Annotated in this window: 47 protein-coding genes and 1 pseudogene (1 of these 48 running past the window's edge); 11 read left to right on the top strand and 37 right to left on the bottom strand. The window is 46.7% G+C overall.

The annotated features are described in order from the left end of the window. Nucleotides 1-234: 234 nt before the first annotated feature. On the bottom strand, nucleotides 235-591 hold the full coding sequence (locus tag AC58P7_RS29080) for an SET domain-containing protein (RefSeq protein ID WP_497349283.1): 357 nt from the start codon (nucleotides 589-591) through the stop codon (nucleotides 235-237). Between the two features lie 28 nt (nucleotides 592-619). Then, nucleotides 620-1,705 (bottom strand): CotH kinase family protein, encoded by a 1,086-nt coding sequence (locus AC58P7_RS29085; RefSeq protein WP_497349285.1) that lies wholly within the window; start codon nucleotides 1,703-1,705, stop codon nucleotides 620-622. Nucleotides 1,706-1,870: 165 nt separating this feature from the next. Here AC58P7_RS29085 and AC58P7_RS29090 point away from each other — a divergent pair, with 165 nt between their 5' ends. Further along, nucleotides 1,871-2,350 carry a hypothetical protein gene (locus AC58P7_RS29090; protein ID WP_497349287.1) on the top strand — a complete coding sequence of 160 codons (480 nt, stop codon included), beginning with the start codon at nucleotides 1,871-1,873 and terminating at the stop codon, nucleotides 2,348-2,350. A 462-nt stretch (nucleotides 2,351-2,812) separates the two neighbouring features. Here AC58P7_RS29090 and ppsA read toward each other — a convergent pair whose 3' ends face one another. Then, on the bottom strand, nucleotides 2,813-5,434 hold the full coding sequence (ppsA, locus tag AC58P7_RS29095) for a phosphoenolpyruvate synthase (RefSeq protein ID WP_497349289.1): 2,622 nt from the start codon (nucleotides 5,432-5,434) through the stop codon (nucleotides 2,813-2,815). 570 nt (nucleotides 5,435-6,004) lie between these two features. Here ppsA and spoVB point away from each other — a divergent pair. After that, the gene (spoVB, locus tag AC58P7_RS29100) at nucleotides 6,005-7,555 is read left to right on the top strand and encodes a stage V sporulation protein B (RefSeq protein ID WP_497349291.1); all 1,551 of its coding nucleotides are present in this window, start codon (nucleotides 6,005-6,007) and stop codon (nucleotides 7,553-7,555) included. A 225-nt stretch (nucleotides 7,556-7,780) separates the two neighbouring features. On the opposite strand, the gene AC58P7_RS29105 is transcribed toward spoVB, so the two are convergent. The 5 genes from AC58P7_RS29105 to AC58P7_RS29125 all read right to left on the bottom strand — a co-directional run bounded on the left by AC58P7_RS29105 (nucleotide 7,781) and on the right by AC58P7_RS29125 (nucleotide 10,804). Beyond that, a complete protein-coding gene (locus AC58P7_RS29105) occupies nucleotides 7,781-8,419 on the bottom strand; it encodes a hypothetical protein (RefSeq protein ID WP_497349293.1) in 639 nt (212 codons plus the stop codon). 199 nt (nucleotides 8,420-8,618) lie between these two features. Further along, a complete protein-coding gene (locus AC58P7_RS29110) occupies nucleotides 8,619-8,885 on the bottom strand; it encodes a glycosyltransferase family 2 protein (RefSeq protein WP_497349295.1) in 267 nt (88 codons plus the stop codon). Next, nucleotides 8,882-9,628 carry a glycosyltransferase family 2 protein gene (locus AC58P7_RS29115; RefSeq protein WP_497349297.1) on the bottom strand — a complete coding sequence of 249 codons (747 nt, stop codon included), beginning with the start codon at nucleotides 9,626-9,628 and terminating at the stop codon, nucleotides 8,882-8,884. Before AC58P7_RS29115 ends, AC58P7_RS29110 begins: the two co-directional genes overlap by 4 nt. Before the next feature lie 310 nt (nucleotides 9,629-9,938). Further along, on the bottom strand, nucleotides 9,939-10,565 hold the full coding sequence (locus tag AC58P7_RS29120) for a hypothetical protein (RefSeq protein WP_497349299.1): 627 nt from the start codon (nucleotides 10,563-10,565) through the stop codon (nucleotides 9,939-9,941). 53 nt (nucleotides 10,566-10,618) lie between these two features. Next, a complete protein-coding gene (locus tag AC58P7_RS29125; protein ID WP_497349301.1) occupies nucleotides 10,619-10,804 on the bottom strand; it encodes a hypothetical protein in 186 nt (61 codons plus the stop codon). A gap of 1,539 nt (nucleotides 10,805-12,343) precedes the next feature. Here AC58P7_RS29125 and AC58P7_RS29130 point away from each other — a divergent pair. Further along, on the top strand, nucleotides 12,344-13,801 hold the full coding sequence (locus AC58P7_RS29130; RefSeq protein ID WP_497349303.1) for an MFS transporter: 1,458 nt from the start codon (nucleotides 12,344-12,346) through the stop codon (nucleotides 13,799-13,801). A 20-nt stretch (nucleotides 13,802-13,821) separates the two neighbouring features. After that, on the top strand, nucleotides 13,822-14,577 hold the full coding sequence (locus AC58P7_RS29135; protein WP_497349305.1) for an IclR family transcriptional regulator: 756 nt from the start codon (nucleotides 13,822-13,824) through the stop codon (nucleotides 14,575-14,577). Nucleotides 14,578-15,143: 566 nt separating this feature from the next. Here AC58P7_RS29135 and AC58P7_RS29140 read toward each other — a convergent pair. The 7 genes and pseudogenes from AC58P7_RS29140 to AC58P7_RS29170 form a co-directional block, all read right to left on the bottom strand. After that, the gene (locus tag AC58P7_RS29140; RefSeq protein ID WP_497349307.1) at nucleotides 15,144-15,872 is read right to left on the bottom strand and encodes a 5-oxoprolinase subunit PxpA; all 729 of its coding nucleotides are present in this window, start codon (nucleotides 15,870-15,872) and stop codon (nucleotides 15,144-15,146) included. Then, complete coding sequence (locus AC58P7_RS29145) at nucleotides 15,869-17,350, bottom strand: amidase (protein WP_497349309.1); 1,482 nt, start codon at nucleotides 17,348-17,350, stop codon at nucleotides 15,869-15,871. The genes AC58P7_RS29140 and AC58P7_RS29145 overlap by 4 nt, the downstream gene beginning before the upstream one ends. A gap of 114 nt (nucleotides 17,351-17,464) precedes the next feature. Beyond that, complete coding sequence (locus AC58P7_RS29150) at nucleotides 17,465-18,745, bottom strand: cytosine permease (RefSeq protein ID WP_497349311.1); 1,281 nt, start codon at nucleotides 18,743-18,745, stop codon at nucleotides 17,465-17,467. A 96-nt stretch (nucleotides 18,746-18,841) separates the two neighbouring features. Continuing rightward, entirely contained in the window at nucleotides 18,842-19,489 is a 648-nt protein-coding gene (locus tag AC58P7_RS29155) for a GntR family transcriptional regulator (RefSeq protein WP_497349313.1), read from the bottom strand. Between the two features lie 344 nt (nucleotides 19,490-19,833). After that, entirely contained in the window at nucleotides 19,834-20,382 is a 549-nt protein-coding gene (locus AC58P7_RS29160; protein ID WP_497349315.1) for an NADPH-dependent FMN reductase, read from the bottom strand. 162 nt (nucleotides 20,383-20,544) lie between these two features. After that, nucleotides 20,545-21,312 (bottom strand): DODA-type extradiol aromatic ring-opening family dioxygenase, encoded by a 768-nt coding sequence (locus tag AC58P7_RS29165; protein WP_497349317.1) that lies wholly within the window; start codon nucleotides 21,310-21,312, stop codon nucleotides 20,545-20,547. 33 nt (nucleotides 21,313-21,345) lie between these two features. Continuing rightward, nucleotides 21,346-21,870, bottom strand: a pseudogene (locus AC58P7_RS29170) (DoxX family protein). Between AC58P7_RS29170 and AC58P7_RS29175 the strand changes: the two are divergent. Then, nucleotides 21,840-22,217, top strand: coding sequence for a winged helix-turn-helix transcriptional regulator (locus tag AC58P7_RS29175; protein WP_497349319.1), 378 nt, complete (start codon nucleotides 21,840-21,842; stop codon nucleotides 22,215-22,217). The pseudogene AC58P7_RS29170 and the gene AC58P7_RS29175 sit on opposite strands and share 31 nt — an antisense overlap. Nucleotides 22,218-22,281: 64 nt before the next feature. On the opposite strand, the gene AC58P7_RS29180 is transcribed toward AC58P7_RS29175, so the two are convergent. From AC58P7_RS29180 to AC58P7_RS29195, 4 genes are all read right to left on the bottom strand, one after another. Beyond that, nucleotides 22,282-23,394 carry a Ger(x)C family spore germination protein gene (locus AC58P7_RS29180; RefSeq protein ID WP_497349321.1) on the bottom strand — a complete coding sequence of 371 codons (1,113 nt, stop codon included), beginning with the start codon at nucleotides 23,392-23,394 and terminating at the stop codon, nucleotides 22,282-22,284. Beyond that, a complete protein-coding gene (locus tag AC58P7_RS29185; protein ID WP_497349323.1) occupies nucleotides 23,391-24,461 on the bottom strand; it encodes a GerAB/ArcD/ProY family transporter in 1,071 nt (356 codons plus the stop codon). The genes AC58P7_RS29180 and AC58P7_RS29185 overlap by 4 nt, the downstream gene beginning before the upstream one ends. Beyond that, a complete protein-coding gene (locus AC58P7_RS29190) occupies nucleotides 24,458-25,885 on the bottom strand; it encodes a spore germination protein (protein WP_497349325.1) in 1,428 nt (475 codons plus the stop codon). Before AC58P7_RS29190 ends, AC58P7_RS29185 begins: the two co-directional genes overlap by 4 nt. Nucleotides 25,886-26,051: 166 nt before the next feature. Further along, complete coding sequence (locus tag AC58P7_RS29195) at nucleotides 26,052-27,812, bottom strand: glycoside hydrolase family 35 protein (protein WP_497349327.1); 1,761 nt, start codon at nucleotides 27,810-27,812, stop codon at nucleotides 26,052-26,054. A 117-nt stretch (nucleotides 27,813-27,929) separates the two neighbouring features. On the opposite strand from AC58P7_RS29195, the gene AC58P7_RS29200 reads away from it, so the two are divergent. Further along, entirely contained in the window at nucleotides 27,930-28,931 is a 1,002-nt protein-coding gene (locus AC58P7_RS29200) for an AraC family transcriptional regulator (protein WP_497349329.1), read from the top strand. Between the two features lie 94 nt (nucleotides 28,932-29,025). On the opposite strand, the gene AC58P7_RS29205 is transcribed toward AC58P7_RS29200, so the two are convergent. After that, the gene (locus tag AC58P7_RS29205) at nucleotides 29,026-29,796 is read right to left on the bottom strand and encodes a DeoR/GlpR family DNA-binding transcription regulator (RefSeq protein ID WP_497349331.1); all 771 of its coding nucleotides are present in this window, start codon (nucleotides 29,794-29,796) and stop codon (nucleotides 29,026-29,028) included. 218 nt (nucleotides 29,797-30,014) lie between these two features. Here AC58P7_RS29205 and AC58P7_RS29210 point away from each other — a divergent pair, with 218 nt between their 5' ends. Both AC58P7_RS29210 and AC58P7_RS29215 read left to right on the top strand, forming a co-directional pair. Further along, nucleotides 30,015-30,983 (top strand): metallophosphoesterase family protein, encoded by a 969-nt coding sequence (locus tag AC58P7_RS29210; RefSeq protein WP_497349333.1) that lies wholly within the window; start codon nucleotides 30,015-30,017, stop codon nucleotides 30,981-30,983. Nucleotides 30,984-31,018: 35 nt separating this feature from the next. Then, nucleotides 31,019-31,873 (top strand): EamA family transporter, encoded by an 855-nt coding sequence (locus AC58P7_RS29215; protein ID WP_497349375.1) that lies wholly within the window; start codon nucleotides 31,019-31,021, stop codon nucleotides 31,871-31,873. A 151-nt stretch (nucleotides 31,874-32,024) separates the two neighbouring features. Here AC58P7_RS29215 and AC58P7_RS29220 read toward each other — a convergent pair whose 3' ends face one another. After that, a complete protein-coding gene (locus AC58P7_RS29220; RefSeq protein WP_497349335.1) occupies nucleotides 32,025-33,053 on the bottom strand; it encodes a glycosyl hydrolase family 95 catalytic domain-containing protein in 1,029 nt (342 codons plus the stop codon). 123 nt (nucleotides 33,054-33,176) lie between these two features. Here AC58P7_RS29220 and AC58P7_RS29225 point away from each other — a divergent pair, with 123 nt between their 5' ends. Beyond that, on the top strand, nucleotides 33,177-33,767 hold the full coding sequence (locus AC58P7_RS29225) for a TetR/AcrR family transcriptional regulator (RefSeq protein ID WP_497349337.1): 591 nt from the start codon (nucleotides 33,177-33,179) through the stop codon (nucleotides 33,765-33,767). Between the two features lie 64 nt (nucleotides 33,768-33,831). After that, nucleotides 33,832-35,235 (top strand): MFS transporter, encoded by a 1,404-nt coding sequence (locus AC58P7_RS29230; RefSeq protein WP_497349339.1) that lies wholly within the window; start codon nucleotides 33,832-33,834, stop codon nucleotides 35,233-35,235. Between the two features lie 152 nt (nucleotides 35,236-35,387). On the opposite strand, the gene AC58P7_RS29235 is transcribed toward AC58P7_RS29230, so the two are convergent. Together AC58P7_RS29235 and AC58P7_RS29240 are read right to left on the bottom strand one after the other, a co-directional pair. Further along, a complete protein-coding gene (locus AC58P7_RS29235; protein ID WP_497349341.1) occupies nucleotides 35,388-37,073 on the bottom strand; it encodes a hypothetical protein in 1,686 nt (561 codons plus the stop codon). Nucleotides 37,074-37,106: 33 nt separating this feature from the next. Next, nucleotides 37,107-39,209 (bottom strand): phage tail protein, encoded by a 2,103-nt coding sequence (locus tag AC58P7_RS29240; protein ID WP_497349343.1) that lies wholly within the window; start codon nucleotides 39,207-39,209, stop codon nucleotides 37,107-37,109. A 4-nt stretch (nucleotides 39,210-39,213) separates the two neighbouring features. Here AC58P7_RS29240 and AC58P7_RS29245 point away from each other — a divergent pair, with 4 nt between their 5' ends. After that, the gene (locus tag AC58P7_RS29245) at nucleotides 39,214-39,579 is read left to right on the top strand and encodes a hypothetical protein (RefSeq protein WP_497349345.1); all 366 of its coding nucleotides are present in this window, start codon (nucleotides 39,214-39,216) and stop codon (nucleotides 39,577-39,579) included. Here the strand turns inward: AC58P7_RS29245 and AC58P7_RS29250 are convergent. The 14 genes from AC58P7_RS29250 to AC58P7_RS29315 all read right to left on the bottom strand — a co-directional run. Further along, nucleotides 39,564-41,795, bottom strand: a complete 2,232-nt coding sequence (locus AC58P7_RS29250) for a putative baseplate assembly protein (protein ID WP_497349347.1) — start codon at nucleotides 41,793-41,795, stop codon at nucleotides 39,564-39,566. The genes AC58P7_RS29245 and AC58P7_RS29250 overlap by 16 nt on opposite strands. A gap of 60 nt (nucleotides 41,796-41,855) precedes the next feature. Beyond that, complete coding sequence (locus tag AC58P7_RS29255; RefSeq protein WP_497349349.1) at nucleotides 41,856-44,930, bottom strand: baseplate J/gp47 family protein; 3,075 nt, start codon at nucleotides 44,928-44,930, stop codon at nucleotides 41,856-41,858. A 49-nt stretch (nucleotides 44,931-44,979) separates the two neighbouring features. After that, nucleotides 44,980-45,381: a GPW/gp25 family protein gene (locus tag AC58P7_RS29260; RefSeq protein ID WP_497349351.1), complete on the bottom strand. Its 402-nt coding sequence runs from the start codon at nucleotides 45,379-45,381 to the stop codon at nucleotides 44,980-44,982. A gap of 17 nt (nucleotides 45,382-45,398) precedes the next feature. Further along, nucleotides 45,399-46,124 (bottom strand): phage baseplate assembly protein V, encoded by a 726-nt coding sequence (locus tag AC58P7_RS29265; RefSeq protein WP_497349353.1) that lies wholly within the window; start codon nucleotides 46,122-46,124, stop codon nucleotides 45,399-45,401. Beyond that, the gene (locus AC58P7_RS29270; protein WP_497349355.1) at nucleotides 46,124-47,212 is read right to left on the bottom strand and encodes a phage late control D family protein; all 1,089 of its coding nucleotides are present in this window, start codon (nucleotides 47,210-47,212) and stop codon (nucleotides 46,124-46,126) included. The genes AC58P7_RS29265 and AC58P7_RS29270 overlap by 1 nt, the downstream gene beginning before the upstream one ends. Nucleotides 47,213-47,216: 4 nt before the next feature. Then, nucleotides 47,217-47,843: a CIS tube protein gene (locus AC58P7_RS29275; protein WP_497349357.1), complete on the bottom strand. Its 627-nt coding sequence runs from the start codon at nucleotides 47,841-47,843 to the stop codon at nucleotides 47,217-47,219. Between the two features lie 30 nt (nucleotides 47,844-47,873). After that, complete coding sequence (locus AC58P7_RS29280) at nucleotides 47,874-53,258, bottom strand: hypothetical protein (RefSeq protein WP_497349359.1); 5,385 nt, start codon at nucleotides 53,256-53,258, stop codon at nucleotides 47,874-47,876. Nucleotides 53,259-53,288: 30 nt separating this feature from the next. After that, nucleotides 53,289-53,738 carry a phage tail protein gene (locus tag AC58P7_RS29285; RefSeq protein ID WP_497349361.1) on the bottom strand — a complete coding sequence of 150 codons (450 nt, stop codon included), beginning with the start codon at nucleotides 53,736-53,738 and terminating at the stop codon, nucleotides 53,289-53,291. Between the two features lie 17 nt (nucleotides 53,739-53,755). Then, a complete protein-coding gene (locus AC58P7_RS29290) occupies nucleotides 53,756-53,938 on the bottom strand; it encodes a DUF6760 family protein (protein ID WP_497349377.1) in 183 nt (60 codons plus the stop codon). Nucleotides 53,939-53,949: 11 nt separating this feature from the next. Beyond that, nucleotides 53,950-54,321: a hypothetical protein gene (locus tag AC58P7_RS29295; RefSeq protein WP_065858362.1), complete on the bottom strand. Its 372-nt coding sequence runs from the start codon at nucleotides 54,319-54,321 to the stop codon at nucleotides 53,950-53,952. Between the two features lie 101 nt (nucleotides 54,322-54,422). Next, nucleotides 54,423-54,857: a phage tail protein gene (locus tag AC58P7_RS29300; protein WP_056612231.1), complete on the bottom strand. Its 435-nt coding sequence runs from the start codon at nucleotides 54,855-54,857 to the stop codon at nucleotides 54,423-54,425. 41 nt (nucleotides 54,858-54,898) lie between these two features. Further along, nucleotides 54,899-56,632 carry a phage tail sheath family protein gene (locus AC58P7_RS29305; protein ID WP_497349363.1) on the bottom strand — a complete coding sequence of 578 codons (1,734 nt, stop codon included), beginning with the start codon at nucleotides 56,630-56,632 and terminating at the stop codon, nucleotides 54,899-54,901. Between the two features lie 126 nt (nucleotides 56,633-56,758). Beyond that, nucleotides 56,759-57,565, bottom strand: a complete 807-nt coding sequence (locus AC58P7_RS29310) for a beta-sandwich domain-containing protein (RefSeq protein WP_497349365.1) — start codon at nucleotides 57,563-57,565, stop codon at nucleotides 56,759-56,761. A 12-nt stretch (nucleotides 57,566-57,577) separates the two neighbouring features. Further along, nucleotides 57,578-57,671, bottom strand: the final stretch of a protein-coding gene (locus AC58P7_RS29315) for a Pvc16 family protein (protein ID WP_497349367.1). The gene runs 485 nt beyond the window's last position; only the last 94 of its 579 coding nucleotides appear in the window; its start codon lies beyond the right edge, outside the window — the gene reads right to left on this strand; its stop codon occupies nucleotides 57,578-57,580.

Consider the following 57,671-nt stretch of genomic DNA (forward strand, 5'->3'; position numbering starts at 1 on the left):
GGTTCAACATAACATGCCCTGACTCTCTTTATTCTTTTACCGAATCCAATAGGGATGAAATCCTGCGAATACACGAGCTTGCGTGAGGAAATTAAATCAAATCGAGGGAGCTTAATGACCTGTCCTGTCATCTATGATACGGTTCACCGCGATGTCTTTTAAAGGCAAATTTTAGGGCCATCCTTTGCGGGATGGCCCTTTCTTGTAAGATTAAACTAACTGTTTCACTTTTTATTAATCGATAGCCTTAAACCACAATGAAGATTGATCCTTCGGGTCTCCATTGTAATTAATCAAAATCTCTTCACCCGCTTTAATATCTTTATAGGCAGAGAAGTCAATGGTTAAATTATTATTATTCGATATATATCTCGCATTGGGAGAGAAAGAGTGATTGTATAAAGCACCGTATCCTAGAGCTATAGCTTTATCCTCTCCCCAACGGAAAACATAGTTTTTGAGGATGCTTTCCCTCATTTCTTCCCAATCGTTTTTGGAGACAACGATAATCGGGGCTGACTCAATGAAGTCACCTTTTTTAATATTTTCGGTTGCAAAAATTCCTCGACCATATTTCCCTGTATATTTCACTTCAATTTTTTTCAGCGTACTTCCTCCTTTATGAAAGATCCTTTAGATGCTTTCGAAGATAGCCGTTGCGTTTTTCAATGAAGCGAAGGATTAATTCTGGCTCACTATTAAATAGCGCAATGGATTCCTTTTTAAATGGATCTAAAGAAATGTAAGGGTTTAATTGCTTATGGAGATTTGCCACCATAGGTTCTATAGCTTTAACCGTAAATTTCGTTTCTAAAACTTCTTCCATAATACGACGGTATTGCTGCCGTATTTCCATTACATCCAAAAGGCGTGCTGTGAGTGTATTATATCCTTCAATCGGAACAGCATAATATTCCATTTTTTCGCCATTCCAATTTCGTCCCCAAGTTGCGTCATAATCCCAGGGTATCATCTGATATAATCTCGTCTCTTCATTTCGAAATAAAGAGTAGTTGTGAATAAACCCATCGTAGTTTTGGGTACAAACTGCCCCGCATAACCACAATAAATAATTGTTGATATCCATATCCTTTTTTATCGCTTCACCAAATTGGTCTCGGTTAGTTGTATTTATTTTTACAATAAACCTTTCTAAATCTTGTTTATCCTTATCACTACCCATTTTTTGAAAATATCCAGACAAGAGGGAAGGTTTTGGTTTTTCCTTCGGAGTTAATAAAGAAAAATTCGCATGGTAGATCGTGGCATAAAAAATAGGACCTGACGGCAATTCTCTTTTTTGCAAAAAAAATTCATCCACCGATTCAAGTTCTAAATAAATTCCCCTTGTCTCCCCATTCAATTCTAAAAAAACATGCTTACTATTTGGAGCAATACTCCCAATGCTTTGGAAAAAATCAAAAGAAAGCTTGTTGCGTATTAAAGATGGATCTCGGTATTCAGCATTTAAGTGTATCTCACGCCCAGCAAATTTTTCTTTATATGACCTAAAGTCGATGCTATAGGATTTTTTTCGAAAGTTACGGGTATGATCTCCTCGATATGATATCCCAATCTCATAAGGAATGTTGTCTACAATTAATTTGGAAGGAACAGGGTCATCTTTCCATACATCATTATTTAGTTCCTGAAGATCTTTAGGCTCAATCGTCATACTATAAGTAGGAATAGCAGTCTGTTCCATGAAATCATTCCCTTACTTTTTTTATATCTTATGAGGAAGTAAGTGAAGTTGATAATAAATCTTGACTTAACACTGGAACAAATAAAAATTGATTTACATAAAATACAACACCTTGATTTTCAAGGAATTTTTTCGAAGGGTGGTCATTACATGGGAGATACTCAAATGTTAGATTTAATAAAACAAGCTCAAGATATCGGACTAGATGAGTTCTTAGTTCGAAATCCAGTGTCAAACAAAGGTACTGGCGGTACTGGTGGTACTGGTAAAGGCACCGGTGGTACGGGTAAAGGCACTGGTGGTACTGGTAAAGGCACGGGTGGTACGGGTAAAGGCACTGGTGGCACTGGTAAAGGCACTGGTAAAGGCACAGGTAAAGGTACGGGTAAAGGCACAGGTAAAGGCACAGGTAAAGGCACAGGTAAAGGCACAGGTAAAGGCACAGGTAAAGGTACGGGTAAAGGTACGGGTGGTACTGGTAAAGGCACTGGTGGTACTGCTAAAGGCACTGGTGGTACGGGTAAAGGCACTGGTGGTACGGGTAAAGGCACTGGTGGTACTGGTAAAGGCACTGGCGGTACGGGTAAAGGCACTGGTGGTACGGGTAAAGGCACTGGTGGTACGGGTAAAGGTACGGGTAATTGAACGGGTGAAACTGGCGGAACTGGTGGAACCGGTAAAGGTTCCGGCAAAAATTAGATTTAGAATAAGATATAAGCAGGCAATAAAATTGCCTGCCTCATTACCATCTCAAGCTTCATCACAGTTGGTTGTGATCAAACTTTGCAACTTAGGTAACTTCTCGAATAACTTGCCGTTACTTATGGTACGGTTCTCTGTGCTATCTGTAACGGCAAGTTAAACAGGCACCCAAAAATGGGTGCCTGTTCATTTTGCGACTTTATTCTGTCCGCCTCCAAGGCCCAAATATCGAAGAACCCACCGGGCAAGCCCATACCAACCGGCTACTTTCCAAGTAAGCACTAACCACGTAGACTGGCCCCAACTATAATAACAGCGGCAGCCTTGGACGAGAAAATAAAGTCCTAGACTGCCGCTGTATTATTGAGCTATCGTTCTCCATTACTGCAATAGATTTACTGCCAATTACCTAACTATTTCGATATACCCTTCTGTTCCATTCACGCGAATTCGTTGCCCATCTTTTATCAATTTGGTGGCATTTTCCACCCCAACAACTGCTGGCAAGCCATATTCACGTGCGATAACGGCTCCATGGGTCATTAGTCCACCAACTTCGGTGACTAATCCTTTAATGGATACGAACAATGGTGTCCAACCAGGGTCAGTAAAGGAGGTGACTAATATATCCCCATCTTCTAGATCAGCATCTTCCATACTTAAAATGACACGTGCTCTTCCCTCAATTACTCCGGTAGAAACAGGCAGACCTACAAGAGCTTCGGCTGGGAGGTTTTCTCGTTTGTACTTACCCGCAATGATTTCACCATCAGACGTAATAACACGTGGCGGTGTTAGTTTATCAAATAATTTGTACTCGTCTTTTCGTATGCTGATGACCTGGTAATCCAGTTCATTTGTGCGAACGACCTCGCGAAGTTCTTCAAAAGTGAGATAGAATACATCTTCTTTTTCATGAATTACGCCCGCTTTTACGAGTTGCTCAGCTTCTTTCAGTAATGCTTGCTTATAGACGAAGTAGCGATTAATCATGCCGTATTTTGGATATTCACGATAACCGATGAAATTCCGGATTAGGCCGATCATACGTTTTGTTTCTGTGGCTTTTCGTTCACCATCCGGTAATTGTTTCAATCGATCCAATAACTCTTGTTCTTTTTCTATTGCTTCCTGTCTTCCTTGCTCAAATTTCCTTTTGCCAGCATGAGGCTCAAAGTTTTTGATGTTACCCAGAATCATTGGGACAAGTGAAATTGGTTTTTCACTCCAACGAGTTTTAGTCATATCGATTTCTCCGGCACATCGCATGCCGTATTTATTTAAATAAGCATTGATCGCGTCTAGAGTTTCCTGTCCACCATCAATCTTAACGAGTCCATTTAAAAAATTATCATCTTTTACATGCTGTAAATAATCAATTACTTCTGGATAAGGACGAACCACATCCGCGACATCCAATAGCGCCAGACCCATTTCCGAAGTTATATTGCCCAGTACAGATTGAGAAAGCGTATCGGCTACGTTTTTTTCACCTAACCACTCATTCATTTTGTCATTGATCCATGAAGAAGCATCCATAGCAGTCATAAACACAGCCGAACTTTGTGGGTCAAATAAAATTTTCTTTAATTGCTGGAGATCTTCTAGAATAAAATCAAATAAATCGGATCCTGATTTCGTTTGGATGCTTTGTTTTAACTCTTCTATCGATGTTTGGCTACGCTTAATCAATTCAGAAACGATTGTCGGATCATTTTCGATTCGTGCTTGAAAATCCCAAGACGATATATCTTCATTGCTTTTAATGGAACTAGGTATTTTTGTATCATCATCTGGTGACGATTTTATAAAATCCTCTCTCGCTACGATGGTCATGAGTGCGTCTCTTATGAGCGGATCTGATTTTCCAGAGGCAGCAATGACCATCTTTCTATTAGCAGGCGAGGCCAACATTTGTGTAACATCAACAAACAATCTTCCACCAGCTTTACGCATGGGTGCAGGGGTCGTTAACAGGTAAAAAGACAATCCCAATGGTTTTATGGGATCTGTCATCATTTGTTGGTGACCGACAGATAAATAAACGTGATTTTCTTGATCATTCGCTTCAGGGATGGGGAATAAAGTCGTGATTGGCCGGCTCTGGACAATATAAAATGTATCATCAACCAAACACCACTCGATATCTTGTGGGTAATCAAAATAAGCCTCGATTTGTCTTCCGATGCGTGCCAGTTCTAAAATTTGTTGTTCAGTAAGTGTTTGAGACTTTTGTTGTTCAGGATTGATCTGCTTTGTCTCTGTTCCGCCTTCTTTTCGTCCATAGATAGCTAATTTTTTGGTTGCTATCCTCTTATTGACGATATCCCCTTCCTGTACTTGATAACTATCGGCAGATACCAAACCAGAGACTAGCGCTTCTCCAAGTCCAAAACTGGCATCGATGGATAGCACCTTCCGGTTAGAGGTAATTGGATCAGCGGTAAATAAAATTCCCGAAGCCTGTGGGAAAACCATCCGTTGAACGATAACAGATAAATAAACTTGACTGTGGTCAAATCCATTTTGCATACGGTAGATTACCGCGCGATCCGTAAATAGAGATGCCCAACATTTACTGATATGCTGCAAGATGGCATCGACGCCGATGATATTTAAATAGGTGTCTTGTTGACCAGCAAAAGAGGCATGGGGTAAATCTTCAGCAGTCGCACTTGAACGCACTGCATAAGCATGTTCATCACCAAACTGGGAGAGATAGTGAGTAACTGCTTTCACAACATCGGAAGGAATTTCTACTTCCATAATGATTTGTCGAATCTTCCTGCTGATTTCACCAATTTGATCTCGATCTTTTACTTTTAGCATTGTTAGTCGATCCAACAGAGCCTGATACGTTTGGTTCTGTTCGATGGCTTTTTGATATCCCACTGTTGTAACACAAAATCCTTCTGGTACTTGTATTCCTTCAATTTTTGATAATTCCCCTAAATTTAACCCTTTTCCGCCAACGAGCAAAAGCTGCGTTTTTTCCATTTCGTGAAAACCGAGAACCAAAGAACTCATTCAATATCTCTCCTAACCATTAAATTGAGAAAAACATTTGACAAGAGCTCACCCGCATGGTACACTTAAAGTGTAAGATAGAATAATTATGTCCACATAATTCATAAGAGTCGTACTCTGATTATATCACCGTGTCTATTTATATGCAATATAAAAGAACCTGATAAAGCTACTCAGGTTCTTTTTTGATTTCCCGCTATCATTAGTCACATCAAAAACCATGGTTCGAGCCGAACTCCGTCACTGCATAGTTCCCTAGCGGTCCTATGCAGCCTAAGGAAATCCTGAAGTTGCGTCGGGTTCGTATTGAGCTAACCTGCCCGTTCGTATTATGAGGTCACCAGATCTTTCTGGTCGACCTCTTTTTTGTATGGTCGTAAGATTGCGGTAGCTGGGGATCGAACGTATCTGCCCGTGGGACTTGGATCCCGTATCACATGCGATCGTGTGGAAGCAGCCTCGTTTAGTTCTCCATCACATGTCCAAAAATGACATCAACACCGGCTTGTTCGCATGCTTTTCCAATTTTTGAATACATTTAAGTATTCCATAAACAGGAGGACACAAGTCATGTCACAACACGGGCAATCGTTCATGAGAGGTACGCTGGTCTTGTCTGTCGCTGCTTTCATCAACCGTATTCTCGGCTTTATCAGCGGCATGTATATCGCTCGCGTACTGGGCGCAGAGGGAATCGGCATCTTGATGATGGCGCATCCGCTCGTCCCTCTCGTCATTACGATTACGGAGCTTGGATTGCCGGTGGCAATTTCAAAGTTGGTCGCAGAGGCCAACGCTCGCGGTGAACGGATGAAAGTGAGGCGCATCCTGCATGTCTCGCTCGCTGTCACGGGCGTCTTGAGCGTAGCGCTCACGACCGTATCGTTACTTGGATCTGAGTGGATCGCATCCATTCTGCTAAGCGACCAACGCGCTTATTACGCGATGCTGGCGATTACGCCGATCGCGCCGATCGTCGCTATCTCCGCCGTATTAAAGGGATATTTCCGCGGCATGCAGCAGATGAAGACCATTGCCGCTTCCGATGTCCTGGAGCATACGGTGCAAATCGCCTGTGTACTTGCGCTGGTCCACCTATTGCTGCCTTACGGCGTAGCTTATGCGGCTGCCGGAGCAATGGCTGCCTCTGTTGTTAGCGAAGCGATCAGCCTCCTATTCCTGGTGACAAGCTACAAGCTATATGGTGAATCGAAGATGCCGGGCGAGACTTGGGTAAGCCACCTGAAACAAGGAAGAAGCACGCTCGGCGAGCTGCTGCAGATCGGACTGCCGACGACCGGGTACGGTGTCATTCATTCGTTATACAGCACCTTTCAGCCGCTTCTTATTACAACCAGCCTGGCGCTGGCCGGCATCGGCACGGCGTTAGCCACGAAGCAATTCGGCCAGCTGGCCGGCTATGCGTTTCCGCTGCTGTTCATGCCAAGCTTTATCACGCAGTCCTTGTCCACCGCTCTCATTCCTGCGATTGGCGAGGCAGCGGCGAACAAGAACAGTCTACTCATACATGAGCGGATGAATCAGGCTATGAACTTGGGACTCCTGATCGGCGCGCCGGCGACTGTCATCCTGTACGAGTGGGCAACTCCACTAACGACACTTGTCTATAATGCGCCGGAAGCAGGATTGCTTCTGAAAATACTGGCACCGATGTTTTTCCTGCATTATTTCGACGCTCCGCTTCATGCGATTCTGCTCGGGCTTGGCCGTGCGAAAGCTACGCTGTGGAATTACGTAATAGCCACCGTAGTCAAGGGTGTCTCGATCTTCGTGTTCGGCAGCCAATTTGGTATTATTGGCGTTGCGTACGGCATCGGTATCGGCATTGTGATGCAAACACTGCTGAACTTCTTTTCTATCTCAAGCTCGATCGGATTTTATTGGAGTATTCGTCCTTATGTCAAGGTTGGGATCTGCATGATGCTGATGGTGATATGCGGACACTGGACCTATAACTATGTTGCCAGCCATGGTATGCCGCAGTTATGGTGCGTAATCACTTCAATCGTCTGTTCCTTGATTCTCTATTTCGCCGCACTTGTATTGACGGGTACATTGAATTGGAAAAGTACGCGCCACAGATTTTCGATACCATGGTAAGTTTACTTGAAAAAGAAAAGCAGCCATGATCGGCTGCTTTTTTGCTGCTGGCTTATAGCGTAATGTTCTTTTCCCATGTTAATTCATTGCCTTGCTCATTACCACTGAATAATTTCCCCTTCTGAATTGAACATATTGGTCACAGAATAAAAAAGTTAACACAATTGATTAATTGCTCAATAATACAAAAGCAGCAAACCCAAGATCAGGTTAGCTGCTACTCCCTCAAATCGAAAAGTTCTTCATCAATGGCATGATAAAAGAAATTACTCCCATCCCCAGCTTAAAAAAGCTGCCCATGTTACCAAAGAGACCACCGGCACCAGCAGTGCCTGAAGCAGAACCTTTTCCAAGACCACCCAGTAATCCGCTAGAGCCTCCTCCAAAAAATCCCCCAGAACTCCCACCACTAAGAAGGCCAAGCATGCTTCCAAATCCGCCTCCACCAAGTAAACCTCCCAAACCTCCTAAATTGGATATATGCGCTTTGCCTTTGGCTTTATTTCGGGGGAGCTTTCGATTCCCCTTGAAACCTTGAAGAATGACTTGGTCACCATGTATTTCGTTAAGAACTCCGTAATACAAAGTTCCGTTCTTGAGCACTACACAAACCGGTGTTCCTAAAATGCCTTTAACTTGTGCGGAGATAGAGGGCGATGATGCAGGAATGGCTTTTTGTCCGACATTCACGCGTCCGTTCTTTTTTTTACACTGCTGAAAAGTTTTCATTCCCGGCTCACACATCCTTTTAAATGACATAATACTTCTTGTCATCTTATGTTGTTTCGTCATGTTTGGACTATGCTCTCTTAAAGATGTGTGAAGCCATTTATAGTGAGTGGAAAGCAGGAAGCCTTCCTGCATTCGCTGCAATGAATCAACTATGATGGCGGTTAGCCCCAGCTTATAAAACGCAAAATGTCTTTGACCTTCAGCACCTTGGCGTTCCTCGACAGAAGCGCCTTATCGGTGATGATCCAGGTATGGTGAATAGAATTCTTCCTTCGAATGGCAACGAAATGAAGCCTGCTGCACGCAAAAATCCGGAAGCCTCTGGCTCGACTCACCTTACAGAATCTGACGCACTCCCCAGAGAGACATGCTCAGGCAGACGGTAAATCCTGACGTTTTTATATGGTTTTGCTGTTTTGATGTAGTCCGTCAAATTCATGGTTCTATTGTTTAAAATTACAATAAGCTCTTTATTGCGGTACGTCTGCCTGCCATAATTTTGAAACAAGTTGTGCAGGCAGGAGGGGCGTTTCGTACTCGTGATAATGGAGACGGCCAGCGATCGCTTCATCCCGATGGGAGCCGGCAGCCATTTCATGACCGAACCCCCTTTGGTTTTCGCGATACGAAACGTTTATAATTCCGGACATGCGGAATTTTTTTATGGTGTGACAACAACTCCCTGTCGCTGATGATCCATGTATGGTTAGCTGAATTTTTTCTACGGATGGCGACAAAATTATTTTTGCCTGCCGAATACACCTTGTACCCCTTCAGCTTTCCCCTCACGCAAAACAAATCATCTTCGCCGACACTACGATTCGGGAATTTAATCCGTTTAAATACAGCTCGTTTAAACACAAGCGTAGCGCCGGGCAGACGAGTGACCACCCGATTCTCGTCCTGTGGAAACCGAAGAAGCAGTATTTTTGATCCGCGTAAATACATGAAATGAGCTCGTTTTCCGATAATATCGGCTTTTGTCCGTTTGAACGCCTGCAGCATCTCGGTCAAATAGTAGGGGGCATAGTAGTCATCATCATCAAACTTGGCGATATAGGAGAAGCTGGCTTTGTGAACGGCAAAATTTAAACAAGCGCCCAGCGTATGATGCCCCGGCCTGCGGAAAATGCGAATGTTTCGAAGCTTTCGGGTTAGGCGGTAGTAAGGAGTCAGGGGAATGTGGTTGGCGTTGACGACAATGATGAGCTCTTTCTGTGGGTACAATTGCCGGATGTAATTTTGAATCAGATTCTTTAAATAGTATTGACGATTCGTACACGTAATGATGGATACACCCTGCAGCTGACTTAAGCTCGGGTTTTTCGTGCCTACTCCCATGCCATTGCTCCCCCTTATTACGTTATGAGTAGTAAAAATATCATTACCACTACAATATGTGAAAAGTGGACAGCGGTAACGGCAGATGGACCGTGAAAAAGAGGCAAGCTGATTAAAAATAGAGATTCGTTCATTTTGTTCATTAGTCAATATAATACAATTGTGGCAGCCATGATCCAGTTTTTAGCTTTCGTTCACCGTTAGTGCAACAATTGCCATCACATACGCCGGGGAGCCATTGAAACAGACAGCGTCACGGATTCAGGGACACGTTATAACTAGCATGGATGCACTTGCCTTGCAATAATCATTACTTCAACGCTTTTAATAACGCCTTGGCCGCCTTGCGTACGGTCGGCTTATTATGATCTGCATATTCGTGCGCGATATGCAGAATTTCTAAGGATAACGAAGGAGCGGCTGCCGCAACTGTACCAAGTCCGGCAAGTGCCCGTCCCACATGTTTGCCTTCCCAAACATGCATTGCATCCCTCAAATAAGGATACGCCAACAGGGCAGCTTCTTCATTGGCTCTCGCCAAATTTCCCAAAGCATCTACGGCGTAATCTCGCACGATTGTGCTGGAATCCTTCTGAATAATCGCAATCAGCTTAGGTAGAAACACGCTGCCCTTCCCCAACACTCGTTCAATTGTCAGGGCAATGGCATGCATAGCCTCCCACCGTACTCGTGTCACTTTGCTAGACAGCAGCGGCACCAACAAGTCGAAATAGGGCGACACCAGCTCAGGCCGTGACTCCGCAACCTTTGTCATCACCTCGCAACAATCGCCAAGTAATGAAGCATCTGAGCCTGTAAGGGCTTCAGCAACCTCCGAAAGTAGCGCTGGATTATCTAGACACTGCAAAGTGACAACCCGATTAGCCTCCTGAGTTCGATCGCCAACCTGTGATGATAGTTGATTAATAATTCCCATGAGATCCTCCCATTTTAATGGTCTAATACATTTAGTATTGCCTGCTTGCATCTCTAAAGCTTCAGCTTCCCTATCTCATTAGTCTGCTTATAATTTTCTTTCAATACACCTGACACCAATCCCGCACCAACCATTAAAATTAAAAACCCGAAGTTCCATAAAAATGATCCGCCGTACAACGCAATCTCCAGCGCCGTTGTTTTGTTCAATAAGAGGACAGCGAGTTTAATCACTAGCATCGCAACGCCAACTACAAATAAGATTCAGAATAGGATTCAAGCCCAAGTATGGGCAGTCCAAATGGTTTTGGTTCTGAGGTTGACGTTTGAAGAAAGTGTTCCCTTGCCTGAAGTTTTTGAAGCTATGTCCTTGTTTGTGAATTAGTCTTTCCTTCATCTGAAGGGGTACTGAATCGGAAACGGTAAGAAAAAAATTGGGGCATCCGACTGGGTGCCTTTTAAACTTCCCTTCATAATTGATATGGTGAACCATATCACAATTTTGGTAAAAGAAAAATTAGAAATAAGGGTACCGATTGCTTATTCAAACCGACTTCCATCATGTCGCTATTGAACTCCCTCGGTTCTTTCGTTAGAGTTTATCGAGCAAACTATTTAAAAGACCCTACTTATTACTTGTCCTCGATATTCTAATGCATCTAGAGCCCTTGTTCGTTGGACCTCACCTATCTCAGATAAGTCCGACCATCTATATTCGGAATGTTCTGAACAAAGCTTAATCTCCTCATTTTCAGGGAACGAACAGCGAAAATTCCGACTTGTGCATTAATATTACTGTGATAATAAAATCCTGTTAACACTACATCTTGAACTTCTATTCCAATTTCCTCACGACATTCACGAATTAACACCTAATATATTCCATGCTCATTCTACATAAACCTGCCCGTCCCTCGGTTTAGGTTAGTTAGAAAAGGCCATCGATCCGCCGGCAGCCTTGTTTTGGTCGTCTATTTAGCTATCGTTATCCGAGGGAGCGTAATGAACTTTGCCGAGGTCTGAGCATGAATACGTTTTTTATCAGATAGTCCCGTTTTCTCTTACTCTGCTGAAGAAATCATCAAGGTATTGATACATTTCACCATAAACCTGATCAAATTCGCCTCGTTCGAGCTCAATTCTTTTATTTCCATATTTAAAGAATCTATATTAAGTAATCTTCCTACAAGGACGTTTTCAATAATGAAAATGTGCCATCCGATTGGATTCACAATAAATCTTGCCCAAAAAACTTCATCATTTGCTATCTTTTTCAAAGCCAGCATCTACTTATCGTTCTACGGTTAGTTGGACTATCAATCGATAAATTGCAATTTCAACAAGTGAAATCTATATCAGAATTAAGGTTTGCTACTGATGTAAGTTTTCTAAAATCATTAATTAGTCTTTTGAAAAGCTCTGGATCGAGTTCAAAACCTCCACTTAAAGTATTAGTTAACGGAGTCAAAGCATTGTTTCTCCGAGTCAACAGAGGTACATAATAACCATACCTCGCCTATTATTATGATTCTTAATATATATGACTCTTTATCTTCAGAGTAAATTCTAAAATCCTAATCTGCTCGTTACTTTAATAACCAAAAGAGGAGCTTGCCGCGAAGCAAGACCCTCAACTATAGTAGTCCGGTTTAAATGCAATGATTACCTGTACCATTGAAATGGCTATCAACGTCCTTACTATGCATCTTATGATAAAATAATGTATACTATAAATATACTAAGTTTCTTAATAGTGAATTATTATGGAGGAATGTCAACATGAATTTACAAAAACACTGGAGAATCGCTATCTTAACCGTTTTGGCCATTGGGCCAGGTTTAATGATTAATAGCGCCTTAATCCCCAGTCAAAGCCTTATCCAGCATTCATTACGTCTTGGCAATAATGCGGTATTCAGCCCCGCTATTATTGGCATCATCGCCTTATCGTTATTCATTCCATTGGGCCCTCTTCTTCGACATAGATTAGGTGTTCGTACCACTTACTCTATTTCCATGATCCTTTTTATTATTGGCTCGCTCTCGGCAGCATTCTCCGTCAATGATCAATGGATGTCTGTAGGTAGATTTCTACAAGGGATCGGTATGGGCGTGATGTTCATGATTATGGTTCCCATGCTTTTGCTTTCCTTCCCTATCGAGAAACGAAATCTTGCCTTATCCGTTCTTATAGGCGGTTTTTTCGGTTCCGTAATTACAGGTGTGTTGATCGGAAATATAGCTATTATTTATCATCATTGGAGATGGATTTTTTATTTGGGAAGTGGTTTAGCATTAGCTGGATTCATTATGAACCATATTTTCCTGCGAAATGAGCACCATACAGAGAGTAAACATTTAAATTGGGATATAGTAGGTATATCTCTGATCTTGATTTGTTCAGTTATCTCTTTAACGACCTTAAACCATCTCGAGCAATGGTTTGGTTCTCCAGGTAATCTCTGGATCGTAATCGGAGGAGCCTTACTTACACTGATTCTTTTTATTATTGCACAACGCAAGATTAATCAACCTGTTATATCTTTTAAATTGATTATGCATCCCAAACCGCTACTAGGAATACTAATGGCCGTATCAAGTAATATCGTCATGGCGTTGAGCCTACCGACAATCCAAGGATTACTGCATATCGTTTCAAGCAGACAACTCTTATCATTGATGCCCTGCATGTTTATTGGCGTAGCATTATCAGCCCTATTTTGTACATTGCTTTATGATAAATTAGGGCCCGGTCTCCTTGGCCTTATAGGATCAGTCGCAATTGCTCTCGTTCTAATTCAATGGTTCTATTTGAACGACTCTTATTCCTTAGTAATAATGGCTTGTAATTTAATTCTCTTATCGAGCGGTCTTGGAATCACGATTGGGGCAGGTCTTACGGGCGCCGCTTTAGGAGGTCCATTGCCTGAATTGGTAAGTCGAATGACTGCTGTTCAATTCATTCGCTTTTTAGCTAATATTATTGTAATATTATTGGTTGGATGGTATTTGAACTTCGATTATTCACACAAACTTAAAGATGTTGTCGAGTCTGGCAGGATTGGTGATGACCAGAAGCAACAATCCCTATCTCTATTAATGACTTATCATGACCTTTTCTTCATTGCTTTTATCGCTGCAGCAGTCCTTGCTTGCTTGTCTATTGGACTTCATTTAACCGGAAAAGGTCATAAACTAGCACATAAGCCTCATCATGAGCATCAATTAGCTAAGTAGTACTTGGAAAGGTGAATGATATGGCTACGGAATCAAAGGGGCATGGCATCCAGTCTGTTGAATTGGGTTTGGGTATTCTAAAGAAGATTTCGGAGGAAAGAAAACCACTAACTGCAACGGAAATATCCATTTTATGCAACATATCCAAGAGCAAGCTTCATAAATATCTCACGAGTTTTACAAGAGCAGGATTTCTTCAAAAAAACCAAGATCTCAAGTATTTGTTAGGTACGGAGTTAATTCTTCTTGGGCTCAAAGCATCTGAACAACTTGATATCCAAGATATTTGTCTCCCTTATATAACTAAGCTTAGAGAAGTGCTAAATGAGACCGTCGCGCTTGCTATTTGGGGAGAAAGTGGTCCCTTCTTTATCAGATGGGAACAAAGTAACCGAGCCATAAATTTAGGAATCAAAGCTGGTTCTCGGGTGAGCGTGACTGAAAGTGCTCCCGGTAGATTATTTAGCGCTTATTTGCCAAAAGATAAAACACACTCGCTAATATTAAGTGAGCTAAAAACAGATCAAATACAAGATCTGTTACTTAAGGAGCTAGAGGAGGTTAAACGCAAGGGTTTTGCCTTAACCTCTGGAACCCTAGTGGCAGGAATCACGGCTGTTAGCTGCCCGGTATTTGATCTGAATGGATCTATCATAGCCGCATTGACGGTGGTCTCGATGAATGATGTTCTTGATACATCCGAACATTCCGATTTCATCATGAAATTAAAGCACACAGCTTTTGAACTGTCACAAGCACTAGGATTTAAACCTTAACTCCCCATACATGAGCAAGAGGCTGAAGACGTTCCTATTCGAACGATCGATCCCAGCTTCTTTTTTGTATACTGGCTACTGCAAAGGCTGAAGCCGTCACTGCAGATAATGCTAAGGGATGCACTCACGAAAATCCGTTTGTTTTATAATTTTCTTCGCTCTTACTATTTTTATGTATTATTAGCAAGGATGAAATCCTGCGAATAAGCGAGTATTCGTGAGAAAACTGAATCGGACTGAGGGAGATGAATAGGTTATAGTTAATCCAGAACAGTGATATCTACGGCTTCTTGTGTCACAAACAAGTATTTCATTTTAATGTTTATTTTATCACTTCACTCAAATACCCCTTAAATTCCCCCTACTAATTGTCAGATGACAGTCTGAATCGCACACATCACTGCTTACGAACATACGGGTTAATGACTTTATCGGCTGAATCCGATTCCCAACTTTTTTCTTTACTTTTCTTGCTAAACTCCCGTTAACGGAGAAAAGGCAACCGATCACTAGGTCGGCTGCCTTCTCGTGTTATTATTGTGCTAACGTTCTGCATTTAGTTCAATCTAATCTTTGAGCAGGTAATTTTCACACAATTTAAGCCGGTCGCGGATCGCTTTCATGATAGCTGGAGCGCCGGCGGTGTCACTGTGTACGCAGACCGTCCCGATGTCTGCATAGTCCGCATTCTCTAGTAGCTCAGCTACGCGCGAGGCGATGTCCACAGGTGAACCAATCTCATCGAGTGTCCAACCGAACATCTTCACCTTGCCATCTGAGTACGGTCGATCGGCGAAGTATTCATGAATGACCTGAATGCCGAGGCGCACCGCACTCACTGAAGTATTGCAACCTGGCAGGGTAAATACGCTGAGCGAAGGGTCAAAGGCGTACACGGCTTCAGTGAATGCGTCGGAAAGCGCCAGATCGTCGGATGCCATCATATAAAGGGCTCCGTGAAGCTTTACGTGTGCCATAGTCATTTTTTCCGCACGAAGAAATGCGTCGAGCGCCCCAAGCTGATACAACGAAAGATCATACACTTCATTCGGCGACATTTGAATATACCTACGACCAAAGCCTTCACGATCTGGCAGTCCGATGTGGGCGCCTACGCGAACACCATACTTTTTAGCGAGTGCCACCGTCTCCCGTATGATACGAGGATCCCCACCGTGAAAGCCGCAGGCAATGTTGGCAGAAGTGATCAGCGGCATCATCTCTTCGTCTGCCCCATACCTGTAGACGCCAAAGCTTTCCCCCATATCACAATTTAGATCTATTGCATTTCTCACAGCCCTGGTTCTCTCCTTGGGGATGCATGCTGTTCGTAATCGTAAGCGAACCGCAAGAGATCCGCTTCTGCAAACGGCTTACCGACTAATTCAAAGCCTACGGGGAGATGACCGGCGAAGCCTGAGGGAATCGACATAGCCGGAAGGCCAGATTGTGAAGCGATGACCGTATTAGTAGGGAACGTTAGACAACTCCACTTCTGAGCGTACAACTCCTCGCGCTTCGGAGGCAGTACTTGAACAGTCGGATAGAGCAGAAAGTCTACTTCATTGTCCAGCATAAGGTGAACGACGGTGCGACGGAATTCCTCTTGACGTATCCGGTAGCGGTAATAGTTCTCGTCACTCTCCGGCTCATCTGGTCCGGCGTTAATGTCGTGGAACAAGTCGTTCATTGGGTGAAACGCTTTAGCATCGTATATTTCCTTGTAGCTCTTGAGTGGAACGCTTGGACGCTTCTGCAAGAAGTTGTTGATGTCTTTTTTCGACTGCAAGGTGTATAGTGATGTTTCGGTAATCCATTGGTCAATATCAGGGATTTCGAGCTCTTCCACGACCTCGACGCCTTGCTCCTTCAACCAGGTAATAGTCGATCGAATCCGGTCGTTCACAGGAGCACAGTCCATATCACTGTCTGGACCGAATGCACTAGATAGGACGCCTACTCGGTACTTCTTCATGCTTGCGCCTTCGAGCATGGCCTCGTAATGCCCCGCATGCGCGGTTTGAGCGGTAGCAGCCGTAAACACATCGTTCCGATCAAAGCCGACGAGGACGTCCATTAACTTCGCGGAGTCTTGAACCGTACGCGTAATCGGACCGGCCGTGTCTTGGTAATGCACAAGCGGAGAAAACCCGTTCCGACTGATCAAACCTGTCGTGACGCGAAGGCCGAACAAGTTATTGAAGGAAGACGGTAACCGAATCGAGCCACCCGTATCTTCACCAACGCCGATCAAGCCGAAATTAGCGGCGATACCGGCGCTTGTACCCGCGCTTGAACCGCCGGATTCGCATTCCAGATCGTACGGGTTTTTCGTGTGATCCGTCATGGACGAAAAGGAGAACCACCCTGCCGCGAAATCACACATACTCGTCTTCGCAAGGATTATCGCCCCGGCTTGGCGGAGTCGCTTGATAAGCGATGCGTCTTGTTCTGGTACGTAATCCGCGAACGCTATAGAACCAAATGTTGTGCGGATGCCAGCGGTCTCGGCTTGGTCTTTCACCAACACAGGCACCCCGTGCAGCGGGCCTTTGAACTCGCCCGTTTCGGCAAAATAAGTATCCAGCGCCTTCGCTTCCTCCATCGCGGAGGGATTGACAGTAACAATTGCTTGTATGCTAGGTCCCTGATTATTATAAGACTCGATTCTATCTAGATACCAACCTACCAAATTTGCTCCGGTAACGGTCTTTGCCTTCAAAGATTCGTGGAACGACTCCACAGTAGCTTCCATATATGTAAAAGTACTCATATAATCAACTCCTTTTTCTGTCTGAGCAAATATGCTACAATGTCAACAATGAATCTCCTTGCCTTGGTCGTAGAGACGCGTTGGCAGACGCTTCTCTCGCTACTGGTTCCGTTACTATTTTGATGTTACCGTTTTGGGAGCAACGACGGATGACTTCTTAGAAATCATCCAATAAACAATAGCAGATATGATTATCCCACAAATCGCAGTGGACACACTAGGGAACCGATAGTTGGCGAAAAGTGCGGCAGCTGAACCGATTCCCCAAGCAATGAAAGGCTGGTACCGAATATTGCCGTCGATGGCAGTCGACGTCTTGCGCGTTACCAACTGGTCTATAATGATAATCGTACCGATCGGCGGCACGATCACGCCAAGGAGATTCAGCCAGTTAATGAAATAGCCCCAAATGCCAAGCGCCGCAACCAGAATTCCAATAATGCCGAGTATGATAGTCATCGTGCGCATCTTGGTCCCAGTAATGTGCGACCAACCGACGGCTCCATTGTACAAGCAGTGTGAGCAGACCGTACCTAGATTAACGAAGAGAAAAAGCACAGCAATCCAAGTTAAAAAGCCGCCTTTTGCAACGATGACACCGAATACGTCACCCGAGCCGCTTAATGTCGCTGCGGCGATTACACCTCCGACGATCATTGCTATCAGATTTGAAATGGGGAATGCAGCAAAGGTCGCGATTAAAGCGTGATTGCGATTTTTCGCCCAACGAGTAAAATCAGACGTCATCGTTCCCGAGTCGGCGAACAATGCGAATACTAGCGTGACACCGACCCAGAACGCCAATGGGGAGTCAGGATTACCAGCATAGCTCATAACTGCATGGCCGTTCCCAACAGCCTCTATTGCTGAGTACAATCCTAATATGAGAAACAATGGTACTGATATAATTCCAATAATAGACAATGCCTTAATACCCAACAGAGTCAGCAGCAAATACAAAATGCCCGCTATCACCACGATGAGCACTTGATTCACGCCAAATGCACTGCCCATGCTAACGCCGGTCAATCCCGTCTGCACGGCAAACCACCCTATGACGAGCGTAGACAAAAGTGCGGAAGAAACCATGTATCCTTTTCGTCCGAACGTCTTTGAAGCTTGAAGGGAGAAATTATACCCGTCTTTTGCCCCAAGCATACTTAGAAGCCCCACATAAGCGAAAAGCAACCCATTACCAAGAACCATTGCAAGAATGCCGCGCAAGAAGCCCAACCCATGCACGAGCGTGGCGCCGGTAACAGCACCGGTAATGATCATTGGAAATCCGACCCACACGGACATAACCGATAACAAGGACTTTCGTTTATCCGCTGGAACGGCTGAATGTTCGTACTCGCTCTCAAAAAGCTCATTATCAACTGATGCCTGACTCATCTGAATACACCTCCGTTAATTTTCAACTCCATTTTCCCTTGTTGCCCTAATCACACAACAACTCATGGCATGGCATTCACCTCTTTACTTAGTTTACTAATTATCGGATAGAGCCTTTGAAACCACATCACAAGTATAATTCAGGTGGTCGGCGATCTTCTCGAGAAGCAAGGTGAGGTTACGCTGCCGAATCAAATCCAAAATCTCGCGGTGTTGAATATGCGCTTCTTGGAAATCGTCCACCGACGACGAATAGATTGTCATGTAAGGTTCCACCTTATCCCACACATTCTTGATTAGGTCGAGCACATGGGAGGATTTGGAACATTCGTAAAAACGTAAGTGAAAGAGCTTATTCAACTTCCTCCATTCTGTTACGTCCATGTTCGGGTTGGCCATCGATTCCAAAATGTCTTCCAAAACTCCCAAGTCTTCATGTGTTACCTGTTCAAGGGACCACTCCGCTGCGAGCATCTCAAGGTGCTTGCGAATGGTGAACATTTGCTTCACTTCCTCAACCGACAGTTTGTTGACGGTAACGGCTCGCCTTTCGAATGTAATAAAACCTTCCGCCTGCAACATACGCAGCGCTTCTCTCACCGGCATCGTGCTGACGCCAAACAACTCTGCTAAAGTGCGGATTGAAATTTTCTTCCCAGGCGGGATCACTCCAAGGGTTATGCGCTCTCTCAAGCGGTCATACACTTCGTTATTCACTGATAGCACTTTAATTAAGTCACTCATTCTTTTCGCCTCCGCGATATGTGATATGTGATCACACTTAATTGATAATGTTATTATGACAAGGCAAAGTCGATACGTCAATACTTTTTGACAGAAGATATATTCCCTCCCTTATACCAATAAATAATTCTTCATGTTGCTGAACAATGCTGCCCATTAGCGGAGTGAAGGGCTGTCACGCAGCAGCCCTTCACATGTTTAACTATCGTTTTCCGTTTAGCGGACAAAGGGCCGCCATTAATGTGCCGAGGAGCAGGCTTTTCAGCATGAACCTTACATTCAAGCAAATAGAAATACCCCCACAGATCAATCCTGTGGGGGTATTTCTATTCCTATCTCAATCCTTATCTCAACGTTTTTAATGCGCCGCTCCAAGCAATCACTTGATCGAGCATCGCATTCACGTTAGCTTGGTGAAGATCAGCTGGCTTGAAAACGGAGAAGTTTTCGAAATCTGTAAATAAGGAGAAGGTAGGATGAACTCGAACGTCCGCCACCAAAAGCTCACCTAGAATCCCTCGCAGATGTTCAGCAGCACGAGCCCCGCCTGTTGAGCCATAGCTCACGATGCCAGCAGCTTTGTTGTTCCAAGGTTCACGCGCCGAGTCCAAGGCATTTTTCAAAGCTCCTGTAATGCTGTGATTATATTCTTGGACAATGAATACGAATCCGTCCAAGCTTTCAATTTTCGCATTCCACGCCGCGATTCCTGGTTCTTGCCCCGTACCTTCGCCAACGAAAGGCAGTTTAAACTCCGCAATATCAACTATTTCGTACTCGGCATCCCCGCGTTCGTCAGCAATTTGCTTAACCCATTCGCCTACTTGCGGGCTAACGCGCCCTTGACGGGTGCTGCCAAGAATAATACCAATTTTCTGCTTCTCGTTTGCCATTATTCTTACCTCCTAAAATAAAGTAAACAACTTACTTAATTTCACTTCATAAGTATAACGATTTGAAGTGATCGCTGGAAGTAGACACTTTAAAGGTACCAGGTATACACGAGGAAACCTTCATGCATGGCATGTTCAAATGAACTTACTGGCTGCCCACCACTAAAACTGAAAGCTAAGTGTGCTTCCGCTGCCATGCTCAATCGTGTCGAACAGCACGCGAATATCACCGCCAGCGCTTGCGCTACCCAGCGCTATGAGCAATGGCACGAAGTGCTCTGCACGCGGTACGGCCAATGCCGCATAGGGGGCTATTTTGTCATACTGGCTCAAGGACGCGATATCTCTGGCAAGCACTTTGTCTATGAGCCAATTTTTGAATTGCACGGCCCATTCGCGAGAAGGTGCATGCTTGTCTCGGTCGAATTCACTAAAATTATGGCTAACAAAACCGCTGCCAATCACGAGGATTCCCTCCTTATCCAACCCCTGCAAGGCTTCGCCAATAGCAATTTGCTCCCTTGCCGGCAAAAATGGGTTGACCGATACAGGAACGATAGGAATATCGGCTTCCGGATAAGCATGCATCATGATGGGAAACACGCCATGATCCAGTCCGCGGTATTTCCGCCGGAAGGGGATATTATGCTGGCGTAGTCGTTCTTCCACGATGGAGGCAACAATCGTTGAGCCTCTAGCTGGATATTGGACTTGATAGAAGGGCTCTGGAAACCCATAATAATCATAAACCATGTCATGAACATCGTCGGTTGCAGCAATCGTTGTGATGTCGCTTTCAAAATGCGCTGAAAAAATGACGATTGCTTTGGGGCGATTTTCTTTGCCGAAGCGGTTTAAAAACACTGTAAAATCGGATTCTTCAAATATGGTAAACGGCGAACCATGCGCCAAAAAAACGGGCGAAAGCATACGTTAGTCTAACCTCCTTCCTATCGTAAAAGATTAAAAGCGGCCTATCGCAACAAATACGGCTAACGCTATCAATATGATATTCATGCCGATTCCCTGGTATTCTTTTCGCTTCGCGTGAAATACAGCCGCCAGAAGCATAACCACTGCAAGAGCAACCGCTGCAATTGGCGTTAGGGACGGTAGAATACCTGTCGCATAAGGAAGGATTTAGCCTAATCCGCCAAGCAGTTCCGATACCCCAATAAAAGTAACGAGTCCTTTTGATGAATCTTTTACCCAAGGCAATGTCGCTTTTGCTTTTTCATACTGAAAAGCTTTCATCAAACCGGCCGTAATAAACATCAATGCTAATAGTCCTTGAATGATCCATAAGGCGATATTCATAGTGTAAGTCCTCCTTGAGTTTTGCTTATTTATAGAGTTATAATAATGCCAAGGATCAGTCATCGGAAGTAGGCACTTCAAATAAACATAGTATACAAAAAGATACCTTAGGGTTTTCTTGCATTTTAGGAGGAATTCGAATGCCAGATGGTTGTAAAGTTGAAACTGCATTAGAGATTCTCGTTGGGAAATGGAAGCCTGTGATTCTATTTCATCTTTTTGCAAATGGGACCATGAGATTTAGTGAACTTCAAAAAAAGATGCCGGAAATAACCAAAAAAATGCTAACTTCCCAACTAAGAGAGTTAGCATATCATGATATCGTTCATCGCGAGGTGTATCTTCAAATCCCCCCAAAAGTCGAATATTCGATTACGGAATACGGCAAAAAAATGACGCCTTTATTACAGGCCATGAATGATTGGGGAATGGCTCATGTGGAGCATTTGAACGAGTTATATGGCGAAGGTAGATCCGCGGAGTCCTTGGAAATAAACGATGAGCTTGCAGGGAAGTAGATAACATGAGTTACCCCACTACGTATTACCCTTGCCACTCTCAGGAGCCGCTAAATCATATCCACTAATTGATAATTCCGTGTGAAACTATCTCCACTTTCATAGATACTTGAAAATTCACCTTCGGGTAGTCCGTCTCCCAGTCCATCTTTTTCCACTCATTTGGATAAAAAGCCATCACATCCCGCGCTATGCCCAAGGCGTCTGAATGTGCACGCTGAATCAGCTTGCAAATCTCATTGCCTTCATCCGTCAGCAGCTCGGAGAATCGCTTATTTAATTGTTCCAACTGCTGCTTCCCGGATAGATCATATTTGGCAATTTCAATGACGGAGCCTTTCATGCTCAAGTCTATTTGCACCTGAACCTGCCCCTCCGCGTCAATCCACACATGCTTATTGCGCTTTAAATTGGAGATATTTAATGATAAATAGTCGGAGGGGTCATTTTGGTCAGACTCCTCCTTGATATTCCGGGTGATGACGCAGAGATTGGCTTTATTCCCATTCATTAAAAGGATAAGTGTCGATTGCTCAGGCGTTAACGAGTACCCCGTAAATTTGCGCTCATGCAACAAGGCTAAACCATCCACAACCGCTTTATCCGATTCTTTCCTGAGCAGTGGAATAACCGGATCGCGCCCCAAATCGTGCAAAGAAGGATAAAGTGAGTGTAAGGTTATGGCAGGTAGCACGGTTTCATATCGCGCGCTTTGAATAATTTTGCGCAAATATTCCCCTGCTGTAGCAGACCCGATACGATCAAGGCGAATCAAGTCCCCAGCATTCCCACGAACGATGGCCACTTTGGCCAGCATCGGATCGTTAGCATTACGAAACGTAGAGTCGAGGATATCCGCTAAATCTTTTTGCGCCAGCTTCTCGCCGATCAACATGACTTGATTTTTGGATGTACCGATCGGGCCTGCGATTTGTAGCCCGATTTTTTTATATAACGATTCTTGCAGCGTAGATCCTGATGCCGATAACACCTCATGCACCGGTGATGTCCTTTCCTTCCCGCCGGGGGATTGAATGGTTACGGTAGTGACGATATCATTTCTATCATTCACATCAATAGACGTTGCGTAGATTAATTGCAGGTTTTTGAGCTCATTATGATAGTTGCATCCTGACAGCAACAGCGCCAGCAGACTCCCGAGTACAAGACTCCTCATGCCGGTAATTGCCCCCTTTTTCCCATTATCCATGCTAAAACTAAGAGCACAATCGGAATCCCGAGAATGATAAAGCCTTCAACCTTCGTGATTTGCTCTAGAAATTGGACTCTTGCCTCCGATCTCCAAAACATACCAGTTAAACAGACAAAAGGGACCAAATAATAAACGACTTTCTTATGCTCATTCCCATGAAACAGATAGCCCAAACCCTTCCCAGCACAATAGATGTAACTAATCAGAGTAGCCGTCACTTTCACCAGCCAGATGGAAAGAAAGAGCAGATCGAGTCGTTCCAAAAATGGCAGGGAAATGCCGTTTAAATAATACGGTACAGGCTGCGGAATGAAGCTAAGCGACTCGGGACTGAAATTCAGAAAGCAAATGAGGACGACGATCATAAAAAATAGCGTTGCTAATCCATTTGCCCACAGGATGGGAGCCATTAAGTTCTTTCCTTGCGCTCGGATATCGGAATTCAGCACTAAAAACACTTCAAAACCTAGAAAAGAAAGGACAGAGCTTTTGACCCCCATCATAATCCCGTGCACCCCTTCTTGCCCGATAGGCAGCAAAAAGCGGTAATCCATCGTACGAAAGCTTGTCAGCATGATCGCCAGCATAATAATGATTAATAGGGAAATCATCGCATGGTAACGAGCAATAATCCGAACATTCTCTTTAGCTAGGTACATACAAACCAAACAATTCGCCACGATGATGAGCCATGGATTAGAAAAGGGCAGTATCCATAACTCGACGAACGTCATTTCCAGCAAAAGAATCAGGCAGGTTGTAAAGGTAAAATGAGCAATGAAAATCGTAGAGATCATATTTCCGAGCCACTTCCCAACGATGAGAGGTGCTAATTCATAGAGGTTTTGTCCGGGAAACCTTTTACACAAGAGGACGTAACCAAATAATAGGAGCTGCACGCTCCCTCCAGCCAAAAGGATGGATATCCATCCATCCGCACCAGCTGCTTTATGCAAATCATAAGGGAAAGACAATACACCGATACCGATCTGTGTTTGCAGAATGAATGCAAATAATTGAACCCGTGTCATGATGCCCTCCTATCAGATGCTTTCCCGCCGAAGATTCTTCGGGGCAGTTGCACAAGCGTTGTCAAAATACGCCTTGGATTAAAGGGCATAAACGGATAAAAGTAGGGCACGCCGAACGTTTCAAGCTTACTTAAATGCATGAATAACAAGCTGAAGCTAAAGGATATCCCCACAAAACCTAGCAGCGAGGATGCGATCATAATCGGGAATGAGATGAGCCGAATCGCCAGGCGCATTTCATGAGAGGGTACGCTGAAGGAAGCCACGGCTGTCAGAGAAATGACAACGATCATGGTCGTGGAAACGAGATTCGCATTGACGACTTCACTCCCAATAACAAGTCCTCCAACAATCGACAGTGTTGACGCAATCGATTTAGGCAGTCTGATCGCAGCTTCTCTAAGTAGCTCTAGCACGGTAATCATAAACAAAGCTTCCATAAGGGGATTGAAAGGGATATTTTCCAATGAGGCTTTCAAGGAAAACACCAAATCAATTGGCAGGATATCAAAATGATTCGACACAATGGATATGTATACCGAAGGAAGTGCGATGCCGATCATGACGCTGATTAACCGGAGAAATCGGAAGAAAGTCCCGTTCCACCACCTAACATTGAAGTCATCCGCCGCTTGGAAAAACATAAAGAACGTGACAGGCAGAATCGTTGCGTACGAGCTTCCGTCCACCAGCAGTGCCACTCGTCCTTCCATTAAATGCGACACTGTACTGTCGGGCCTTTCGGTAAAAAGCATTTGAGGAAATAGCGATAAATGGCTGCCTTCTAACCGATTTGTGATTTGACCCGGGGATTTAATGAATGTAGCCTGATTCGTGAGTAAATTAGCGATAATTTCGTCAACGACGTTCATATCGGCAACATCACACATGTATAACAGCTTTACGTTCGTCGGGCTTTCAGACCCTAGCGTGAAATGCCGTTCAACCAGGTTCGCATTCTTCAAGCGTTGGTGGATTAATTGCGCGTTGACGGAAACGTCATCCACAAAACCGACATGCGATCCGCGAATCGTTTGCTCATTTTGCGGTTCTCCCACGCTATGTGCAACCCTTGCTGTTGCATCTACCATGACAATATCTGTTCTTTGATGAATCAGTATGGCACATCTGCCCTGAAGCATCCCATCCGCCGCAGACTTCAAATCGGTAACAATCTCTATATCCATAATGGGAAGAATATCTTCAAGACGGCCTTCCCCAGCTTGGAGCAACGGTCCTAGAATATCGGATTTCAGCTTATCTTTATCCGTTACCGTAGTCAGATAGAGAAGGCTCCCCTTTAAGCCATGCAAGTTAAATTCCCTGGATCGCACATCGTCGGAAGAATGGAAGCACTGGAAAAGCTTACGTACATTCGTCTCGATCTCGTCTGAGATTTGAAATAAATCATCCTGAATTTCCATTCCGTCCCCTCCGTCCGACCCCATTTCCGTTAGTATTTGCTAATTCCTTTGAATTATCCAAATACATCCAATCCCTATCAATAAGAAAACCGCGTAAGCATAATGCTTACACGGTTCTTCCAAGTCTATTAAATAGCTCCAGTCGGCTGCCTTAACATGCCAGGCATTAGCCCAAATCAGGTGTATCCGTCAGTTCAATAACGGCATCCTCAAGGTGATGCAGCTCCAATACGATGATCTCGTTACGCCCAGTTCTCAATAAAGGAGCTGGCAAATACAGCGTATTTTGGGGTCCTTTTTCCCAGAATCGGCCGAGGTTGAAGCCGTTGAACCACACGACACCTTTTGACCAACCTGCTAACCTGACAAACGTATCTCCTGCATCATCTACGTTAAATTCCCCACGATAAAAGGTCGGACGATCTTCTTTATCTGACCCCGCACGCCCGAACGGAATCACAGCTAGATTGTCTAGTGAGAGTGGATGCATCGTCCAATCAAACAAAAACTGATTGTTCATACGCACGCCCTCTGTGATACCTTTACAATCCCGAAGTCTGGGACCATAGTTGACGCGTCCCATGTTCTCAACTAGGATATCCAGCCTAGCTCCCCCAGCAGGAATGTCCATCTGGAGTGGACGCGCATCCCATCGTTCTACCGTGCCTTGATACACACCATCCAAGAATACTTGCGCACGATCGTGTACGTCCTGAATGTGCAGTTTTTCACCAACACGTGGTCCTGACACCCTCGTCGAATAGACGATGAAGCCATAATCTTGCCCCAGCTGTTCCATATTTACCGGATCAGTACGCTCGACTGGTTTAGTCAGATAAGACAAAGATTCCAACAGATCAGCCTTTTCAGTTAAGGCGATTTGACCATAACTTTTCTTCTGAATAGGCTCAGGCAGCGCTGGAAGCTCCTCTTCCGGTTTTCCCAAATGGTTGGCTATCACCTTACGAACCGCACTGTATTTCTCCGTCACATCGCCGCATTCCGACAAGGGTGAATCGTAGTCGTAGCTGGTAATCGTCGCTTCATACTTCTCTTGGTAATTCGCTCCGTTATAGAATCCGAAGTTCGTTCCACCGTGGAACATATAGAAATTCACCGAAGCACCCGCGCGCAGCATCCGATCGAATACATCCGCTACATCTCCAGCATCACGCGTATGATGCGGCTTCAGCCAGTGATCGAACCACCCGTTCCAGTACTCCATGCAGAAAAGCGGCTCATCCTCCCGATATTGGCGGAATTTCTCAAAAGCCGTCTCCGGCTGTGAGCCGAAATTGACGGTAGCAAGCGTTCCTGGCACCGTGCCGCCTTGCAGCATGCCATCCTCAGGACCGTCTGAGGTAAACAGATGCACATCCACACCTCGGCTGATTAAACCATCCCGTAAATACGTTAAATACGCGGTATCGTTCCCGTAGCTGCCATATTCATTCTCGATTTGCATCGCGAGAATCGGCCCGCCATTCGTACTCAGCAGCGGCTTCAAACGAGGAATCAATTCGTCGTAGTAACGATCAACTTTTTGCAAATACATAGCGTCCATACAACGCAATTTCATTGAGGGATATTGAAGCAGCCACGCCGGCAATCCACCAAACTCCCACTCCGCACAAATGTAAGGACTAGGCCGCACAATCACATGGAGACCGAGGTACCCTGCCAGTTGTACGAATTTCTCTACGTCCGCGAGGCCGCTGAAATTGAATTCGCCTTCCTTCGGTTCATGCAAATTCCAAGGTAAATACGTCTCTACCGTGTTAAAACCGCAGGCTTTCAGCTTCAACAACCGGTCTTCCCAATATTCAGGAACCACGCGAAAATAATGGATGGATCCTGACAAGAGTTGGATTGGCTCCCCATCTAGTAGAAATTGCTTGTTTCCTGCTGCTAAAATAGCCACGATCATCCCTCCGAATTATGCGTATAAGTAAGTCTTTCTTTTCCTCTCATCATCGCTGATTCATGCCATTCTACTCAATCTCCAAATAGCGCATGTTCTATACCAAATGTGCCAAAGGATGCTATGATAGAGGCAACGAAATCACCGATCGAACGCAAACTGGAGGCATGCCTTGTGGAGGATCTGTATAGGGATATTTACCGTTTTCCAAATATGATTCAGACGCTGCAGGTTGTCGGTTGTCACTTTGGGCTGCAGCCCCCAGGGTGGGCCTATCCGAGGCATCATCATCATTTATTTGAGCTGCTATACTGCTTGGAGGGTGAAGTTCTGCACGACATACATCGTGATTCCGTCCTAATGTCCGAAGGCGACTGGCTCCTCATCAAGTCCGGCGTCCGGCACCAATCCGCCAATCCTTCTGCCGTTAACTATGGCTACTTTAATGTTCACTTTGATCTCGATGATACCGAGATTCGCAGTCTGCTAGCGGCAACCCCCTATCAGCTTATCAGGCAAAAGGAAGCCTCCACGAGCAAGCTTCGCTACTACGTTGGTAAATTAGAGGCCGTTGTGCATCGCAGCCGCCTGTTAGAACATGGAGCTGAGCAGGACCAGACGCCACAGCTGCTATTCGAAGATAAACTGCTGCTGCAATCCTACACGCTGCTCATTATTCATGATGTACTTGCCTTGCTACGGAATCAGAGCACGGGAAAGAGTGGGGATGCGAGTGCCGCGAGCCGAGATAGTGCGAGAGCAGAGGGGACAACGAGCCGAGATGCGTCGTTGTTCTCGACCGATGTCGCGCATGCGATCGAGGAGAAGCTAACTCTTGGTCTCGGCGAGGAGGCCTCTGTCGCAGGGATCGCGAAAGAGCTGAACATGAGCCGAAGCCAGTGCAGCAAACTGTTCTCCAAGGTGTACGGCCTATCACCGCGCCAGTATGTCAGCCAGATGAAGCTAAAGCAGGCCAAAGAACTTCTCGTCACGACGCACATGTCGATGACAGACATTGCCGATAAGCTTGGCTTTCAATCAGCCAGCCACTTCTCACGGCAATTTCGTCGCTGGACCGGCCAATCGCCAAGTGAGTTCCGACCGAAACACCATTCCGTACAATAGTAAAATGGAACATATAAAGGCCAGTGAGAGAACGAGATACCGTTCCTTCAGCTGGCCTTTCTTTGATGTATGGTTTATGTATGTAATTTGCTCGTTACTCGCTAATCCGCACCTCAATACCAAGCCCCTCGATGGTATCCACCCATTCCTTCGGGCAACCGGGATCCGTGATCAGCATGGAGATTTCCTCCAGCTTGGCAACTCTAGCAAACGTAGATAGACCGAATTTGCTATGATCTGCAATCAGAATGGATTCTTCGGCCCGCTGCATCATTTTCCGCGAAATAACCGCCTCTGCCAAATGAAAGTCAGTAATGCCATCCGTTAATGAGATACCACCAGCCGAAATAAACGCTTTGTTCACTTTAAATTGATCGAGCAACTGATCTGCCAGGGTGCCTGTCACGGCCCGACACTCTTGGCTGACTTCACCACCGGCAAAAATAATGCGTCCCCGGAACGTTTCCATCGCCAGATTGAGAATCGGGATAGAGTTTGTAATTAACGTAACATTCGTTTTGTCCTTCAAAAAGGGGACGATTTCAATCGTCGTTGTACCGTTATCCAGCATGATGGTTTCGCCATCCTGAACAAAGGAGGCAGCCAGTTTACCAATAGCCGCTTTTTCTGGCCTCATCATTTGCACGCGGTTTAGAAAGGGAGGTTCGACCAGTTCCATGCGCATTTTGACTGCGCCCCCATATACCTTACGCAGCTTGCCTTCTTTCTCCAACCGATCCAAGTCCCGACGCACCGTTTCCGTCGAAACATTAAGCAGCTCAGATAGGTGGTGCACCTGTACTTTTCCTTCCATTTCCAGATGATTCAGAATTGTCATCCTGCGATCTTCATAGGTTAATGACATAATGGCCTCCTAACATGACCGATAATTGATATATGATGTTGTTTTATGTTGTTTTCATAAGTGTAGGGGTTGGTGCTAGGTGTGTCAATCAGGGGAGCCTCACCGAAAATTGTTCGTTGACAGCTTTGTATAAACGGTTATACAATTGTCAGCAAACAACAACATTTATATTAAAAACAACAAGATTCCACATCCAATACATACAGGGGGCCATAATCATGCTCAAGCCGCAACCGCTGACTTTTCGCGAGGATCGCACTTTTACGATCACACAATTTACGGATTTACACTGGATCGATGGCAGAAGCGAGGATCAACAAACCCTCCGCCTGATGGAAGAAGTGCTTGATGCGGAGCAACCTGATCTCGTCGTTTTTACCGGTGATGTCATCTATACAGGACCTGTTTCGGAAGGTGAACAGCACTGTGATCAGCCCCTCCAAGCGTTCCGCGATGCTGTCCAAGCTGCCGAAGTCCGACGCATTCCATGGGCTGTGGTATTCGGTAATCATGACACCGAAACCTTAATCACAAGAGAAGAGCTCATGAACCATGTACTTGAGTATCCCTACAATGTGACACAGCCTGGTCCTGAAGACATTAGCGGAGTTGGCAATTATCGTTTACCTCTCTATGGAGGTGATGGGCGACCCGTAGCGAACTTATACTTTTTCGACTCAGGCAGTCATTCGACAGTCCCACAGATTCAAGGCTATGACTGGATTCGCAGCGATCAGATCAACTGGTATACGGAGCAATCCCGCCATGTCCGTCTCAGCCAGGGAGCCAGCAATGAGCAAGCTGCTCTGCCTGCACTCGCTTTTTTCCATATCCCGCTCCCGGAATATCAGCAAGTGTGGGATCGCGCAACATGCTATGGTAACAAGCACGAAAATGTTTGCTGTGCTCGCGTAAATTCAGGTTTATTCGCATCTATGGTTGAAATGGGCGATGTCGCAGGAACCTTCTGCGGCCATGATCACATCAACGATTACTGGGGCGAGCTTCACGGGATTCGTCTCTGTTATGGCAGAGCGACTGGCTACAATACGTATGGCAAAGAAGGCTTTCCACGTGGCGCCCGCATGATTCGACTGCACGAAGGTGAACGCAAGTTCGAAACCTGGCTTCGCCTCGCTGACGGCACCGTCATCCGTGATCAACCCGAACACTCGCCTACGCTGTAACCTAACCTACGTTTGGAGCTGATCACTTGTTTACTGTGTCGATTTTACTCGTTGTTGCCTCAGGTCTTGCTCACGCCATCTGGAGCTTGTTTACCAAGAGCAGCCTGAACAAAAGCGTCTTCCTGTGGTCCATTATCATGGTGACTACCGTTATCCTACTTCCTTATTTGATCAGAGAATTATGGTTCAATCCCTTATCCTTATCTGCTTACGGACTACTCCTGCTATCCGCCTGTTTGCAGGCGATTTATGCACTATTGCTAGCGCGCACCTACAATATGGGGGATCTATCGCAGATCTATCCCATTATGAGAGGCACCAACACTTTATTCATCCCAATTGTCGGTGTCATGTTTCTACGCGAATCCCTATCCCTACTTGGATGGTTAGGTCTGCTCTGTATGGTGATTAGCTTCGTTTCGCTCAGCGGTATCTTCACAAAATTGCGATCTTCTGGACAGGCGTCTGTAAAATCTATTAAACCCTTTCTAATGGCTCTAAGTGTGGGCCTGTGCACGACTTGCTACGTACTTGTCGATAAACTAAATCTCGCACACATCTCGCCCATCGCCTTATTAGAGGTGACGAATATCGGATTTGTCGCGGGACTCACACCCCTTGTTATCGCTTCACAACAGCTCCGCATGGAGTGGAAATTCAACTTCAAGATGATTGGACTCGGCGCTATTCTCAATCCCGCATCGTACTTGTTATTCCTATTCGCCATGAAATACGCCCCTGTTGCCCATATCTCCCCGCTGCGCGAGATTGGGACTGTTTTCGCAACCATTTTGGGCATCGTTATCCTGAAGGAGAAGCAAGGCACATTACGCATTCTTTGCTCCATTCTCATCTTAATAGGGATTCTAATGATCAGCTTTTGGGGCTAAAAAGAGGAGGAAACCCAATGAGCACTTGTCATCGTGTTATTATTATCGGTTGGGATGGCGCTGGCAATTTTGTCCCGTATGAACAAAAACAAAACCCGACTTCGTCCATAGAGAACAAGTCGGGTTTTGTTTTTAAGCAGCCCTTCATTTTTCATTTTTTGCAATCATGGCAGATACCCACATGATGAACCCTATACCGTTTACCTAACTCTGCCATAAACGAATAGACCGATCCGCTCCAAGCTTGCACCATAACACAATCTCCATCATCCCGAGCTACCTTAACGGAGAATTCGCTGCGAATCTTACACATGCCATTCTGCGTAGCAAGCAGCAACGCTTCTTTCAGCTGGCCGTCACACCACACGATCTCAACCTCAAAGCCGCCCCGGGCACGCAGGCCGCTCACTCTGCCATTACTCCATGCCTTTGGCAATGCGGGAAGTAACAGAATTTCATTCCTGTGTGATTGCAGCAGCATCTCTGCAATGGCCGCAGATCCGCCAAAGTTGCCATCTATTTGGAAAGGTAGATGGTCGCCTAGTAGACTCGTATGCACGGAATGGCCCAACAGTTCCATTACATGGGTATAGGCTTGCTCACCGTCATTCAATCTCGCCCAGAAGTTGATGATCCACGCTCGACTCCACCCCGTGTGGCCACCTCCGTGTGCAAGCCGTTTCTCTAGCGTCCGACGAGCTGCCTCAGCTAACGCTGGTGTATGATGTACGGTAATTTGCTCACCAGGGTAGAGCGCAAACAAGTGTGAAATATGGCGGTGCCCAGGTTCTACTTCCTCATAATCGATGGCCCATTCCATCAGTTGCCCATGTTTGCCGATCGCGGGTTCCGGCAATCGCTTCCTTGCCTGATCTAGCTGTTCAAGGAATAGTTCATCCGTGCCGAGCACCGTCCCTGCTTCGATACAAGCACCGAAAAGGGTATGAATAATCTGCGAATCCATCGACGGCCCAATGCTCAGACGACCTATGTTGCCATTCGGTAATCGATACGTATTCTCCGGCGAAAGAGACGGGACCGTGACTAGATGACCTTGCTCATCTTCCACGAGAAAATCAAGAAAAAACTGCGCAGCCCCCTTCATGATCGGGTATGCTCTTGAACGCAGGAAATCCCTATCTCCGCTGAAACGATAGTGCTCCCACAAATGCAAGGACATCCATGCCCCGCAAATACCTCTTCACCCAAACTCCGCATAATAATATCGCCATTGACTTAATTGCCTAGCCAGCTTATCATAAATGTCAGTGATTACTGACATTTTGATTGAGAGAGGGATACTATGGACGGCAGCAAGATGGGAAGCAGCGATAAACTTCTATTAGCAGCACTCCATTTAATCGCAGAAAAAGGCTACAACGGCGTAACCACACTGGAAATCGCTACCGCGGCAGGCCTCAGCGAGAAGACCTTGTTTCGCCATTTTGGCAGTAAGCAGAAGCTCCTTGAAGCTGCCTTCGACCGTTATCATTATGCAGAAGAAATGAAGAAACTGTTTGCTGAGAAGCTCGTCTGGGATTTGGAGACGGATCTACTTCTTGTTAGCACGACATATCATGAGATTATGAACCGAAATCGGAAAATGATTCAGATCTCCCTCAAAGAAGATGAAGGGCAACTGCCGGGCTTCCGTAATCGTACCCAGAAGCATCCGCAGCAGCTGCTAGAGATTTTAACCAATTATTTCATCGAGATGTCTAAGAAGGGGAAAATCACCACAGCGAATCCCGAGCTTCACGCATTTTCATTCATGATGATGCACTTCGGCGCCTTCATAAACGATCTCGATAGTCAAAAAAGCTATCCTGGCATCACCTTAGCACCATTCGTACAAGAAAGTGTCAAATTATTTGCTAGGGCTTTACAGTCCTAGTTTTTTTCTCACTCACATGTCAGTAAGTACTGACAGTCATTTTATGTAAAGGAAGTGAACCCCCATGACAACCAACGCACCGCTTCAAGTCGGTAACAAACTGATGCGTATTCTCATGTTCACCTTGACCCTCTCCATGATGAGCGGCATCATGTTTAACATCGTTCTTCCGAAGATCAGTGAAGAATTCTCTCTCTCCATTGCCCAAGTGAGCTGGCTCTCTTCGGCTTATATTTTGATCTACGCCATTGGCGCCGTTACATACGGGAAACTTGCTGACCGCTATACGCTGAAAAATTTGGTCACCTTCGGACTCCTCTTATTCGCATTAGGCTCCTTGCTCGGACTTACTTCGCACACCTTCGGCATGGCGCTCGTCGGCCGATGCTTGCAAGCAGCAGGCGCTGCGGTCATCCCCGCGATTGCCATGATCATTCCCCTGCGCTATTTTGCTCCGGAACGGAGAGGTGTGGCCCTCGGCATGACGGCGGTCGGTCTAGCTTTCGGTAATGCGCTTGGTCCCGTTATCGCCGCTTTGATCGTAAGCACACTGCATTGGCGTTGGTTGTTCGCTGTACCTCTAATTATTCTGGTGACCATTCCTTTTTACCGTAAATATTTAGGGAATGAGCCCGCTGGTAGAGCTGGCAAATTCGATTGGCTTGGCGGTGGATTGCTAGCTGTCACTATCGCCTTGCTCCTGCTGAGCGTGACGACTAACATCTGGCTTTTGCTAGGCTCCTTAGTCGCTTTGGGGTTATTCATTGCCCGAATTTGCACCGCGGGAGAGCCCTTTATTGCGCCGAAGCTATTTCAAAATCGAAAATACACACTCGGACTCACCATCTCGTTCCTCGTCAGTGGAACCTGCTGCTCGCTCTATGTGCTCAGCCCGCTTCTGTTAGCTGATGTTCAGCAGCTGCCTTCCGTCTGGATCGGCTTCGCCATGGTGCCTGCCGCTGTTGCTTCTGCGGTGTTCGGACGCAAAGGCGGTAAGCTCGCCGATGCCAAAGGCAACTCCTACGTCGTCTATATCGCTTCCAGCCTATTGCTGGCCTGTTTCATGTTACTGTCGACGTTTACTAGCAGCTCACCGCTGTTCATCGCCGCCTTCCTCCTTCTCGGAAATGTCGGTCAGTCGTTCATCACCATTGCCATCTCCAACTCGGTATCGAGAACGTTGCCTACAGATCAAGTTGGCGTCGGGATGGGCATGGTAGCCATGGCCAATTTCATTGGGCAAGGCATTGCTATCTCCATCTACGGTAAAGTTGTCGATCTGGGATCGGCAGCGATTCCTAACTGGAACCCCTTGTTCAGCAACGTGACTGGCTTTATTTTTAGCAATATGTATGTTGTGTTGGCGGGTTCGCAGCTTGTTATTCTCGTACTCTACTATGTCACTTTTGGTAAACAGATGCAGCGCAAAGGAATAGTGAAGGAAGCTCCAGCGGCTGCTTCGTTATAGCTAGCCCTTAACATACCCAATAACTATTCTACTCGTTTCAATTAAAGTCCATTGGATTCATACGAGCCTCCTCCCTGCACAACAACAAATAAGACCATCCCGAACAATTCAACTTGTTCAGGACGGTCTATTTACCCTATTTACCTTACTGCCTACTCCACGTCACTACCCGCCGAAGCTGTTTCCCGCATCGCGGACAGCGCCTCGTCCAAGGAGTCGCTTTCGCCACTGCCTTGCACCGCGCTCGCCATCTCAGCACTGTACGCCCACCAGCGCACACGCACGTTGCCTTGTTCGCTCGTTTGCTGCACTTTCACGCCGATACGGAATGTGCCCTTCTGAGGATACGCGATCGTTCCGATCTTCACCTCAGGTGCATCCGGCTCAAACTCGCTGCCTTTGAATACTTCCGAGGAGCCGCCATACACGCGATCTCCGCTGGACAAAATATCAGAGAAGGCATCACCGCTCCGCTCTTCCAAGCTCGTAATGATCAACACATTCCCCTCGCCGAGTCCGTGTGCAATCTCACCGGAATAGAAGCTCTTCGTTGCTCGCCCGAAAGGAGACACCGCGATCTTCGTGAATGGATCAATGGTGATATCCACATATCCGCTTACGATGCCTGCAATCCCGCTGCCACCGCCGGCTGGGATACCCAGATCAAAGGACAACTCACTGATCGAGGGATTGTAATTCACGTTCAACTCCGGCTTTTGCCCTGGTGCCAAGGTTTTCACCTTGGACTTCGTTACGAATTGACCGGATGTTTCTTCCCGATATTGACTAGCTTGACCGAGTCGATACATCACGGATGTATTGTAAACATACTCGTGAAATGGCACCTGCTCAACACTTTCAATTACATAGGTAGGTCCAATTTGGACTAAACAAATTTTGGCCAAATAAATACAAGGCTCCGATGGGGCCTCCAACGATGCCTCTAAGGATTGCTTCACGAAATCCGACATCAACCGCGCTTCCACCGCTTCGGTCACAATGCCAATCTCACCAACAGATTGTGCTTGCAGCTCCAGCTGTCTATCATCCAACATCAAAACCGCTGTGCCCGCTTGCACACCGACTGTCGCTTTGACAGAAGCTGTACTATCCGCGCGCAGCAGCACTTTCATTTCGTATTCACTTTCTTGCGCATCCTGTTTCTCTTGGAATACGATCGTTTTCCCGTTAATCGCCTCTACACGATGAGCATCGAGCTCATATTGGAAGGACAATCTGCCTGCTTTCAACGTTTTCTCAAAGCGCAGCTTCATCTCGAACAACTGCCCAGGATTCACATAGCGAGGTGTTGTTTGCAGGACACGAACATGCTTATCTTGGTACAACACAATTGTCTGATCTGTCAAAGTAGCAAGCGGCAGAGAAGCAGGATCTGGCGCATCCTCGCGGATGAACAGACGGTAGCTCTCCAGTACACGATTATAATCATTAATTTCGTCCGAACGGACAGAAGAATTCGCAACGGCGTGAACCGGCTCTTTTTCCTTTTCATCATAGGCAATACACAAGTAGACATTCTTGGCATATTGGTTGTTGCTGAACCCATCCATCATGGACAGCTTCATCGTCATCGGCGATGGCACGACAATTTCTCGGCCTAGGGCATCAATCGCAGCACCCATTTCAACCGACACCGACTTCTCATCCACCGCTACGACCTGCAAGCCCGTAAGTACGCCGGAACCATGCAGCAAACGGTTCATCATTCTGCGTTTGTCGTTGAAATACTTTTGCTCGGACTCGAAATCTCTGACCGTCAGCAGCTTCCCATAGAAATACCGATTGCGTTCAAACGGGTAATAACGTGATTTTTTCATAACGATCCCCTCACCTTCTATGACTCAATTCATTTATTCGATTTCGGAATCTAGTCCCAAGCGTGTATGAATATCCATGCGTTTATCGCGATCCACATCAATCAGCACCGTATTATAAGGCATCGATGACCGCTGATCGAGGGTTAATAAGGTAGGCTCAGACAAGTACGTATTAATACCTAGGTAGGTATGCATATCCGCATACATCCAAGGCTGCAGCACGATCAATTTGCCTTCGGTATACGCTGGCTTCTGATCTTCAATAATGTGCTCAATGATCAAACGCTGTTCGTCCGTACGCACACATTCTGGCTTGAGTAACACACAGAAGGTATAAGGATTATCCCCATATAATTGGCCGAAAAGCTGCCGCAACTCCGACGTCTCTTGCATTTGCTTAAACTGAAAATATTCTAGGATGAACGGCTCTTCGCCCGTGTAAATCTGTAGCATATTCATCAAGCCCTCGCGCGTACCCCGCAATTTGTAAAGCTCCGGCGCACGCTTAATCAGCTCTCTCAGCTTCTTCTCGCCCCAAGCCTCTTGCTCGGTAATCGCGAGCCAACCGCCCAACCATGCCAAGTACGGCCCAGACACCACATCCGGATCAAAATGACCCGAAATCCGATCGATCGTATCCTCCATATCGTCAAAAAACGTACTGAACATCGCAAGAAATCGCTCTAGGAAAGGACTGTGCTCCTCATCTTGCTGATACATCGCTGGTAAATAGGCGATCAAGGAATTACGCGGATAATACACTCTCAGCTTACGAATAAAAGGCGACTTCTGCTCGCTGCCAATCAGCTCGATTTTGAACCACAGATATCGACCCTGCACATTCATTAGGACGCCATCCTTGCGATTCATCAGGAGCGCATCCTTCGGATTAAGAATTGGCTCGGACCACAGATCGCGCGTTGCTCTTAGCTTTTCTTTTACCGAGATATCCGGATCTGTGAAATAACTCGTGAAATTAACGTAATCCCCATCAACCATACCTTCACTTTCATCCGAGGCAAAATAAGAAAACCGAACCTGCGTCTCCTCCGGAATGTCCGCTTCCAGCCGTATCTTGTGCCAAACGGTCTCCGTCTCCGTCGTATCGAGGTCAGCAGAGAAGTACACCGCCTCCGGCAATTGGGTATCCTCAAGCAGCATCGTTCGGGAACGAAGATCTAGCAAGCTAATCTGACCGCTTATTCGATCAAACACATACAGGCGATTGCGTCCATCCTGCACTAATTTATCCGTTCGTCCCCGGAAACCCGTGACCTTATCCAAGGGGTCGCCATTGCCGCGATATTTTAAAATAAACCGCTCCGTCACACCCTCTTGCTGCGCGTAACCGCTATCCCCTATATAGAGATTATGATTCGTATCAATGGAAATTCCGGCAAAACGCCCTTCCTGCTCCAACTGGAAATGAAACGGCTCTCGCCCATCTTCATGGAACACCGTCACCGTCCGAAGCTGGGTATCCAGCAAGGCTATGGTGCCGTCTGTCGCTGCAGTGAAATAGCGCTCCTGCAGCTTCGTAATCGGAATCGCCTCTGTCATACGATGCACTTCATGTTCATACACCCGTATAACCTCGCCGGCCGAGTTCCACTGTATAATGCCAATCCTGCCGTCCTTCGGGACTTCGGGACTTCCATTCATACCAACCGCAATGTCCAAAGGAACCGTTATGTACAGCGTATTCACTGCTTTCAGTTTCGTATTTAACGAGAGCGGGTACAGGCTCAACCCTTCCCATGACTGAATCGCCCACATGGTCTGACCATTAGAGATGGAATAGACGGCTAGTCTTCGCTCCATTTCCTCACCGCTATCCGCAATCACAAGGAGATCCGACATCGAAGCTAACATCGCTTGCGAGCTGAATAATCCATGACCTTGGCGAAACAATAACTCCCTATGGCGGCTTTCATCATCATATATCCACACATTCGCTGACTCATCCAACAAAATCAGCTTCCGCCCAGGTCCCACCGTCATCTCGCAAATCGGAGGAACGCCTTCTAGCTCATCCGTGCGAACGATGCGATGAATGCTGTACTTCTCCGTCTGCTGAATGGAAAAGCCCTGCTCCAGCATATGAATATTAGCATCAAAGCCCTCTTCCCAATCCATTCTCTTGTTTAGTGAAAAAAACGTTGGTCCATCCTGCATCGTTCGTCACCTCGTTTCTGTCATGCTTACATCTACTACTACGCTATTTGTACCGCCGTCCGCAATCATGCCATTCCTCTCCCACGCCGAGTTAAGGAACGTCAGTACGCTAATCGCTGCAAAAACCGCCTATACAATGCTGATGCGGAACGTAGGTACGCTATTTGCGCTCAAAAGTGCGTTTTTACTCGCTTTTGTAGGCAATAAGGTACTGACGTTCCCCAACTCCGCAAAATCAGGCGAAAACAAAGAAATAGCGGATCTACGTTCCCTTACGTGGGACCACAACTTTCACATCTCGCTTACAAATCTCGCCTATAAATCCGTCTGACTGATCGTTTCTACCTCATGATCGCCCGAATACACCAACGCATAAGGCGGGATATGAATATCCCCAGCGCCATCTTTGTGGAAACCCGTACCTTCCGCATCCAGCCAAATGTCCTGGACATATACGACACCTTTAATTCGGGAAATAACCCCGTAGATATCTCCCTTGTACACCGTCCGGCCAAAACGCCAACCCTCCGCTCCCTGCCCATGATCCATCGGCTGAAGCAGGCTTTTGAGCTCGAGTGCGATGCGCCGCTGCTCGTTTTTGTACTTCGGCTCCATCACCACCACTGCGTGCACGGTGATCTTGATATACTCCGCTGGAATCACATGCAGCTCCGTGGTCAATAGACGATGCCGATCCAAATGCAGCTTGATCGTCTGCAGGAAGCCCTTACCCGCCTTCGGCTTGTCGCTCTCGCTGTAAGGCACAACCACAACGGTCATCTGCGCCGGCGCAGATACCCTCGGGAAGTCCCGCATCCCCGGCTTATACAGCGGGATCGCCTTCACTCGTGCGACGCGGAGGCCCGGCGCCGATTTCGCGATCGCCTCGTAGTCCTCGGCGGTCACCGCGCGCGTCGGCGCAGCCAACTCGCGCTGAACACGCAGCTTCGCTTGCGCGAGCGTCTCCGCTTCGAGCCCGCCCCGCGCCGGGAACGGATTCGTCACGCTCACGCCCGGCGAAGCCGTGAAACCCGTCACGAGGCCGTCCTTCACGTTGCCTCGTACGCCGCCGCCCGCCTGCAAGGCCAGGAACCGAATGTTCGGTTCCCCGGACTTGCGCGGCACCATCCCCGCTTCGTTATTCCCGAAGCGGATCGTGCCTGCAACAGCGTCGTAGACGTAGTGCCGGTCGGTTGACTTCGAGTTATCGAAGTCATCCACGGCCGTCCAGTCGTCCCAGACGACGCTGTCTTCGCCACGCGGACGGTACCCAACCTGCAGCAGCATGCTGCTGGGTTTATACATGCGTCCGCGACTGATCTCAAAGGTCTGCCCAGGCAGACCTTTGCTGCCTCCCACATACCGGCTGTAGTCAAACTCAGCCGTGTAGGCAATAAGCCGCACTCGCTGCGCGCCTTGCGGCGGGATACTGCCGTGCTCCCCGTCGCCGAAGCGAAGACGGGTGATTCGGCGGGCTGAATCCTGCTGCAGCTCGCAGCAAAGATCTGTAGGTCCGCAAGTACTCAGATCAGCGACAGCGTGCCAGTCGCGCCAACGCCCTTGCTCATCCTTCACCTGGATCGTGTGCAGGCCGTTATAAGCAAGATAAGAGCTAACCTCGAAGCTCTGTCCTGGCTCACCCGAGGAGCTAAAACCCGTCACCTCACTAAACGTTTCCTGCTCCACAGCCTTCACTGTATTGAGCGTGATCTTTTCCATTTTGGGAGACAGCTCATAACCGTCCTCCACCAGTGTACAGCAGATCCAGTACCTGCTGCGGTCATCCGCAGGATACAGGGACATCGGCTTCATTTCCGAGGCAATACTGAACTTGAGCTCACCGCTTTGTGATAAATGAACCGTCGTATCGCTCTGCGGCTCAATCGGCAGCCAGCTCTCTTGCCCGTCGGAACCCACACCAGCAAACGTCCATGCTACCTTTGCTGATGAAATCATCGGCGCCATCTTCTCTGCCTGATGACTGACCGTCACGGGATATCGGTCAAATAAGTTGAAATAAAGAGAAATTCCCGTGTTCACAGGCAACGCATCGTTAAAACCGAGATACAAATGCGCCCCCTTGCGGGCTTCTGCGCCAAAGGCATAGTACGCAATTTTCGCCTGATTGTTCGAGGTATAATCGGCAGCAGCCGTTTCTGTACGAACAAGCACTTTCTCCAAAGCAGCAGGAACTAGCTGCACCGTCCCCTGCGTTTCAAACCGCAGATCCATCGCTGACAGCGGTGTCCCCTTGGGGAGCACAAGCTGCTGCTTGACGTCAGTAAATGTCACTTCACAAGCCGCGGAAACTGCGTCGCGTGGACGAATCCCCAGCAGTTTCAGAAACTTGCGCTCACTGCGCTCCGTCACCCGATTTAAATAATACTGCTGCATCTCGGTCATCCATGACATGAGTTCCAGCAACGTAATCCCCGGGTCATGCTCATTCTCATCTGTCCATTCTGGAAACAGCTTTGGAATCGACTTCCGCGCCTCCATTACCATCTGTTCGAACATTCGGTCATCTAAATTTGGAATTGGCAGCACTTGTGCTCACCTCCTTAAATTTTTCGTGAGAAAACTGGCTTCGTAAGCATCAGCTTTTTCTCAAAGTACGTTCACAACTACCTTGTGCTTTCCGCTCACAATGATGCTATGCGGCAGCGAAGGCAGACGATTCACATCCAGCTCTATGCGCTCGCCATCTTCAATTTTGTAGACGGTCATGTAAAGCTTCTCGACATGGCTAATCGCCCGAATTGACTTCAACAACGCATAAAAGACGGAAGGATGGATCTGCCCACCAATGGCCCAGCCTTTATTATCAAAATTACCGGTTAATGGATCAAGGAATCGATTTAACTTCTCTAAAGCCTGGATTTCCGTGAGGACGACTGCTTCCATCCCCTCAACAGCAACAACTGCGGAAACGGAAATTTCCATATACACCGGCTCAATGACTTGCAAGCGCTCAGGAAAAGCGACAAGACTTGAGGCACGCCCCAGAATGAATCGCTCGACTTGCTTTTTCAGCTCTGGGAACGTTGAACTGCCTTGCTGCCCTTCTTTTGGCAAAATAACGAGCGTCATCGCTCCAATTTCTTTGTGCATATACGCATTCCGATTCGGAATACATGTCACCTTCGCAATATTCGGGTAAGCTTCTCTTGCCAGCCACTCGTAGTCTTTGGCCGAAACAGCTCGGTTACGATGCTTCAACAGCTCTGGCCCTCGCGCTAGCGCAGACGCCAACTTCTCCGCTTGGCAGCCGCCAGATGCGGGCTCTGGGTTATAAACCTCTCCAACGAAAGCAATGGAATCCTGCATTTGGTTGATTTGACGAGGGGGCACATTGCCGATTTGACCCATTGTCACCTGGTAGGTTACCTTCAATTGCTCCAGTCCGCCCTTCGGCGGGTGCATCCCATGAACACCGTCCCCTACGCGTATGCGTCCGAAAGTATGATCAATGAGATAATGCCGATCTCGGTTACCGGATAGGGTCAAGTCACGAACGGCTGTCCAACGAACCCACACCTGCAGCACGTTACCTTCCGAATCGCGACGAATATCCATCAGCGGTGTTCCGGATTGCTCGTATTCCGAGATTTCCTCTTCGGTTACGAACTCGGTCTCATCCACCCAGACTTCCTCCGATACGATCCCATGTCTACTCAACTGGTATTCCGTTTCTTTCAGTCCTTTGACGTCGGGAACTTCACCGATAATGGTCTCCTGCTGGAGGACATGAACCGTATTCATATACACGCCCTGAATGGTTGGAATCTGTACACGATCCGTCACATCATCATAAATATCATCCCGATTCGTAGCTCGAATCCAGTAGCCATTCTGCCCGAATAGAGAGGCTGCCGCAAAATCAGATGGACCGACGAACTGCACGGTTCCGCTTTGCGTCAAGCCATTCGTTTCGTCGATGACCTTGAGTGCGACCCACTCCGAAGAAGTGCCAGGGATCAATCCCGCACGTAAATACTCCCATTCCAGTAGAGGAACGTCATGTTCCGAGAATCGCTGTTGTTTTACAGAAACGAAGATCGAAATTGGTCCTTTCACTGGCGGCGTATCAAATGAGAAACATAACGCTGGATGGTTACCTTCCAAAGGCTGGAAGGGCTCGAACCCGCCAGCCAATTGACGGCTATGCTTTGTCCGCTCCTCGTAGACTGTGTTATTGAAAGCTAAGCAGCGTTCCGCTTGGTAAAGTCGATCCTCATACTGATATGTTAGCGATACTTCGTCTATCCAAGGTGATAAATACAATGCCTGGGCAATATACGCATTTTCGATATGTAAGATCCGCGCTCGAATCCAGCGATTCTCATTTCCATTCACATAGGTAGCCTGAAGATCAGTTGGACAGCGGAATTGGACTTCCTTGCGCACCTTTTGTTCCAAGGGGTAGTAGAATAGCTTCTCAGCATCCTTGCCCACATCGAGCCTCACCCACGTAGTGCCATTCCAATATTCCCAAGCTACCTGAAGGACGGTTACATGGACAACCGGCGCCTTATCGAACTTGTTCTTCTTCATGACCATTTTCCAGTCAATGGGATCGGACTGTTCTGCCCCAAAACGATTCTCAATCGCTTGCAGCCCGAAGCTTAGCTTAATATCACCATCGGTTTTCGTAAATACTTCCTGACTGCCAATATAAAAGGAGCCATAGAGGGCGAATTGATCACCAAATGGATAGAATCCAGACGGATCTGCATCAATATCATTGTAAAACATCTGATCCGGCTGGACACCACCCGTTCCGAGCGTATCCACATAGTCTGTTTTGAATGAGATATGATCCATCGAAAGTCGACTGTCGGCGAGCGTTTTGCGACCCGATACGTGTGGCTTCAATCGACATTGAATCCAGCGACCGTTCATGCCATTAACTTCTTTGAGAGCAAACTCTTCACGAATACTTTTGAGCAAAATTACACGATTACCTTTCGCCTCTACATGATCGAACGTTTTCCAACCATCCGCTGTCGCGTATAACCATTCGGTAAGCTCAGGGTCTGCCAGCGTACTTGCCATCGCAAACTCCTCAAAGTGTCTCGTCGAGTTACGGAATTCGATCTCAATCTGTGCCGGATTAATTACGGTAAGAAGTGAGCTGTGCTCCAAATACAGGGCATGCTCCTGTAAATTGTCGCCATCCTGCAAACGGAACAACTTCTTCGGTGCCGCATAGCCTTGACGACTTGCGACTAAGAACTCATCTGCGATCCGGACAATGATATCCTGCTTACGACTCGTCACATAAATGCTCGTAAGTACGGCTGGCGTCAACAACGCACTGCGTGCCGTTTCATAAAGAATCGTATCGGCTTCCACAGCAGCGGCAATTTGTGTGCCTGTCGAAATCCACACAGATTCTTTCGTCCCTTCGTTCAGTACGAATGTCAGGTAACTGCTAGCTGGCCTAGCTGGAAGCAGCGTGACATCGAACATATTCAGAAACGAGATCAGGTTTTTCGTTGGTACGCGATTTAATCGTTTAATATTGTCATGAAACATATCAGCGAACATCAAGAATAACGCAGAACCTGGATCAGGGTTCTCAGGGGTAAAACGCCACTCCGGCGTATAATACGGCGCCATTTCCTTCATTTGCGCGATCAAATCGGGTATGTCTCTGGAATCAATTTTGGGAGGTTGCACAGCTCCACCTCCTCTCTGCACGTATCGTCATCGCTTCCGCAGCCTCTTTCTATTTCGAGCCTTCAAATAAATAAAACGGATAAACCTGGTTAAACAAGTTGTTGGTTGTACGCACTTGATAGGCAATGTGAATCATAACTTTAGCGGGGTCATCCGCTTCCGGGATGGCTTTCACTTCAACCTCGTGAACCCGTGGTTCCCAGTTTCGAATGGCTTCCTCAATATTGCTTTGAAGCAAGTGAAGGGACGTATCATCCGTTAAGCCGAAAATAAATTCCTGAACACCGCATCCAAAAGAAGGGCGCATCACGCGCTCTCCCTGCGTCGTACCCAGAATTACACGAATCGCTTCTGCGATGTCTTCCTCATACTCGGACATTCGGATTCTTCCTGTTGCAGGATCAACCTGAATCGGGAATTTCCAGCCACGTCCCAAAAATGCTTCCGACATCTCGCCACGCCCTTTCGCTAATTGATTTTGACCATACTTCCTTTAATGTTGATAATGCCATCTGACTTCAGATCTAAGGTGGCTCCTGCCTTCAAAGCCATCGTTGCAGAAGCTTCTATGTTAATTTGTGTGGATTTGATTTTAATTTCTTTCGTGCTTTCAATGCCGACCTCGCCTTTGGCGTTCAAGGTGATCTTCGAGGTTTGACTGACAACCGAAATTTCATTGGCCGAACCGCCCTTGATCAGAATCTTATTGTTCCCACTGGAATCAGAAATCGAAATGCTTTGATCTTTGTCCTTGAGTTCAATAATTTGGCCTTTTTTCGTCTTCAACGTGATGCTTTCGTCTCCGCTTTTATCATTGAAGGAAAGCTCATGACCTGAGCGTGTCTTAATCATACGCAAATCATTTTTCTCAGCGGGTGTCGGCGGCATATTTTTCGGATTCCAAAGCATCCCAATCACGAAAGGCATCCGCAGCTCCCCTAAATGGAAAGCAACCAACACCTCATCTCCCACCTCCGGGATAAAAAGACTACCCATTTCTTTACCGCCCATTAACGTCGCGATCCGGACCCAATCCGTCTCTGTTTCCGTCTCTTGCATCGGAAGCTTGAGCTTCACTCGTCCCATTTTATCGGGATCGGTGTTATTCGTTACAACAGCAACCATGACACCGCCAATTTTCTGACTGGCAAAATCGGAGATGCCTCCAATTGTAATATCGGGAGTTTTGAACATTAGACCGCATTCCCTCCCAGCAGAAACCGAGTTGTATAGCCTTCATCATCAAAAATGTGGGTTGCCCCCGTAATATAATACGGCTGGTCGAATGTCTTGCCTACGCCACTGAGCTTGATATAGCGCCCGGCGCGAATCTCTGGAATGCCAATGCATTCCCCGCTGCCGCTAACCAGCTTCATCGCTCGACGATTTAGTATGGCATCCGCATAGCTTTTCGCCTCTTCTACGGAAGCTACATTCGTATACATATGCTCGACAAAATCACCCTTGGAGGCCAATATATCCTTACCCGTCTTGCTGTTGGAACCCAGCTTCGTCACGCTAGCTGACTTCCCTTCGATCACTTTCAGCTCTTTATTATCCCAAGCCCGAACGGTTACGCCCGTAATTTGCTCGGCTAAGTTATGATCAATCATTAAGCTGCGGAGCGTTTTCCCCATTTCCAGCGTCATCACAGCCGTCATCGCCGTGAGTGGCTTGCGGAAATATAAGTTCTTTCCTACAACAAAGAAATCATAGTTGACCAAGTTCGCTAAATTTTGAATGAAGTGATAGTCATTAATCTGACTCTGTGAAAGTGCTGGGAATTCTGTCGTCGTGGCATCGACATGCGTTTTGAAGCCATACGTTTTGGCGATTTCCTCCACAATGTCGCTATATTTCTTTTTATTCCAAGAACGAGACTTCGTCCCCTTCATCATCAGATAAGAAATGTCCATCCCGCGTACCACGAGGCCAGGAGCACCGTCTTCTGGAAAATCCACAACGACGGACGTAATTTGGCCCGTAAAGACAGCGGTAAATTTGTCTACATAACCTAAACCGATATCAATGGCTTTACCTAATGAGAAGGTAGTTAGCCATTGGAATTCATTTTTCGTAATATCGTACGCGTTCGCTACGCGAAAGGAGAAGGAGTCAGCGGTTCCATCAATCGATGTCTCCACACGCAAATTATCCAGTGCTATATCATCCGATAGCTTCGTGCCATCCACTTTAATGTCATAGTAAGGGGCATAAAAATCACCGTATTTTTTGGCCAATTCGTCAAAGGTAAATGAGCTCGTATCTAGATCTAAGGCCATGGGCTTAATCCAACCTCGGAACTGAAATGCGGCGTCCCGTGGCGACTTTCATTGGATTATCGATCCCATTCGCTTTGGCGATTTCGCGCCATAGGGTTGGATCTTCGTACTCATTAGCAGCAATCGTCCACAGCTGATCCCCTTGATTCAGCATCTTCAATTTGGTCCTATCCGCCGAATGGCGAGGGATTTGCTTCAGCTGATCTTTCTTGCTAAGCGTGGATTTAAACGTTACTTTGAGCTTGGCGCGAACCGGAACTCCCGTATCCAGAAACATCGTGAAATGCTGATTCACATTGACAACGACTCCCTTGAAATCCAAGGAACCCCAGACAAATCGGCAAAGCGGCGGTGCATGGATCTCCTTTTCGACATCGAGGAGACCTGAAATCTTCTTCGTTAGCAGTCGAACGTCCGTCCCTTTTTCATAGGTGTCAAAATAAAAATCCATCGTGAGAGACGTCGTCCCCCCGCTCACAAACTGAGCGATTGGCATGGACAGACCCGGCACTGTTTTCCAAGAATAGCTATTGCCGGTGTCGATTGTATACTCACCCGGATTGAACATCACTTGCACATTTTCTGTTTTGCTGCCTTTGTGAACAATAATCATTGCTTTCTTGAGCGCCATGGGTTTCCGTCCTCTCTGCCAAAAAAATGATTATACGCCGCGTCGTTGTCGCTCGAACTTCATCTTTTTCTCAATTTCGCGGTATACTTTATCCGCAATTTTGGCGATGTCTAGCTGCGGGAGCTGCTTGATCAGCTCTTGCAGCTGCTCTTCACTTAACTCGGGCGGTACCTGTTCAACAGGCGCTGCTGGTGCTTGTTCTTGATCAGCGCTCACTTTGGTGCGCAGCCAATCCATATCCACCGGTGCATTCGCGAGTTGGCTAGTTGGTGCTTGTTTATGCTCCAGCATGCCGACTGGTGAGGCAAGATGCTCTTGCCTTGCGGATTGTGGTGACTGGCCGATGGTTGGAGATTGCGCACGGGATTGCATGGTCGCGCTTGACTGCAGGGGCACGCTTATTGCTGGCGTGCCTTGATGGGTCACGCCTATCATTGGCGGCTGCGTGCGGGACTGCATGGGCACGCTCATACTTGGCGTGCCTTGGTGTGCTTCGGCGTTGCCCTGGGGGCCGCCGCCGGCTCTGACTTGCCGCTGCACCTGCGTGGGCAGCGACTTGGTTACTGCAGCAGCAGCCCAGCCTTGGCTGCTGCTGTTGGTTATGCTGGCGCTGCGCTGCACGCCAGCTGTTGATGCGGCGGCTCTACCGGAGGCAGCCGCCTGGATCAGACTGCCCGCCCCGCGGGTGGGCAGTCTGTGTTCCGCTGCGGCAGGCGAAGCCGCAGCCATGCCCGCAGGAGCAGCGCGAAGCGCTCCTGCGCTGCTCGCCAGCAGCGGCATGACACGCGGTGTCAGGCTCGCGTTCTGGCGAGCCCTTGGCGCGCGTGCGGAGCGCGTGCCGGTGGCAACTGCGGTCCGCGAAGCGGCCGCAGGCTCTAGGGCTTGTGCGCGCTCTTCTACCTGCGCGCTCACCATGGCTCTGATGGTTTGCTCCGCCGAATCCACTCGGAAGCGTGCCGCTTCCGAGTGGTTCTCCGAACCACGTACTTCCCGCATGGGCTCGCGCTCACTACCATCGACGACTGCTCGTCTCTGGAGATGTTCGGCTTGCGCCCCAGACCAAGTTGCAACATTACGTTGTAACGTATCCTGACCATCGCTTCTTTTTATAGAACCTTGCCTGATATCACCAACAGAAGCTCTATTGATCAATTGCTTTATTCGCGACTCACTTGCTCGTTGGAGCATCTGACCGTTAATTAGATCAGCAGTTTGCCTAGCCTGAGCAGTATTCTCTGTGCTTACCGCACGTTGCGTGAAACGTCTAGACTCTGACTCGCTTGCTTTTCCAATTTGTCTAGCTGACTCACTTATAAAAGCTTGTCTCGTATTCATACTAATCTCGTGGCCAGACGACCGTTGCACGAGATTTCTTCGCACTAATTCACCCGTTGTACTACGCTGTCCATCGGTATCTGCTTGATTAGCTTGTCTTACCTGAATACCGTTCGCTATGCCTAATGACCGTTGAACGAGTTTTCCTTGCTCTATACTCCTTATACTTCTAAGCTGCTGAGCACTCTCAATTCGACTAGTCTGTCTCGATTGCCTACTATTCTCTAAATCAGATGACCGTTGCATAAGTTCCCCATGCACAACCTCTCTTGCTGGTTGCTTATACTGGGAGTTCTCATCCTCAGCAATTCGGTTCACCTGCATCTGATTTGCACGTACTAGAGTCTGTTGATCTACTTCTCCTGACACTGACTCACGCGCTTGTCCAGTGCTTTCAGAGCTTCTGCTCTGCCTGTCGTTCTCTCTATCAACTGAGTATTGCTCCTGACTCCTTGGCTCAGCCACACTTGCCGATCCAAGTGTTTGAGCTTGATCAGCTCCATTAGCTCTTCTTGTTAGTGTGCCATCCTCTACTCGCCCTGCACGGAGTGTTAGCTGCCCTCTCATCCATGAACTAGTCGGACGAGATGCCGGGTTACTCCCCTCACTTATCGCTGCAGATGGTTGAGATTGGGAGCTAAGCGATGGTTGTCGTGATATGAACTGTCCTAAGTCAATCTTGCGCTGGATACTGGCTTGCTGCTCTCTCACCCGATTAACACGCGATGGACTTCCAGCTCTCCCAACCATTTCCAGAGACGATCGGCTAGCTGACTTATCAAGACCTACGCTAGTTGTCGAATCCGTTATTCTGCTACTTGAAGGATCATTCCCACTCATTCTTACTTCGCTTAAACCGACATGACTGTTCGCCCAAGGTTCTTTCGATCGATCTGCTGAAACTTGCCTGATTCCATCGTGAACTGAATTAGCTGGTTGGCGTACCCTGCGTTGAAGCAGCAAGGGTCCATCCTTCGTGTATTTACTTGAATTCACGTAGGTCATGCTGCTTTGCGCCGCCTTAGCTGCAATCTCAGCAGCTAAAGTTTGTTTGACTGACATCTCTTGGGAACTCGAACTTATGTTATCTTCAGAGAGCCCAGGCCGTTGTTGACCTACACTCCTGTTATTACTTGCTTCAGATGAACGTAAAGCTGTTCGTAACAGACGCACAACTTCTCGGCTTTCTGGACTTGTTTGCTTCGCTGAACTTGGAAGCAAGATTCCTATGGAGCGAATGCTTGCGTCTGCAATTTTAGTTGCAATCTCTGAAGCTAACACAACAGCAGGTTGCTTGCCCTTCCACGCTGACATTTTGCTTTGAAGCTGATCTTCTTGCGTTGCCTGTTGTAGTCTGTTGTTATCTTCTTGTCTTCCTTGCGCAGCGGTTGAATGAGAGAATTCATCCCCCTTCACCATAGGCACATTCTGATTTGCTCTTTGAGCAATTCTTTCTGATAACCCTTGCTCCGCCGGTTGCGCAAGAATACTCCCGCTATCCATCGCTGGCTTCCCTAATTGACGATGCAACCGATCACTGCCACGCTGCTCAATCCCATTTGAAGCTTTACTTGTGCTCATTGGAGCTATTGCATCTCTTCTTATGCTTGGATCATTAAGTTTGTTATTAGATCTAGCTAATACATCTCTACTTAGATCAGGTTTTATAAGGTTATTTGATAGATGGGAAGAAGCCTGAATATGTGCGACCCGCAAACCATCTTTGCTAACGCTATTTGTACTCCTAATGAAAGAATCTTTAGAAGAGTGTTGTCTTTGTATGGTAACGAGCTGCTGTAGCCAGCTCTCATTGCTTTGAATTTTCTGGACCGTTGAGCTTCTATTCTCCATTACAGCAGGCTTTCTATACACCTTATTTGGATAAGCTGTCACAGCCACAATACGTTGTGAAGCTGCCGTTTCCTGCTCAGGGACTGGAACAGTCTCAGGCTCGGATATCATCTTCTCATTTGATTTCTCTTGGGGAAGACTAGGTAAGCTTTCTGTTGAGCGAGTGACGGTTTCATTTGTCGTTTCTTTGCTCTCCTGGATGAGCCCACTATTTTTGCGTGGTCTTCCTCTTTTCCGCTTAACTGGTTGTTCGATTGACGGCAGAATCGCGGATTCTGACAAACCAACATCGTGCTCTTTCTGTACCTGTTGCTCTTCTTGTTGCACTTGCTGCTCTTGTTGTAATCCTAGTTCATACCTATTTTGCGTTTCTTGTTGCTCTTGTAGTTCTTGCTGATTGTGTCTAACTTGTCTTTGCTGCCGATCTTGTTCTTCCTGTTCTGGTGTTTGCCAAGTAGTGAGCATCTGCTCATTCACTTGCGAAGTCATTGCTTGACCTTCCAATTGTTGGTGCACTTGTCGTTGCGACTGTCGCTCTTTTAGTTCCTCTTGTAATTCCTCTTGTTGTATCCGTTGCTGCTCAATCAGCTGCGACTTACCTGACTCAACCTCAGATGCCTGTAACTGTAGTTCATCACGTTCTTGTTGCAGTCTTTGGACAACTTCCGTCATTCCTGCGCCTTGCACTTGCTGCAAATGGGAAGAGTGCTGTGGTTGAGCAGTTTCTTCTTGCCCGTTCATCTTAAGCCAAACCCTAGTCGTACTCGAATCAAATTCCCTAATCCCATTACGACTAGAACTAGTCGATCTCGCCGTCGCATGCATGGATCTAGGTAAACGCGAGGTTAAGCTTGCAGCATTAATCGCCATTGGGTGTTGACTGGATGAAAGGAACCCTTTCGCAATGGAAGCCTTACTTTTGCTTGCGGGTGTTGACTCTTCACTCTGATCTTGGCCAGCGGGTGCTTGCTTACTTGCTTGTGCATCCTGCCCTTCAACATGTTTGAGTAATAAGCTGCGGATAAATCGCACTGTACTCGGGGACGATTCTTCCGAAAAAGGACCCTCTCCCAGCTTCAAAGGTTTCCTAAATTGGACTGTCTGATGATCTGTAAAGCTCGCTCTTGGCACCTCAGGATTACTCATGTTCAGTGAAGCTTGTTGCGACTTCCCTCTGTGACTCATTTGCGTTTGCGTTACCTCTTGCAAGATGAGCTTAGCCACATTCAAAAGAGAAGGGTTTGCCGGTAGTTTGGTCTGACCAGATAAACCGGTACCAATTTGCCTATCCTCGCTCCGCCCCAAACTCAGCTTACCTGCTTGGAATTGCTCTAACCAAACGGAAGTGCTTTGAATGGCATCAACATGCTGAGCAACACTAATATGATTCGCCTTAACTGTCGTAGTTCCGTCACCCTTACTCTGATGAGTTGGACTCAGGCTGCTTCCGTCACGCAAAGCTTGTTTATATAATAAATGTAATGTTTTCTGCCTAATATTCGTTGTATGACCTGTATGTTGAACGCCATTCACCATTGGGCTCGGTTGATTCATCTTGCTGCTTGTAGAATGAGCTAACATACCTATCGAAGCAACAAGCTGCCTCATCGAACGCCCCATAATCGGTGAGTTTCGTTTGTTAACGACGTTAATTCCTGCTTGTATAGACTTAACTTCATGATCTTTAGCGACATGAACATTCTCATGTGGAGGCAGGAGTTGACTGGCTAATTCCTTGTCTTTCTTGCTTTTACGTCCCCTCTTCTTCTTGGCTGGCTTATCAGCAGATGCTGGCACCAGTTCCGAGGACACACGTTTTTCTTCTGTATGACTTTCATCTAAAAGGACTTGCTTGGGCAGACGATATCCGCTTTGTGTCACTAGCTTTTGAATTTGTTCAATCGTGTGCTGCTTAGTTATCAAAGGCGCCGATTCTGGATGCTTCAAGCTTTGCAGCTGTAACTGCAATTGTAGGACCCATGCCCGATCACTCGGGTTCTGGATAGATGCTAATTCTTTATCCGTCAGCAATCCCCTGCCCTTAAAAATAAGGGCAAACATCCCTAAATAGTTGTTTCGATCGAATCCATACTTCCCCATAATGCCAGAAGCAAATTGCTTCGCTTGACGAGAAGTCTGACCGACAGTTGAATTGCGCTTACCTTCTGCAAAGCGTAACGAACCCTTTTTCTTCTTCCCACGGGGTTTATGCGATTGTCGAGAGTTCATGAACAATCCCCCTAAAAGTTTTCGTTCTACTTATTTCTTAAAAATCGTCTTCAACCCCGCATGCACCAGCTCGATCGACTCGATCGCGACATTCGCACTGCTCGCATTGAGATCCGGCCCGTTCCATTTCACTGGAAATGCACTCGTAAACTCCCAACGACACATCTCTTTACCTTCAGCGTTGTACAAAAGAATAGAGCCATTCTTACGACTAATTTTGCCTTGGACAGCATTATTGTACCAATCCCACAGCTCACTGGAATTGCTGATGCCTCTTTTGAGCACAATGTTCGGGTACTTCGTATGTTGAACCATGTAGTGTGGATGGGTGTTCAAGCCACCTTCCCAATACGGCTTGACTTCGATCTCCGACTTCATGCCCGTAACCTCGGAAAAACCTCCGACGATCAGCCCATCAAGCTCGACTAGAAACCGAAAATTGCCGCCTACATTATGCAGTTTGGATGGTTTAGTTGCCATTGTTTGTTACTCACCTCTTACCGAAACACATCAAACGGATTGTCTGGCTGTTTTTTACCATCTTCGTTCAAATTGCGGTTGATGCGGGAAATTTCCTCACACCACGTGCGGCGTTCACGGTGTTCCATGGACATAATTTCATCATGTGACCAATGAAAATAGTAAGCGATGAAGCCTACTTCCTCATATATTTTGTCTATGGGATAGCCCGTTACGCCATCTCGTCCAAAAAAGACACATCCACATCAAACTCGTGCTCACATTTTGGGCAGCTCGTATGAACCGTTGGCACGTCCATTTCGTTAATTTGACGGTAAAAGTTTTGCAAGAAAGCGAGATCTGCTGTGAAGAACTTCTCAACTACCCGTGTATCTATCGCACGTAAGTCTCCTAAATTCGTAATGACACGTGTAAGTAAGATGATCGTTAAATAGCCTGGGTTTTGCTGAACACGTTGGTCACGCATCGGTAAAATTTCATCCGCAGCTGTCGCTAGACGCATGACACCTCTTTTGTGCAGTGTACCATTGTCATCCACGTACCCTCTAGGAAGTTCAAATTCATATTCTGTTTTGAAAGCCATGTTGTCGGTTCCTCCTTAAGTTCTAATCCAGTTTGGCGCCTAAGAAAAAAGAAGAGTTAGGAACCGGAGGTATTCGCTCCGGCACCTACTCTAACCTTGTATTATTTCGTACGTGTCATACCTTCATGAGCAAGTTCTAAGCTCTCGATGGCAACTTCGTTCCCAGTCCCTTTGAAGCTCGGTGCTGAGTACTTGGATGGCCATGCTTCGATAACCTGCCAAGTCGCTACATCTCCGCCCTCTTCGTTGATCGCGATGATCGTGACCGTTTTGCGTGAGATTTTGCCTTGAATGGACTCTGACATCCAGTTGTACATATCCATGGAGTCTGTAACTCCCCATTTCAATGAGATGTTACCGTATTTCGCAAGTCCCGGAAGCTTCCGAGGCGTAATAGTTTCGTTTCCTTCGCGGTATTCAATTACCGAAAGGGAAGCATCAAATCCAGAAATTTCGCTGAATCCAGCTTGCTGAATACCTTCAACTTCAATTCTAAATCTAAAATTGCGGTATGGATCCCTACGTTCGCCAGCCATAGTATACCCCTTTCCTAATATGTGTAATGTCTAACGTTAGACTATTCTTCTCTTGTTTTCTGCGTAATGCGGAAGATGACGAACTCGGCAGGTTTCACCGGAGCAACCCCGATTACACAGATGAGTCGACCATTATCGATGTCATCCTGTGTCATTGTGCTGCGGCCAATATTGATGTAGAACGCTTCAGAAGGACTTCCGCCCATCAAAGCACCATCTCTCCACACCCGCGTTAAGAACGCATCAATGGTCCGCTGTACACGTGCCCAAAGCTGTTCGTCATTCGGTTCGAAGACAACCCAGTTCGTGCCGTTCTTGATGGACTCTTCGATAAAGATGAACAAACGTCTTACGTTCACATATTTCCATAAACCGTTCGACGATGTTGTACGAGCCCCCCATACACGAATACCTTGTCCAGCAAAATGACGGATCAAGTTAACGCCTTGTGGGTTCAGAATATCTTGCTCGCCTTTGTTATATTGGCAATCTAGGCCAACTGCACCGCGAACGACTTCATTCGCTGGGGCTTTTTGAACGCCGCGCGTTTGGTCGGAACGGGAGTAAATACCAATGACAGAGCCAGATGGCGGTATGTAAATATTGCGTTTATCTAATGGATCAAACACTTGCAACCATGGGTTGTACATCGCTGCGTAGGAGCTGTCAAAGATGTTCCGGTGTGTCATAACATCCGCTACCTTTGTTTTCTCGCGTGGAATATCGAGAACCGCGAAGCGGCTGCCCAAGTTCTCACAGTGCGCTACAAGGGATAATTGAACCGTTGGCTCAGTTACACCTGGAATCGCAATGATGGACACAACATCGTTATCGATGAAGGACTGAATCCCTGTACGTTTACCAGGTCCACGGTCAACACCCATGTAGATGTCAGGCGTTACTTGTGCGATGGAACCGTTGCTGCCACCGGACAATGCGATTTGGAATTTACCAGTTGTTTCGTTCTCACCGGAAAGCACCTCGAAAGGAGCGATTGCGCCAAGATCTTGACCCTCTGTCAAATCCTTCACCGTAATAATGTTCGAGCGGGAAACGATTTTCTCAATGTGATTCGCTGCCGTGATGTTCAGGGATACCTTCTCATACGTTTCAGCTTCGTCACCATAGAAAACGTGAAGTGTAAATTCGCTTGTCGTCAATACTTTAGCTGGAAGTAATCCGCTATCGACAACATCGCCATCAAGTGCTTCAGACAGCTCGATGATGTTATCTTGGGAAGCTACTACTTTGCTGTATTGTTTCACGCCTGCTGCTTCAAAAGCAACAACATCGCCAACGTTAAAGCCAGCGTTGTTTTTCACGCGATATTGTGTTTCGCTTAGCACTTCATAGATTTGCGTCTTAGCTTTGCTAGCTGGCAGGGCAACGATACGAACTTGGTTCCCCCATGTTCCTGGGTTCTTGGAAGCAATCTCTAGAATTGCTGATTCTTTATTCGATGCCCCTTTGTTTGTTGCTACTTTCGCGTCAGTTGGCGCTACACGCATAACGAAACAGCGAGAACCTCCATTTAAGTAGAAATGCTCTACCGCATAGGAAAGGAAACGATATTCGCCGAATTCATTCTCGGACAAGTAGCTGCCGAATAAACGGTGGAAATCAGCTACGCTCGTAACCAGTTGAGGGACACCTTCAATTTCCCCTCTTTGCGCAAGCCCTATAAACCCGGCCGTACTTGTGCTTGCACCCTCAAGCGGTTGTGCTCCGCTGTCAAACTCTTCCACATAGACTCCAGGTGATAAATAGTCAGCCATTGTTCCCCAGTTCTGTCAGATGGCACTGCTTACATAAAAATATAGCCACAGACATGAAACCAGTTCTCTCCTTTCTGCTTGTCATTTTTGTATAGAAGATGGACGTGTCCATTCTACTAATTAGGGTCACGCTAGACGTATCGTGCCAAGATTGGTGGTTGTTCCTTCTGCTATTGCAATTTCCTTGATTACATGCTCGCTATCCGCCCCGTACCTAATGACCAATTCGGCCTGAAAACTCGGAATCCGATTGCCTCTAAAAGCAATAACAGCTTCTCCGCGTTCCGTACTGCGGGTTTCTTGTACAGGCAGCAGCATGGCACCTCGCGTAAACGATTTGGTTAATGGATTCGCGAGTCGAAACCGCTTCTGATGTTCCAGCACTTCGGAAATTCGGATGACCTCTTCCGACGCTTTAGAACCTCTTCCGCGAATCAAATAAGCATCTCCAGCCACAATGCCTCCTGTGAATGAACCTAATGTCATTTCAAGATGGCCCTTGTCGGCTTGATCAACCATTAAGCGCGCGCGTGCGCAGTCCTCCGTTAACACGGTCGACTGTAGGTGAGCATCACGAATCGGAGCTCCAGATGATGCATGCTGAAGCATGACTCGAATCAGCCCTGCTCCCTGGGAAAAAGGATAAGAAGGTAACGGTTTCATTTGAACAAATTCAATAAAATTATGCGTTCCAACCGTGATGTTCGTTTGTTCCTGAAAATAATACTCGCTCTGTACCGATAACCGGTAATCGCCTGGGGGTAAATCGTTGAATATATAGGAACCATTCGATTTGCGAATCGCTTTCGAACGGGTACCTTCTAGGTGTACTGTGGTCGTGTTGCCGAGAGGAGCTTGTGAGGTGAGTGCGTCAATCACGCACACAACCAGGGAAACGCGGGATTTCAATTGTGTTATACGAATCTGATCCACAAAGGAATCCTCCTAACCTTGAATACGAAAATCGGTTTCCGAAACCCTTTTAGTTGTTTTGATGCGGGTAGAGTCAATATGTACAGGACCAACGGTATAAGCGACT

It is taken from the genome of Paenibacillus sp. J22FR5, from assembly GCF_059691975.1.

What these genes read in the sequence shown, in the direction of transcription:
- AC58P7_RS29200 (WP_497349329.1), top strand. Translation starts at nt 27,930, where the DNA reads ATGATAGAGGCAACGAAATCACCGATCGAACGCAAACTGGAGGCATGC.
- AC58P7_RS29160 (WP_497349315.1), bottom strand. Translation starts at nt 20,382, where the DNA reads ATGGCAAACGAGAAGCAGAAAATTGGTATTATTCTTGGCAGCACCCGT.
- AC58P7_RS29175 (WP_497349319.1), top strand. Translation starts at nt 21,840, where the DNA reads ATGCCAGATGGTTGTAAAGTTGAAACTGCATTAGAGATTCTCGTTGGG.
- AC58P7_RS29210 (WP_497349333.1), top strand. Translation starts at nt 30,015, where the DNA reads ATGCTCAAGCCGCAACCGCTGACTTTTCGCGAGGATCGCACTTTTACG.
- AC58P7_RS29185 (WP_497349323.1), bottom strand. Translation starts at nt 24,461, where the DNA reads ATGACACGGGTTCAATTATTTGCATTCATTCTGCAAACACAGATCGGT.
- spoVB (WP_497349291.1), top strand. Translation starts at nt 6,005, where the DNA reads ATGTCACAACACGGGCAATCGTTCATGAGAGGTACGCTGGTCTTGTCT.
- AC58P7_RS29220 (WP_497349335.1), bottom strand. Translation starts at nt 33,053, where the DNA reads ATGTCCTTGCATTTGTGGGAGCACTATCGTTTCAGCGGAGATAGGGAT.
- AC58P7_RS29145 (WP_497349309.1), bottom strand. Translation starts at nt 17,350, where the DNA reads ATGAGTACTTTTACATATATGGAAGCTACTGTGGAGTCGTTCCACGAA.
- AC58P7_RS29085 (WP_497349285.1), bottom strand. Translation starts at nt 1,705, where the DNA reads ATGGAACAGACTGCTATTCCTACTTATAGTATGACGATTGAGCCTAAA.
- AC58P7_RS29180 (WP_497349321.1), bottom strand. Translation starts at nt 23,394, where the DNA reads ATGAGGAGTCTTGTACTCGGGAGTCTGCTGGCGCTGTTGCTGTCAGGA.
- AC58P7_RS29130 (WP_497349303.1), top strand. Translation starts at nt 12,344, where the DNA reads ATGAATTTACAAAAACACTGGAGAATCGCTATCTTAACCGTTTTGGCC.
- AC58P7_RS29115 (WP_497349297.1), bottom strand. Translation starts at nt 9,628, where the DNA reads ATGGGAGTAGGCACGAAAAACCCGAGCTTAAGTCAGCTGCAGGGTGTA.
- AC58P7_RS29150 (WP_497349311.1), bottom strand. Translation starts at nt 18,745, where the DNA reads ATGAGTCAGGCATCAGTTGATAATGAGCTTTTTGAGAGCGAGTACGAA.
- AC58P7_RS29265 (WP_497349353.1), bottom strand. Translation starts at nt 46,124, where the DNA reads ATGTTCAAAACTCCCGATATTACAATTGGAGGCATCTCCGATTTTGCC.
- ppsA (WP_497349289.1), bottom strand. Translation starts at nt 5,434, where the DNA reads ATGAGTTCTTTGGTTCTCGGTTTTCACGAAATGGAAAAAACGCAGCTT.
- AC58P7_RS29280 (WP_497349359.1), bottom strand. Translation starts at nt 53,258, where the DNA reads ATGAACTCTCGACAATCGCATAAACCCCGTGGGAAGAAGAAAAAGGGT.
- AC58P7_RS29225 (WP_497349337.1), top strand. Translation starts at nt 33,177, where the DNA reads ATGGACGGCAGCAAGATGGGAAGCAGCGATAAACTTCTATTAGCAGCA.
- AC58P7_RS29190 (WP_497349325.1), bottom strand. Translation starts at nt 25,885, where the DNA reads ATGGAAATTCAGGATGATTTATTTCAAATCTCAGACGAGATCGAGACG.
- AC58P7_RS29090 (WP_497349287.1), top strand. Translation starts at nt 1,871, where the DNA reads ATGTTAGATTTAATAAAACAAGCTCAAGATATCGGACTAGATGAGTTC.
- AC58P7_RS29110 (WP_497349295.1), bottom strand. Translation starts at nt 8,885, where the DNA reads ATGAAATGGCTGCCGGCTCCCATCGGGATGAAGCGATCGCTGGCCGTC.
- AC58P7_RS29165 (WP_497349317.1), bottom strand. Translation starts at nt 21,312, where the DNA reads ATGCTTTCGCCCGTTTTTTTGGCGCATGGTTCGCCGTTTACCATATTT.
- AC58P7_RS29120 (WP_497349299.1), bottom strand. Translation starts at nt 10,565, where the DNA reads ATGGGAATTATTAATCAACTATCATCACAGGTTGGCGATCGAACTCAG.
- AC58P7_RS29205 (WP_497349331.1), bottom strand. Translation starts at nt 29,796, where the DNA reads ATGTCATTAACCTATGAAGATCGCAGGATGACAATTCTGAATCATCTG.
- AC58P7_RS29295 (WP_065858362.1), bottom strand. Translation starts at nt 54,321, where the DNA reads ATGGCTTTCAAAACAGAATATGAATTTGAACTTCCTAGAGGGTACGTG.
- AC58P7_RS29240 (WP_497349343.1), bottom strand. Translation starts at nt 39,209, where the DNA reads ATGGATTGGGAAGAGGGCTTTGATGCTAATATTCATATGCTGGAGCAG.
- AC58P7_RS29270 (WP_497349355.1), bottom strand. Translation starts at nt 47,212, where the DNA reads ATGGCCTTAGATCTAGATACGAGCTCATTTACCTTTGACGAATTGGCC.
- AC58P7_RS29105 (WP_497349293.1), bottom strand. Translation starts at nt 8,419, where the DNA reads ATGCAGGAAGGCTTCCTGCTTTCCACTCACTATAAATGGCTTCACACA.
- AC58P7_RS29305 (WP_497349363.1), bottom strand. Translation starts at nt 56,632, where the DNA reads ATGGCTGACTATTTATCACCTGGAGTCTATGTGGAAGAGTTTGACAGC.
- AC58P7_RS29135 (WP_497349305.1), top strand. Translation starts at nt 13,822, where the DNA reads ATGGCTACGGAATCAAAGGGGCATGGCATCCAGTCTGTTGAATTGGGT.
- AC58P7_RS29155 (WP_497349313.1), bottom strand. Translation starts at nt 19,489, where the DNA reads ATGAGTGACTTAATTAAAGTGCTATCAGTGAATAACGAAGTGTATGAC.
- AC58P7_RS29275 (WP_497349357.1), bottom strand. Translation starts at nt 47,843, where the DNA reads ATGGCGCTCAAGAAAGCAATGATTATTGTTCACAAAGGCAGCAAAACA.
- AC58P7_RS29260 (WP_497349351.1), bottom strand. Translation starts at nt 45,381, where the DNA reads ATGTCGGAAGCATTTTTGGGACGTGGCTGGAAATTCCCGATTCAGGTT.
- AC58P7_RS29230 (WP_497349339.1), top strand. Translation starts at nt 33,832, where the DNA reads ATGACAACCAACGCACCGCTTCAAGTCGGTAACAAACTGATGCGTATT.
- AC58P7_RS29285 (WP_497349361.1), bottom strand. Translation starts at nt 53,738, where the DNA reads ATGGCAACTAAACCATCCAAACTGCATAATGTAGGCGGCAATTTTCGG.
- AC58P7_RS29300 (WP_056612231.1), bottom strand. Translation starts at nt 54,857, where the DNA reads ATGGCTGGCGAACGTAGGGATCCATACCGCAATTTTAGATTTAGAATT.
- AC58P7_RS29125 (WP_497349301.1), bottom strand. Translation starts at nt 10,804, where the DNA reads ATGCTAGTGATTAAACTCGCTGTCCTCTTATTGAACAAAACAACGGCG.
- AC58P7_RS29235 (WP_497349341.1), bottom strand. Translation starts at nt 37,073, where the DNA reads ATGAAAAAATCACGTTATTACCCGTTTGAACGCAATCGGTATTTCTAT.
- AC58P7_RS29195 (WP_497349327.1), bottom strand. Translation starts at nt 27,812, where the DNA reads ATGATCGTGGCTATTTTAGCAGCAGGAAACAAGCAATTTCTACTAGAT.